Below are 57671 nucleotides of genomic sequence, written 5' to 3'. Positions count from 1 at the left end.
AGACCGACTTCTGCTTCCCGTCCCGGGACACGCTGAACGAGGCGTCGACGATCCCGCGGTTGGGGTGCACGCTGAGCCCGAAGCCGACCTGGGTGGTCAGGTCCTTATCGTGCATCGCCATCCAGTGGCGGTTGTACCGCCCGGCGTCGGCGCCGATGGTGGTGGTCGCCGGCAGCGGCGCCTGATGAATCGGGTAGTCGTCCCATTTGCTGAGCATTGGTCTCCTTCTTCAGTCGAGGAATTCGAGCAGGTCGAGGTCGAGCGCCTGCCGGGTACCGCGGTCGATCAGCGAGGCGAACATCGCGAAGCCGCGCTCGGTGGGCACCACGAACCCCATCGCCGCGATCATCGCCAGCAGCACCGAGCCGGACAGCCGCCGGTGCTCGGTCCAGGCCCGCTCGCGATCCCAGCCGGTGATGCCCCGTGCGGCCAGGGCGTCGACGTGTCGGCTGATCAGCGTGTGCTCGGCCGACCGGCGCTGCTCGGCCGGCAGTGCCGTGCCGAGGAAGAAGGCGGGATCCCAGGCCGGCGAGGTGAACGCCAGGGTCTGCCAGTCGATCAGCACCGCGCCCGAGGCGTCACTCCAGAGCAGGTTGTCCAGCCGCAGGTCCTGGTGCACCAGGGTGCGCGGACCGGTGATCCCGGCCGCCCATTCCCGGGAGCGCTGCCCGAAGCGTTCCACCAGGTGCCGCTGCGCCGCGTCGAGGCCCGCGCCGACGGTCTCACCGTGCCGGTGCCACGACTGCAGATACCGCTCGGCGAGCCCTTCGATGTGTTCCTGGGTGCGGTTGTAGAACCGCTCGTCGCCACCGGCCGCCGCCACATCGTCCCAGAACGGCGCCTGCAGGCCGGCCAGCTGATCCATCACCGAGGCCGCCTGCGCCGGCTCGCCGTCGCGAAGCTGATCCAGCGGCCGGGTGACCGCCGAGAGGTCCTCCAGCACGATGCCGACTCCGGCGTCACCGAACTCGACCAGGCCCAGCAGCTGCGGCGTGGTGATCTGCAGATGCGGCAGCAGGTCGGTGTAGAAGTATCTCTCGCGCTCGAAGGCGTTGATCCGCTGCGCGGTGCTCGCCGAGGCGGCGTCGGTCGGCGGCAGCTTCACGAAGACACTCGCCGGACCGGAGCTGCCCGCCCGGTACTCCAGCCCCAGCCGGAAGCTGTCGGCGAGCTGCCCGGCCCCGCACGGGGTGGCCGTCACCGCGGTCACCCCGGCGGTCTGCGGCAACTGCTCGCGCAGCACCGCGGCGAGCTCGTCGGTGGTCCCGGCCGGCACCTGAGTCGTCACGGCTGCCCCTTCACTTGGGTCGAAAGTCGTTGTCGGCATGCCTTATTCGTCATCGGCACTGCGCTCCTTGCCGAGGGTGACCAGCAGGTCTTCGTGCAGTTCCATCCAGATGTCGTGGTAGGACGCCGCCATCGGCTTGGCCAGCGCGCTCTCGTCACCGCCGCGGAACCGGGCCAACGCCTCACCGAATCGGCTGCGATAGCGCTCGAACCGCGCCGAGGCGGCCGCGGCGTCACCGAGAATCCGACTCACCTCGCCGTCGATCCGGTCCAGTCCGGCCAGCACCGCGTCGAGGTCCCGATCGGCCTGCCACTGCGAGGTCAGCTGCTTGAACTCCCGGTTGGGCGCCAGGAACTGCTGGTAGGCCTGCTCGAGTGCCGGGTCGGCGGGCTGGCCTGTCGGCGCAGCAGCAGCAACCGCGACCGCCCGACCGGCGTGAGCCGGGAACCGGCGATCCGGCCGGTGCGCTGCTTGACCCAGCCCGCCGCCACCGCGGCGGCCAGGACCGCCTCGACGGTCTCGGTCGGCAGGCCGGTGCTCACCTCGAGCTGCTCCGTGGTGGCCAGCCCGCGCACACCGAGGGCATGCAGCACCTCGAGCTCGCCGGGCTCGGCGGCGGTGGTGTCCCGGCTGCTCGGCGGCACCTCGTTGGCCCAGGTGCCGGTCAGGAAGAACCGGGGGATCATCTCGCCGGCCACGCCGTCGATGATCGTCTCGTAGCTGGCCACCGCGACTGGATCCAGCGACATGAAGCCGTGCCCGGCCACCAGTTCGTCGTACATGCCCGCCGCGCGGACGAACGGCAACAGGAAACCGGAGGCGTACACGACGGCACCGGCCATCACCTTCTCCGTCGTGGCTCATCGAGGCGATGTGCTTGTACAGCGCCGCGGAACTCGCCTCGCCGTGGGCCCGCATCTGGTCCATGTCGGCCAGGGTGAGGGTCCGCAGCTCGCTCATCGGTGTATCGAACTGCTCGCGGGCATAGACCGCCACGCCGGTGACGTAGGGCAGGTAGTTGGCCGGCTCGGTGAACATCGTCGAGCGGTCCTGAACCTTGGTCTGCAGGTCCGTGTCCCCGTCGAAGAACATCGCGATGGTGACCGCATAGGGCAGGCCCGCGGCGGCCGAGGACCACTCGTAGGCCGGCTCGTTGATAAACCGGTCGCAGACGATCACGAAGCCACCGTCCTCGGTCGGATACGGACCGCTGTCGCCCAGGCCGAGGCGATTGTCGAAGTGGACCAGGAAGCCCAGCAGTTCCAGCGCACCGTTGAACCGCTGGAAAGTGGTCCGGTCTGCATCGCTGCCCAGGCCGATCCGGTCGCTCTGGAACCGGTCGATCCAGCTGCGGTCCAGGACCGGTGCCCGGTACTCGCACATCGAGGCGAACATCGGCCCGGATCCCCAAATCCCCTGATACAGCTGCCGGGTCGCGGTCATCGCCGCCGGGATCGTCGCTGCCCGGTACTCGAATTCGTGCAGTTCGAGTTCGAGGGCGACGGCACGACCCTCACTCAGCGCGGTGCCGGCCGCCCACGCGTGCAGCAGGTTGATCTTGGTGCCGATCTCGCTGCGGGCGCGAGCACCGATCTCCACCATGCCGGCGTCGCCGACGCGCTCCCGGATCGCCTGCAGCCACCCCGGATGGCGGAACCAGGAATCCATGAAGCCCAGCGCCTCGTACTCCTGCCGCGGAATCAGCCCGGACTCGCCTTCGATCGCTCGGGCGGCCAGCGCATCCCAGACGCACCACGCCAGGTAGCGCAGGATGTCGGTGGTCTCACCGGCGGTGAGTTCGCGGTCGTACTCCGGGTCGCTGAGATCGAGCACGTTGGAGGAGAGGCTCTGTTGCATCTGGGCATCGCCTGCCGCACCGTGCGGGATCTCGCCGCGGAAGTCGGTCAGCAGTTTCTGGATCTGCGCCTGCTCCTCTGCGGTCAGGGCCGGAACATCCTGCTCGACCGGCGAATCATCGACCGGCGCACCGGATTCCATGTGCACGTATCCGGCGGGCCGGGCGGAGATGTCCATCCGCAGGCGCGCCCCGTCGGCCGGCACCACCTCGCCGCGCGCGGTGCGCATGCCGCGCTGAAAGGCCACCGACAGGATGCAGGGGATGCCGTACTCCCGACTGAGGATGCCCAGGTGACTCTCCGGCGCGCCCTGCAGGGTGATGATGCCGCGCACGCCGGCGTTCAGCGCCATCGACAGGAAGGTGGTCGTTCCACCGCGCGCGATCACGATGACCTCGCTGACGTCCTCGCCACTCTCGACGAAGGCGATCACGTCGTCGGGGCTGTCGAGCCACTTGGCCCGGCCGAAGACCGGCTCGGCGCTCTCGAAGACGGTCAGGCCTTCGCCGACCGGCTCGTAGCCTTCGCCGACGGTGGTGGGAGCTTCTGCAGTCACGACTCATCTCCTGGAATCGATTGCGGCACAGCGCAGGAAGGATCGGGTGAGCCAAGACCGGCCCGTGACGGCAGTTCCGTCAGACCGAGGCGAGGAAGAGATGGGGATTCGCCGACGGGCCGGTCTGGCTGTCGAGTACCGGATGTGAGGTACATCTCAATCCTAGGCGGTGCCCGATTTATAGTCAACCTTTTTTAAAGGTCTGACCTCACTTATCGATCCGCGGTGAGCCCCTCCCGCAGGGCCTCAAGCCGCTCCGGTTCCACCCCGCCGGCCTGCTGCAGGTAGCCGGGCACGCCGCCGTACTCGCGGTCGAGGTACTCCAGCGCGCTCGACATCGCCAGCGGCGGCGCCTCGAAGAAGGTCCGGACCTCGTCCATCACCAGCCCGAGCTCGGCGATCAGCGGTGCGGCTTGCTCAGCGACATGGCGCCGGTTGACCCCGGTGACCGTGTAGTCCTCGAGGATCGCCTCGCGCGGCACCCCGAGCACCTCGAGGATGAGGGCGACGAGCAGCCCGGTGCGGTCCTTGCCGGCATGGCAGTGGATCAGGGTCGGGCGTCCGTGCGGATCGGCGATCTCGGCGATCACCTGGCCGAAGATCTCGGCCCGGCGGTCGTAGACCTGGCTGTACCAGACCCCGAGGTCGGCCGGTCCGAAGCGGGTGATCGCGCCGTCCCGCAGCATCCCCATGAAATCGGTTTCTGTGCCTTCGACGCCTTCGGGGATCGGTGCGTGCAGCAAGCGAGCTCCGGTTTCCGGCGCCCATGCCGAAGGAACCAGCTCGACCTCAGGCGCGGATCGAAGATCCACCACGAGCTGCAGGCCGAGCGCCCGGTAGGTCTGGGCGAACTCGTCGGACCAGCAACATTCCGCACCCGATCCCGGCGGGCCCAGCACGTCGCCCCGGAACAGCGTGCCTCGGGCGACGATCCGTCCGTCGGTTGTCGGCAGGCCGCCGAGGTCGCGGGTGTTGGTGGTGCCGGGCAGCGGCGTGGTGATCACGCCGCTGCCCGTCGTCACATCGTTACTCGTCATGGTCGCCGCGCTGACGGCCGAGGGTGGCCAGCAGATCCTCGTGCAGTTCCATCCACACGTCGTGATACGACTCTGACATAGGCCTCGCCAGCGCGCTCTCGTCGCCGCCCCGGAACCGGGCCAAAGCGTCGTCGAAACGTCTCTGGTAGTTGCCGAACCGCGCCGACGACGCCGAGGCATCGCCGAGAATCCGCTCCACCTCCCCGTGGATCCGGTCGAGACCGGCCAGAACCCTATCGAGATCCTTGTCAGACTGCCACTGGGTAGTGAGCGCCTTGAACTCGCGGTTGGGCGCCAGGAAGGCGTCGTACGCCCTGGCCAAACCCGCCCGTTCTGCTTCACCGACCTCTTTCTCGGTGAGGAGCAGCAGCCGCGCACGGCCGGCCGGGGTGAGCCGGGCACCGGCGATGCGGCCGGTGAGCTGCTTGACGAAGCCGGACTCGGCCGCCTCGCCGAGCCGCTGCTCGATCAGCGAGACCGCCAGGCCGGTGCTGGCCGCGATCTGCTCGGCGGTGGCGAAACCGCGCACCCGGGTGGCGTGCAGCACCTCGAACTCGCCGTCGGCACTGGCCACGGTGTCACCGCTGCTCGGCGGCACCTCGTTTGCCCAGGTCCCGGTGAGGAACAGGCGAGGGATCATCTCGCCGGCCACCCCGCTGACGATGGTCTCGTAGCTGGCGGTGGGCACCGGGTGCACGCTCATGAAGCCGTGTTCGGCGATCAGCTCGTCGACCATGCCGGCCGCCCGTGCGAAGGGCAGTACGAAGCCGGACGCGTAGACGACCGCGCCGGCCATCACCTTCTCCTCCTGGCTCATCGAGGCGATGTGCTTGTACAGCGCTTCCGAGCTGGCCTCGCCGCGGGCCCGCATGTCGTCCATGTCGGACAGCGACAGGGTCTTCAACTCGCTCATCGGGGTGTCCCACCTGTCTCGGGCGTACACCGCCACGCCCTTGACGTGGGGCAGGTAGTTGGCCGGGTCGCTGAACATCGTCGACAGGTCCTGCACCCGTACCTTGAGGCCGGAGTCGGCGTCGAAGAACATCGCGATGGTCACCGCGTGCGGCAGACCTTCGGTGGTCGAGGACCATTCATAGGCCGGTTCATTGATGAACAGGTCGCGGACCAAGACGAAACCACCGTCCTCGGTCGGGTACGGGCCACTGTCGCCGAGACCGAGTCGGTTGTCGAAGTGGACGAGGAAGCCGAGCAACTCCAGCGCACCGTTGAACCGCTGAAAGGTGGAGCGTTCGGCGTCCCCGGTGATCTCGATCCGATCAGATGAAAAACGGTCGATCCAGGCGGAGTCCAGGATCGGCGCCCGGTAGTCCCGCATCGAGGAGAACATCGGACCCGAGCCCCAGATGCCCTTGTACATCCGGCGCACCGTCGACATCGCCTCGGGCAGCACGCTGGTCCGGTAGTCGAAGTCGTGCAGCTTGAGTTCCAGGGCGATTCCCCTGCCGAAGCTCGACGCGCTGGCACAGGCCCAGATGTGCAGCAGGTTGATCTTGGTGCCGATCTCGTTCTTGGCCCGCGCTGCGATCTCGGTCATGCCCTCGGGGCCCACGCGATCCTGAATCGCATTGAGCCACAAAGGATGGTGGAACCAGCTGTCCATGATGCCCATCGCCTCGTACTCCTGGCGCGGGATCAGGCCGGACTCGCCCTCGGTGGCGCGGGCGGCCAGCGCGTCCCATTCGTTCCAGGCGAGGTAGCGCAGCACGTCGTTGGTCTCGTCGATGCTCAGTTCCCGGTTATACTCCGGGTCATCGAGGTCGAGCACGTTGGACCGGAGACGTTGACGCATCATCGCGTCGCCCTCCAGGCCCGGCGGCACCTCGCCCTGGAACTTGGCCAAGAGTGCCTGGATCTGCGCCATCTGTTCCGGGGTCATACCACCGCTGGAATCGGTATTCTCAGGTGAATCATCCACGGGAGCACCGGGTTCTACTGAGACGATGCCGTCCGGCCGGGACGAGATGTCCAGCTTCAACTGCACTCCGTCGGCCGGGATGGTCTCGCCGCGGCTGGTGCGTACGCCGCGTTCGAAGACCACCGACATGATGCAGGGGATGCCGTATTCACGGCTGAGTATGCCGAGGTGGCTCTCCGGCGCGCCCTGCAGGGTGATGACACCGCGTACGCCGGCGTTGAGCGCCATCGCCAGGAAGGTGGTGGTGCCGCCACGGGCGATGACGATGACGTCGCTGACGTCCTCACCACTCTCGACGAAAGAGATGACGTCTTCGGGGGTTTCGAGCCACTTGGCGCGACCGACGACAAGGTCGTCGCTCTCGTAGACGGTGAGCCCCTTGCCGACGGTTTCGAAGGTAGAGGAATCGGCGACGACGGGTTCGCGGGTGGTCATGGGATTCTCCTTGTCAAAGTGATGGCTGAGGGGTCTGGGCACGAACGTTCTTCATCAGGTGCGGAAAGTCAGTGGGCGGGTCATAAGCGCGAGTCGAGCAGGTCGAGGGAGCCAGCATCGAGCGCCTGGCGGGCGCCGAGGCTCAGCATCCGGCGGAACATCGTCACCATCCGAGGATTGGACTTCACCGAGCTGATGGGCGGCACCAGCATCATCAGCACCGCACACGCTGCCCACCGGTAGATGTCCTGCGCTTCGGACTCGGTCCAGTCGACGCCGAGTTCCTGCAGGTCGGCGACGTGCCGCCGGAGCAGTTCGGCTTCGTGCCGGCGCCGGGTCTCGACCTCCAGCGAGGTACCGATGAGGTAGGCGTAGTCGAACATCGCCGATCCCCAGCCGATGGTCTGCCAGTCGATAAGGACGATCTCGCCCTCCCCGAAGAGCAGATTGTCTGCTCGCAGGTCGTGGTGGACCAGGGTCTGCGGCCCTGGGTTGAGCTGCGCCCAGTCGGCCGCCGATCCGACGAACCGGTCGATGCACTTGCGTTCGTCGGCGGGCAGATCGGCCGCTATGGTGTCGGTCACCGAGTGCCAGGAACGCTCCATCCGTTCCAGGATGCTCGGGATCGGCACCCCCAGTCGGCGGTGCAGCCAGGGAAGTTCCGCGGTGGCGGAGTTCTCCCAGAACGGTGCCTGCAGCAGCGCGAGTTGATGCCGCGCCCGGTCGAGCTCTTCGATGGGCATCTCCCGGAGCTGGTCGCCGGGGCGATGTCGTGCGGTGAGGTCTTCGAGCAGGACCGTGTCCGGAGCCCCCGTCCCGGCACGATCGATCACGCCGTACAGCCGGGGTGCCCGCACCTGGGTGCGTGGGGCCAGTTCGCTGTAGAATCGCGCCTCGCGTTCGTAGGCGCCGAGCGAGGCGGCGGTGGTCGCGGCGGTGCTGTCGCCGGCGGGCTGTTTGACGATCAGTCCGGTCGGGCCGGTCCGGGCTACGTCCCAGGTCAATCGTACCTTGAAGGTGTCGGCCATGGCCCCGGAACCCACCGGGGTCAGTTCGGCACCGGCCAGGCGCGCGCCGAGGGCCGAGCCGCCGGCGTGCAGGGCTGCCTCGAGCTGCTCGAGCGTCGCCGGATCGGCGGGAATCGAGGTCACGGTGTCGCCTTTCATCGTCACGGCTCGGCCCGGGTGATCAGAGCGTCGAGGGCCTCGACCCGGTCGCCGTCGACCAGCAGCGGATTGATCTCCACGGCCTCGACCGCGTCGCCGAGCGCTTGGGCCACCTCGGCCACCCGCAGCACCGTGTCGACGACCCGGTCGAGGTCGGCCGGTTTGCTGCCGCGAAAACCGGTGAGCAGCGGGTAGCCGCGCAGTTCGGTGATCGCGGTGGCCACGTCGTTGCGCGAGACCGGCAGCACCCGCAGCGCGCTGTCGTCGAGCAGTTCGACCATCGCCCCGCCCAGCGCGACCGCCAGCACCTGCCCCCAGTCGTCGTCGCGGGTGACGCCCACCAGCAGCTCCACTCCGCCGGTACGCATCGGGCTCACCAAGACGCCGTCGAGCGTCACTCCGGCCGCCTCGGCGCGGGCGACGAGCTGGTCGTAGGCCGCCCCCACCGCCTCGGCGCCGTCGAGGTTCAGGACCACCCCGCCGATCTCGGTCTTGTGCGCCACCTGCGGGGAGGACATCTTGAGCACCACCGGGCCGCCGAAGCCGGCCGCCGCGGCGAGAGCGTCTTCGCGCGAGCTGACCAGCGTCGCCGGGACGAAGTCCACTCCCGCCCCGGTGAGCAGCCCTCGCGCCGCGGCTTCACTGACCGGTCCGGACCCGGTGAGCGCCAGGTCTAGCGACCGGTTCTCGGCGACGCGACTACTGCTGTGGTCGCTCGGGCGAGAAGCAGTCGCGGCGCGCTCCTGCAGCCAGGACGACCAGCGGGACAACCCGGCAGCGGCCCGTACGAAGCGCTCCACGCCCGGCATCACGATCGCGATGCCGGTGTCGGCCTTGGCCTGCCGCACCGCCTCGGACTGCGGCTGATCGATCTGCGGCAGGAGTGCGCCGGGCACCCCGGTGGCCGCGATCGCCTCTGCGACCGCGCGGAAGGTGTCCACCCGCTGCGGCTCGCCGTCGGTGGGCAACGAGGTGACCGCTCCGATCAGACCCACTTCGGGCTCGCCGGCCAGCGCCTCGAAGGCGCCGCGCCAGACCTCGGGGCGGGTGGCCGCGGCACCGGTCACGTCGAGCGGGTTCTGCGGATGCGCCGACGGCGGCAGCACGGCTTCGAGCTTGGCCGCGGTCTCCGCCGAGATGGCCGACAAGGGCAGCCCGGCCGCCGAGCCCTGATCGGCGATGAGGTCGCAGGCGCCGCCGGAGACCGACATGACCGCGATGCCCGGCCGGCGCAGCGGGCCGGTGTGGGCGCACAGCATGCCGGTGTTGATCAGGTCCTCCACCGAGGTGACCCGGATGACGCCCTCCTGGCGCAACACGGCGTCGATCACCCGGTCGTCGCCCACCAGGGCACCGGTGTGGGCCTTGGCGGTCTCGGCGGCGAGCTCGGAGGCACCGACCTTGAGCATCACGATCGCCTTGCCGCGGTCGGCGGCCCGGCGCGCGGCGGTCCGGAACAGCTCCGGGTCCCGAATGGTCTCGGCGAAGATGCCGATGGCCTTGGTGTTCTCGTCGTCGACGACGAAGTCGAGCACGTCGGCGACGGTGACCATCGACTCGTTGCCGGTGGTCACCACATAGCTGAACCGGGCGTCGTTGCGGGCGGCGTAGCCGACCAGCGAGGAGCCCACTGCGCCGCTCTGGGTGATCAGCGCGAAGGGGCCGGGCTCGATCGGCATGTCCAGGCCCAGCGCGCACATCGCGATCCGGTCCCACAGGTTGGCGAAGCCGAGGTGGTTGGGACCGAGCAGGACCACGCCGAGCTCTTCGGCCACCGCCACCAGCTCGGCCTGTGCGGCCCGGCCGGTCTCGCCGTCCTCGGCCCAGCCCTGGCTGAGCACTGCCGCGGCCCGGGCACCGCCGGCCGCGGCATCGCGCAGTGCGTCGACGGTGGCGGCCTGCGGAGTCAGCAGAAAGGCGCAGTCGATGCCGCCCTCGATCTCCTGACACGAGGTCACCGTCGACTCCCCGTGAACCACGGGGGTCCGGGGATTGACCAGGGTGATCGGGCGGGCACCGGTGAGCCGGCTGTGCTGGGCGAAGGCCCGGCGGGAGAACAGATTCTTGTCGCTGGCGCCGACCAGCGCGATGCGCTGCGGCCGGAGCAGGCTGGCCATGGCGTCGTGCGTCGGCCGCCGGCGAGGGGTCGGATGGTCACTCATGAGGGCTGGTCCTTTGTCGGTTCGACCCGGAGGTCAGAGTCGGAGCATGGTGCGCAGGGTGCGGCCTTCGCGCTGGCCGGCGGCCACCTCGTTGATGGCCTCGAGGTCGACGACCTCGTCGACCATGCCGTCGAGGTTCAACCGGCCGGTCCGCCACAGCGCGACCAAGCGCGGCAGCTCACGCTGCATGTCGGAGGAGCCGTAGTAGGAGCCGATGAGCTGCTTCTCGTCGTGGAACAGCTCCTGGGCGGTCAGCTCCACCACGTCCTCGGGCCGGCCGGCCCCGACGATCACCACCCGCCCGCCGCGGCGCGCGGCCCGCCAGGCGGCGGTGATGGTCGAGGAATGCGCGACCGCGTCGATCACCACGTCGAAGCCGGGCGAATCGGTCAGCGCCTGGCGCGGATCGTCGTCCGGTCCGTAGGCGTGGGTGGCGCCGAAGCGCCGCGCCAGATCCTGACGGCCCGGCTGCGGATCGACCGCGACCAGCTCGGCCGCACCGGCGATGCGGGCTCCCTGCAGGGAACTGAGACCGACTGCGCCGCAACCGATCACCAGCACCGAGTCGCCCGGGACCACCTTGGCCGAGTTGACCGCGGCACCGAAGCCGGTGGGGACCGCACAGCCGAGCAGGGCCGCGAGCTCGAAGGGGATGTCGGCCGGCAGCGGGATGATGCCGCTGACCGGGACCACCGTCTCCTCGGCGAAGGTCCCGGTTCCCAGCCCCACCTGAACCGGAGTGCCGCCGACGGCCAGGCCCGAGCTGTTGCCCTGCTCGCTGGACCGCTTGCGGTTGGCACAGATATAGGTCTCGTGGCGCACGCAGTGGTAGCAGTGCCCGCACGGCGGCACCCAGGTGACCAGCACCCGGTCGCCGACCGCGACGCCGGTCACGTCGGGGCCGACCTCGAGCACCTCACCGGCGCCCTCGTGGCCGAGCACCACCGGCATCGGCTGCCCGAAGGCACCGGAGGCCAGCGACATGTCGGTCTGGCACACCCCGGCGGCCCGGATCCGCACCGCCACCTGGCCTGGGCCGGCCGGGTCGCGGGTGGCGTCGGAGCGCACCTCGAACGGCGAACCGGCCTCCCAGATCACTGCAGCGCGCATCAGCCCGCCTCTCCTTCGAAAGTTCCCAGTACCGCCTTGACCTCGAGGTACTCCTCGAGACCGAAGGCGCCCAGCTCGCGCCCCAGTCCGGAGGCCTTGTAGCCGCCGAATGGCGCCACCGGCGGATGCGGCGAGCGGACCCCGTTGACCCGCACCTGTCCGGCGCGGATGCCCCGCACCAGCCGGGCGGTCTGGGCCGGATCGGCCGACCACAGCTCGGCTGACAGTCCGTAGGGGGTGTCGTTGGCGATCCGGATCGCGTCGGCCTCGCCCTGGTGGCCGAGGATCACCAGCACCGGGCCGAAGATCTCCTCCTGCACCACCGGGTCGGTCTCGGCGACGTCAGTGATGACCGCCGGTTCCACGAAGAAGCCGGTGGGACGGTCGGCGCGACGCCCACCGGCGACCGTCGCGCCGCGTTCCCGGGCACCGTCCACATAGCGAAGGACCTTGTCGCGCTGCACATCTGAGGCCAGCGGACCCATGGTGGTCTGCGCCTGCAGGGGATCGCCCAGCCGGTACTCGGCTGCGGCGGCGGAGGCGATCTGCATCGCTGCGGCCCGCTGCTCGGCCGGCACGATCAGCCGGGTGGGGGCGTTGCACTTCTGTCCGGCGTTGGTGAAGCAGTTGCGCACCGTGGTGCGGACGGCGGCCTCCAGGTCGGCATCGGCCATCACCACCGCCGGCGACTTGCCGCCGAGTTCCAGGGTCGCCCGGACCACCCGGTCGCCGGCCACCGCGCCGATGTGCCGGCCGACGGCCAGCGAGCCGGTGAACGAGACCAGGTCGTAGGCCTGGCTCTGAACCAGCTTCTCGCCGGTGGTCGAGCCGCGGCCGGTGACCAGGTTGACCACCCCGGCCGGGATTGCGACCTGGTCGCAGAGCGCGGCCAGGAACAGGGCGTTGAGCGGCGTGAGTTCGGCCGGCTTGAGCACGATGGTGCAGCCGGCGGCCAGGGCCGGGGCCAGCTTGGCGACCAGCTGGTGCACCGGGAAGTTCCACGGGGTGATGCCCAGCACCACCCCGACCGGCTCGCGCAGCACGGTGCTGCCGGACTCGTCCTGATACTCCCAGTCCAGATCGCGCGCCGCCTGTGCGGTGCTGCGCAGCACCGCCTCGGGCAGCGCGGCCTGAACGCCGCGGGACTCGGCCAGCGGCATCCCGATCTCCGAGGTGGCCAGCACGGCGAGCTGCTGGCCCTGGTCGCGCAGCGCATCGGCCAGCGCGTCCAGGTAGGCGGTGCGTTCGCTCACCGGCAGCGCGCTCCACTCCGGCAGCGCCTGGCGGGCCGCGGCGAAGGCGGCGGCGATGTCGCTGTCGTCGGCGTCGACGATGGAGCCGATCACCTCCTCGGTGGCCGGGTTGAGCACCGGGATCAGTTCCCGACCGGCCGGGGTGAGCCACTGCCCGCCGATGTAGAGCGAGTTCATCCGGACCGCGTCGGTGGCGGCCGCAGCCGCTTGCATGGTCGTCGTCATCGCGGTCACCCGACCCGATGCAGACGGACCGGCAGGTGGCTCCAGCCGCGGAAGATGTTGTGGTTCACCCGAACCGGCTCACCGGTCACCTCGAAGCGCAGGCCACGGCGCAGCACCTCGGCGAAGAACGACCGGATCTCGGCCCGGGCCAGATGCGCCCCGAGGCAGAAGTGGATGCCCCAGCCGAAGGTGAGGTGCTCGTTGGGCGAGCGGGTGATGTCGAACTCATGCGGGTTCTCGAAGACCTCGGGGTCGCGGTTGGCCGCGGAGAACCACAGCACCACCTTGTCGCCGGCGGCGATCTGCTTGTCGCCGATGGTCAGCGGCTCCAGCGCGGTGCGGCGCATCGCGGCCACCGGGGTCACCCAGCGCAGCATCTCCTCGATCGCCACGCGCAGCCCGGCCGGCTCGTCGATCAGCTCCTGCCAGGCCTCGGGATGACGATCGAACAGCAGGGTGCCACCGGAGACCGCCTGCCGGGCGGTCTCGTTGCCGGCCGCGACCAGCACGATGTAATAGGCGGCCAGCTCGTCCCAGGTGAGCGGGCGGCCGTTGATCTCGGCGTTGGCCAGCACGCTGACCAGGTCTTCGGTGGGCTCGCGGCGACGCTGCTCGGTGAGGTCGGCGAAGTAGGTCATCACCTCTTCGCGGACCGCGGCGAGCTCTTCGGCATCCACCTGCTCGCTCGGGTCGGAGCTGGTCAGCCGATTGGTCCAGTCCACCAGCTTGGGTCCGTCGACGGCCGGCACACCCATCACCCGGGAGAGCACCAGCATCGGCAGCCGTGCCGAGATCAGCGGCACCATGTCGAACTCGCCGTCCTGCGCCTCGGCTTCGTCGAGCAGCATGTTGACCGCCTCATCGATGGCGTCCTGCCACTGCTTGATCTTGACCGCGCGCAGATGCGGCAGGGTGATCTTGCGGAGTTCGGCGTGCTCGGGATCGTCCATGTTGTGCAGACTCGCCAGCTTGCCCTCGACCTTGCGGTCGACGATCTGCGTGCCGTCCGCGGAGGACAGCCGTTCGTTGTCGTAAGCCGCCGCCTTCACGTCCTCATAGCGGGTCAGCGCCCAGAATCCGGGCCCCCGTTCCGAGGGGGGATTCCAGTGCACCGGGTCGGTGACCCGGATCTCGTCGAAGACCGGCATCTCCCGGTCCTCTTGGAAGATCGTCAGGTCCATCAGGTCGGGGGCCGCATTAGCAGTTGTCACGGTCATCACTTCCAGCCATTTCTGTTAGCTACTTCTCAACAAGCTACGACTAGTGATATGTTTCTGTCAATCATTTTAAAAGGTACGACCAAGGAGGTCTTGATGACCACCGTTTCGCCGAAATCCACCACCACCACCACCAGCGCGTCGCCAGCGGGTGTCACCGGTCTCGATTCGGCCGTGTTCCACTTCGACCACCCGCACGATCTGCCACACGAAGATCTCGTCGCCCTCCTGGGCGGCAAAGGCGCAGGTCTGGCGGAGATGAGCACCGGACTAGGTATCAACGTGCCGCCCGGTTTCACCGTTTCGGTGCCGGTCTGCCGCGCCTATCTCGAACATGGCCGACCGGCGGGCCTCACCGAGACCTTGGCCCGGTTCGTCGGCGAACTGGGCGAACGCATGGGCCGCAATCTCGGCGATCCGGCCGACCCGTTGCTGGTGGCGGTACGCAGCGGCGCCCCGGTCTCGATGCCGGGCATGCTCGACACCGTCCTCAATCTCGGCCTCAACGACGAGACCGTCGAGGGCCTGGCTGCGGTCTCGGGCAGCGCGGACTTCGCCTGGGACAGCTACCGGCGTTTCGTGACCATGTACGCGGTCACCGTGATGGGTGTCGACGGCGGCGAGCTGGCCGCCGCGGCGGTCCAGAACGGCGGCGGCATCGAGGAACACGTCCGCGACCTCAAGCGCGCGGTCGAGCAGCTGGCCGGGCGCCCGGTCCCGACCGACCCCTTCGAGCAGCTGACCGAGGCGGTCGAGGCGGTCTTCAAGTCGTGGCACAGCCCGCGCGCCCAGACCTACCGGGAACGGGAGAACATCGACCCGGCGCTGGGCACCGCGGTCACCGTGCAGGCGATGGTCTTCGGCAACCGCGGCGAGCTGTCGGGCACCGGCGTGGTGTTCACCCGCAATCCCTCCACCGGCGCCGACGAGCTCTACGGCGACTATCTGCCGATGGCGCAGGGTGAGGACGTGGTGGCCGGCACGGCCAAGACGCTGTGCATCAGCAAGCTGGCCGAACTGCATCCGGAGATCTACGCCGAGCTACGGGAGACGTTGCGACGCTTGGAGATCCGTTTCCGCGACATGTGCGACGTCGAGTTCACCATCGAAGAGGGCCGGCTCTGGCTGCTGCAGACCCGGCCGGGCAAGCGCGGAGCCGCCGCCGCGGTGCGCATCGCGGCGGCTCTGGCCCAGGACCCCGAGATCTCGCTGACTCCGGCGGAGATCGCCGAACGGGTACCGGAGGGTCTCCGCGAGCGGGCCCGCGCCGAGGCGCTGGCCCACGTGGCCGACGAGACCGGCATGCCACCGGTGGTGACCAAGGCACTCGGCGCCTCCCCCGGACGTGCGGTCGGACGCGCGGTGCTGACCACCGACGCCGCCGCCGAAGCCGAGGACGACGTGATCCTAGTGCGCCCGGAGACCAGTCCCGAGGACGTGGCCGGCATGGCCGCCTCGGTCGGCCTGCTCACCACCAACGGCGGCCTGGTCAGCCACGCCGCCGTGGTGGCCCGCGGCTGGGGCATCCCCGCAGTGGTCGGGGCACACGACCTACGCTTCGACTCCCACGGCCTGATTAGCACCGACGGGACGCGAATTCGAGCCGGCGACCTGATCACGATCGACGGCAGCACCGGCTGTGTGTGGCTGGGTGCCGTGACCCCTCCCCCGGCGGACGTGGTGAACCGCGCCGTCGAACACGACCTTCCCGAGCTCTTGCTGATCGAGCGACTTCTCGAAGAGCACGCAAAGAATGGAGAGAACTGATGCGAATTTCGGTCGACATGGACAAGTGCACCGCGCTGGGCAATTGCGAGGCGATGGCTCCGGACTTTTTCGAGGTCGGTGACGACGGTGAGCTGGAACTGCTGCGGTCGGACGTCGGCGCCGACGAACTGGCCGAGGTGAAGCAGGCCATCGCGTCCTGCCCCACCGCCGCGCTGAAACTGATCGACGGCTGAGCATGGACAGGAACCGAATGGACGTCAACAGAACAGGCGTTGACCGAGTGGTGATAGCCGGCGCGTCCCTGGCCGGCATGAAGGCGGCGCAGGCCGCCCGCGCCGCCGGCTACGCCGGTCGGATCACGATGATCGGCGACGAGAAGCTCGCCCCCTACGACCGGCCGCCGCTGTCCAAGGAGTTCCTCACCGACCCCGGCTCGGGACAGCCGCCACATTTCGACGGTGCGCTGAGCCTGGCCACCGACCTGGATCTGGAACTACTGCTCGGCGAACCCGCGACCGGGGTGGACACCACGATGCAGCGCGTGACCGTCGGCGAGCGCGAGATCGCCTACGACGCATTGGTCGTGGCCACCGGGGCGGTGCCCCGGCGGTTGCCGACCACCCTGACCGGGGTGACCACTCTACGCACCGCCGACGACGCCCGGCAGGTGGCGGCCGGTCTACGCCGTGGCGCCCGGATCGTCGTCGTCGGCGGCGGATTCATCGGCTCGGAAGTGGCCTCGGCCGCCCGTGCCCACGGACTGCCGGTGACGATCGTCGAAGCCGCACCGGTACCGCTGGTACGTGCCGTCGGCGCGGTCGCCGGCGAGTGGCTCGGCGAGCTGCACGGGCGTCACGGCACCGAACTGATCCGCGGTGTGGGTGTGGAATCGCTTGACGGCGACGGTCATGTCCGGGAGGTACGCCTGACCGACGGCCGGATACTCCCGGCCGACCTCGTGGTGGTGGGCATCGGCGCCGACCCGGCCACCGGTTGGCTGGCCGACTCCGGGCTCAACGTGTCCGACGGCGTGGCCTGCGATGCGACGTTGCACGCCGGCCACAATGTGTGGGCGGCCGGCGACGTGGCCCGATGGTGGAGTCAGGATTTCGATCGTTCACTGCGCATCGAACACTGGACCAACGCCGCCGAGCAGGGGACACTCGCGATGCGCAACCTGCTCGGCGGATCAGATGCGTTGGCGTACCGGCACATTCCCTACTTCTGGTCGGACTGGTATGGCTCCCGGATTCAGCTGGTGGGCCTGGCCAGTGGCGAGCCTGAGATCGTCACCGGCGCCCCCGACGGCGACAAGTTCGTCGCCCTGTTCCGCGAGGGCGAGCGGCTGATCGGCGCGCTGGCGCTCAACCGGCGCTCGGACATCATGAAGTACCGCGCGCTGATCGCCCGTGGGGGTTCGTGGGCCGACGGGCTGGCCCTGGCCGAGCAACGTAACCGGCGGACGGTCGCGGCGTGAGCGGCTTCGGTGAGCTGACCCGGTTTCAGATCGACCACGCCCCGGCCGACCTCGACGATCTGCGCCGACGGATCGTCGGGGCCCGCTGGCCGGAACCGGCCACCGACGCATCGCAGGGGATCTCGGTCGAGTTCCTCCGCGAGGTGACCGACTACTGGGCGGACTCCTACGACTGGTGGGCCACGCAGCAACGGCTCAACGCGCTGCCGCAGTACACCGCGGTGATCGACGGGCTGCGCATCCACTTCGTGCACGTGCGCTCGTCCCGGCCGGATGCGACCGCGATGATCCTGACCCACGGCTGGCCGGGATCGTTCGTCGAGTTCGAGCAGGTGATCGGTCCGCTCACCGAGCCACCGCCCGGGCAGCGGGCCTTTCACGTGGTGATCCCGTCGCTGCCGGGCTACGGCTATTCGGCCAAGCCCACCGCACCTGGGTGGAACTTCGAGCGGACCGCGCAGGCCTGGGGCGAGCTGATGCGCGGTCTGGGCTACTCCGAATACGTTGCGCAGGGCGGCGATTGGGGCGCGCTGGTGACCAGCGCGATGGCGCAGGCGCAGGTGGCCGGGCTGCAGGCGATCCATCTGAATCTGCCGCTGGTGTTCCCCGAGGAGCCGCCGGCCGAGCCGACCGCAGCCGAGCAGCGGGCGATGACCGCCGCAGCCGAGTACTCGGCGAAGGGCACCGGCTACTACGCGATCCAGGCGACCCGGCCGCAGACAGTCGGCTACGGCCTGGCCGACTCCCCGGTCGGGCAGGCCGCCTGGATTCTGGACAAGGTGCTGGAGTGGACCGATCATCGCGGCGACCCGTGGGGCTACCTGGACCGCGACCGGGTGCTCGACATCGTCACGATCTATTGGCTGACCAACTCCGCGGCGTCGTCGGCGCGCTACTACTGGGAGAACGCCCGCGGGCGTGGCTTCCGCGGACCGGTGCTCGACCTGCCGGTGGGCGTCTCGGTGTTCCCCAAGGAGCTCTACACCCCGCCGCGGGAGTGGGCAGCGGCCTACTACCGCAACCTGATCCACTGGGGTGAGCCCGAGCGCGGCGGCCACTTCGCCGCGCTCGAGCAGCCGGAGCTCTTCGTCACCGAACTCCGCACCGCCTTCGCCTGACCCCCTCCCTCCGCAAACCCCCCCACTTTTGAGAGAACCCACCGCCTGATCGACCCCATTCAGGCTGAGGGTTTCAAGAAAAGTGGGGGGTTTGCATTGTCCGGGATCGCGGGACCCAGCCGGGACTCACCCTGTCGGGGTAGGCGGGGTGACCCATCGGGGTGAACTTTTCGGGCTGACCAATCAAACCGTTGACCAAATCGAGCGTAGCGCCCACGCTGGACAGTGACGCCGTTCACACGAACATCACGGCGGCGCCTGCCTCACGGCAGCGCCATCGATCAGCAAGGAGCACCATGTCGGCCATCGACTACCGCAAGTTCTACATCGACGGAGCCTGGCAGGAACCGGCCTCCTCGGCGACCGTCACGGTCACCTCCCCCACCACCGAACAGCCGATCGGCTCGGTGCCTGCCGCGACCACCGAAGACATCGACCGCGCCGTGGCCGCCGCCCGGCGCGCCTTCGACGAGCCGAACGGCTGGGGCGAGTGGGAGCCGGCTCAGCGCCACGAGGTGCTCGGGCGCTTCGCCGCCGAGCTCGACGCCCGCGCCGCCGAGACCGCACGCCGGGTCTCGATGCAGAACGGCATGCCGATCTGGCTGGCCGAGAACTTCGAGGGCGGCTTCCCCTCGGTCCTGATCCGCTACTACAGCCAGATGGCCGCCGACGCGCCCGCCGTCGAGGAGCGGCCGGGCATGCTGGGCGGCACGGCGCTGGTCAGCCGCCGGCCGATCGGCGTGGTGGGTGCGGTGGTGCCGTGGAACGTGCCGCAGGCGATCACCTTCCTCAAGCTGGCCCCGGCCCTGGCCGCCGGCTGCACCGTGGTGCTCAAGCCGGCCGAGGAGACCGTGCTCGACGCCTTCCTGATGGCTGAGGCCGCTGAGGCCGCCGGTCTGCCGGCCGGCGTGCTCAACGTGGTGCCCGGCGGCCGCGACCTCGGCGCCCACCTGGTCTCGCACCCGCAGATCGACAAGGTCTCCTTCACCGGCTCGACCGCCGCGGGACGGGCCATCGCCGAGACCTGCGGTCGGCTGCTGCGCCCGGTCACCCTGGAGCTCGGCGGCAAGTCGGCCGCGATCATGCTCGACGACGTCGACCTCGCCGCCTCGATGGAGAATCTGTTCGGGGTCACCTTCCTGAACAACGGCCAGATCTGCTGGCTCAACACCCGCGTGCTGGCCCCGCGCTCGCGCTACAGCGAGATCGTCGACGGGCTGACCGACCTGGCCAAGTCGCTGACCATCGGCGACCCGCTGGACCCGGAGACCAAGATCGGTCCGCTGGTCTCCGCGCGGCAGCGCGAGCGGGTCGAGGGCTACATCGCCAAGGGCAAGGCGGAGGGCGCCCGGCTCACCACCGGCGGCGGCCGCCCGGCCGGGCTGGACACCGGCTTCTTCGTGGAGCCGACCGTCTTCGCCGACCTGGACAACGACGCCACCATCTCCCGCGAGGAGATCTTCGGCCCGGTGCTCAGCGTGATCCCGTTCGAGGACGAGGCGGAGGCGCTGGCCATCGCCAACGACAGCGAGTACGGCCTCGGCGGCTCGGTGTGGTCCTCGGACATCGAGCGTGCCGCCCGCGTGGCCGCCAAGGTCCGCTCGGGCACGGTCGGGGTCAACCACTACAGCAACGATCCGGTGGCCCCGTTCGGCGGCATCAAGAGCAGCGGCATGGGCCGCGAGCTCGGCCCGGAGGGCCTGCACGCCTTCCAGCACCTGCACACCGTGTACCTGCCGCCGGCCGGCTGATCCGGCCACCAGGCATCACCGGGACGCCCCCGCGACCGACCCGGTCGCGGGGGCGCTTCGGCTAAGATTGGTATGACCAAAGACGGGGCGGACCTTCGGCCCCGCTGAGGACGTGAGAACGACGATGAACCCCCCTTTCCGGACACGCGGGCCTGGCCGCGCTGGACCTGGCGATCCGGCAGGACTCCGCCGCCGGCGGCGCCGAGCTGATCGACGCCGCCGCGCAGAGCGAGCCGGTCCTGGAACGACTGCGCGGCGCCCTGCTGGACCGACTGCGAGCCGACACCAAGCCGCGCGAGATGCGCCGGGTGGCCGCCCTGCTGGCCGAGGTCGAAGCCATCCGCCGCAGCCGGGTGGCCTACCGGATGGGCGTCTACCAGAGCCAGGTGACCGGCCTGCGCTCGCTGCTGTCCGGCCTCAGCCAGGCCACTGCAGCCGAGCACCCGTATGCGGTCACCGAGCGCCTGTGCACCGACCTCGGCTTCCGCAAGGCCGTCTACTCCCCGGCGAGCCGGACCGGCTGGTCGCCCACCACGATCGCCTTCCACCCCAGCATCGCCGACCGATTCCGTCCCCTGCAGTCGGCCATCGCGCAGTTGTCGCTGCCCCGCGGTGCGGCCCCGCGCGAGGAGTCGGTGATGCGGACCGGCCGTTCGATCGTGGTCGAGCCCGGCGACGTCTACCGCGACACCTACCGACCGCTGGTGGAACTGTCCCGGCCCCGGGGTTACCTGACGGTGCCGGTGGTGGCCGCCGGACGGGTCACCGCCATCCTGCACGCCGATCACGACGAGATCGAGATCGGCGAGTCGGACCTGACCGCCCTGCACAGCGCCGCCGAGATCTGCGGCATCGCCGAGGAGCGCACCGCCCTGCGGTCCCGGATCGCCGCACGCCACGATCGGGCCGGGGACGCGTTCCGCGCGCTGCGTCAGGCGCTCCACGAGATCGAGCACAGCCGGCTCAGCCTGGCCGACGCCCTGCCCGCGGCAGATACCGAGGGTCAAGACCATCCGGCATCGCTGGACTGTTGCGGCGTGCTGAGCTCCCGGGAGCACGAGATCTTCGCCGCCATCGCCCGGGGAACCGGCAATGCCGACGTGGCCCAGCGTCTGTTCATCGCCGAGGGCACCGTGAAGGCCCATGTGCGCCGGATCTACCGCAAGCTGAACCTGACCAGCCGCGCCGAAGCCGCCGCACTGTTGCGTCGCCGCCATGCCGACTCGGAGCCCGATGAGCGCCGCTGACGATCCGTCGCTGCAGCAGCTGCGCCGCACGATCGACGAGCGCCTGTCCCGGATCGCCACGGCCGGTGAGCCGGCCGGACCGGACACCTCCCGCGAGCTCGCCGACCTGATCGAGGAGTACGACCGCCGGTTCGCCGGGCAGTCGGCGGCGATGCGCCGCATGATCAGCGAGACCGAAGCCGCCATCGCCACGCTGAGCCGGGCCACCGACAGCGAGACGGTGCTGCAGTCGGTGCGAGCCGGTGCCGCCGAGATCGCCGGCACCGCGGTCCGGCTGGTCGAGCACGACCCGCCGCCCGCCGAGCTGCTGCTGCCGATCCGTCTGGGCGACGCGACCGTGGCCACCCTGGTGGTTGAGGATCGGGTGGATCCGGTGGTCGAGGGGGCACTGGTCTCGATGGCCGAACTGGCCGGTCTGCTGCTGGAGACCGCGGCCTGGCAGGGCCGGGAGGCTCGCCAGCTGGAGCTGCTCGACGCCGCCGGCGGGCTGGGCCGCAGCGGCCTGGCCGACGCCGAGCCGGCGCCGGCCGGGGTGGCAGGTCGGGCCCCGTCGGCACTGACCCGCCGCGAGGCGGAGATCCACCAGCTGCTGCTGACCGGCGCGGGCAACCGCGACATCGCCGAGGAACTGTTCGTCTCGGTGGAGACGGTCCGCTCCCACGTCAAACGCATCCTGCACAAGCTCGGCGCCCGTAACCGCGCCGAGCTCATCGCCCGTAGCGACTGATCCGGCCATACCGACAAAGCAGCGGGTGGCCGCCACTGCGACCACCCGCTGCTCGTCGGGGTACTCAGCCGACCGCGACCGGTGCCGACTGCTGCGCGGCCTGGCCCTCGAGGACCGAGGCGATGTCGGCCGGCGGCCCCTGGGGGAAGCCGGTCATCCGGCACCACGACAGCTCGCGCGCCGCCTGCGCCCGCGCGGCGCCGGTGAGGATGCGCCGCGCCGGGGTCCGCAGTTCCGGCTGCTCGCACAGTGCCTCGAAGCGTCGCACGACGGCCGCCTTGAGCTGCCCCACCTGATCCCGGATCCCGACGAGATCCGGTGGCGTGATGGCGGTCTCGTCCAGCAGCTCCTGGGCACCGGGGTCGGCGGCGAGCTCGAGCAGCGCACGCAGGGTGTCGCGAGAGGCACCGTGCTCGAGCAACTCGTAGCGGAACTCCGAGGCCTGCACGTCCATCACCCAGTCCACGCAGGCCAGCACCAGACCGGCCTGCTCGGTGGCGAAGCCGTCGGCCGGATCGATGGCCGGCAGGACCACCTTGGCCACGGTGTTGCGGACGGCGAAGAGCTGTTGGCCTACGGTCGGGATCATCGGTTCGTCTCCTGGTCTTCGCCGACGATGGCGAGCAACTGGTCGAGGTAGAAGGCGCCCAGACCGGCGAGGAAGGTCTGCATGGCGTCGAGGTGGGTGAGCCGCTCGGCGGAGTTGCGCGGCCCGGTGGCCACCAGCGCGACTGCGGCCCAATACATGTTGAGCACCGTGTAGTACTCCAGCCGGTCGCGGTCGACGGTCAGGCCGGAGCGGCGCTCGTATTCGGCGATGAACTCGTCTCGGCGGATCAGGGCCGAGCAGTAGAAGTCGCCGGTCTCGGCGTCCACCTCGCCCCAGCCGTCCATCATGGCGTAGGCCAGGTCGTGGTGACGGTCGCCGAGGTAGGTCAGTTCCCAGTCCAGAATCGCGGTGATCTCCCCCCGATCCTCGTCGAACAGGAAGTTCCCGTTGCGGTAGTCGCCGTGCACGACGGACACGTGGTCCACCGGCGGGCGGTGCCGCCACAGCCATTCCCGGGTCAACGCGATCACCGGATGCGCGCTGAAGGAGTCCTCCGCCCAGGCGCGGTCGATCGAGGCCAGCCGCCAGTCGACGGCGTCGGTGGTGCCCGGCCGGGGCCGCTCGAAGGCGCTGAACTCGGCCTGCGACCAGTCGAAGGTGTGCAGCGCGGCCAGGTGCTCGACGAACTGCGGCGCCAGCTGCTCGCGCAGTACCCGACCGTAGACGGTGCCCAGCCCCGAGGCGGTCTTCTTCGCGTCCCGGGCGCTGGCCGCTCCGGTCACGTAGCCGCACACCAGCGAGGGTGCGCCCAGCTCGATCTCGTCCTCGGCGACCCAATGCATCGCCGGCACCGGCAGGATCTGCGAAACCGCTTGCAGGACTTCGAACTCCCGCCGGCGCGGGGTCTCCACCATCGAGCCGGGCGGGTCCATCCGCAGGACCATGCGGCGGGACTCGCCGCCCTCGGTCAGGTCGAAGACGTACTGCTCCTTCGACGCACCGCCGGCCAGGCGCTGCAGGTTCTCGATCCGGAACGGCCCGTCGAGCCGGCGACTCAGAAACTGCTCCAGCCGGGCGGCGACCGCCTCGGTGGCGGGCTGTTCATGGATCACCGTGCCGCGGCGTTCCAGCTTCTTCTTCAGGGCCAAGTCGACGCTCGGCTCGACCACGGTACTGATGTTCATCTACTGCTCCTCAGGGTTGGATGCGGCCGGTCAGCTGCGGACCAGCACGACCTTGACCGCCTCGCCGGCGGCCTGCGCCTTGACCGCCTGCTCGATCTCCTCGAACGGGAAGCTGCTGATCAGCCGGTCCACCGGGAACTTCCCGGCGCGGTACAGCTCGATCAGGTACGGGATGAAGGTGGCCGGGTCGCTGTCGCCTTCGGTGATCCCGCGGACCGTCAGCCCGGTGACCATCGCCGGCACGATCGGCAGCTCGAAGGTGGCGGCCATGTCCTGTGGGACCCCGACGAAGCCGAGGGTGCCCAGCGGCGCGATCGCCCCCACGGCGTCCTGCAGCACCTGCGGGACCCCGGTGTTGTCGAAGGCGTAGTCGACCCCGTCGGGGATGATCCCCCGGACCTGCTCGGCCAGGCCGCCGGCGGTCGGGTCGATGGTCGCGGTCGCGCCGAGCTCTTCGGCCAGGCCGCGGCGTTGCGCGTCGAGGTCGGAGACGATGATCGTGGTCAGGCCGCGCTCCTTGGCCGCCATCACCGCGGCCAGACCCACCGGGCCGGCGCCGGTGATCAGGATCGACTCGCCGGGCCGGCAGTCCAGGCTGTTCATCACGGCACCGGCACCGGTCTGCAGGCCGCAGCCGAGCGGGCCGACCACCTCGAACGGGACCGACGGATCGACCTTGACCACGTTGCGCTCGGCGGCCAGCGCATGGCTGGCGAAGGAGGACTGCCCGAAGAAGGCCGAGGCCACGTTCTGGCCGTCGGCCTGGATCGGAGTAGTCCCGTCCGCCCGCAGACCGCCGCCGTAGTTGAGCTCGGCGAACCGCACGCAGTACGCGGGCTGGTCGCGCCGGCACTGCGCGCACTCGCCGCAGGAGGCGAACGAGACGGCCACGTGATCGCCGACCGCGACCCGGCTGACCTCCGGCCCGACGGCGGCCACCACGCCGCTGCCCTCATGGCCCAGGACCATCGGGGCGGGCAGGCCGAAGCGCGCGGCGATGTCGGTGTGGCACAGGCCCATACCGCGGATCTCGATGAGCACCTCGCCGGGGCCCGGCTCGGCCAGCTGCACCTCGCGCAGTGTGAACGGACCGCCCGGCTCGAGGATGCAGGCGGCGGTGATGTCGATCGTCATGAGTGAACCTTTCGAAGAGAAACGGGAACGAGCGGCAGCGGCCGGCCCGGGACAGGTGAAGCGGGCAGCTTCAGAGCAGGGCGTTGGAGCGCAGCCGGCCGTGACGACTGTTGTGCTGGGCGAGGAACTCCAGCCCCAGCACGTCGGTGGCCTCGGCGTAGCCGACGCGGCCGCCGTGCTCGTAGCGGAACAGGCTCTGGCAGCTCACGTAGGCGGGGCTGAAGCTGTACCAGGGAGCGCCGCCGATCGCGGCCCCGAAGAACTCGTGCCGCTTGCCGCGGACGTCGGTGGCGGTGATGTGGTTGCTGACCGGGAGCAGGTCCACCCGGGATGCCTCGACCGCGGCCTCGGTGATCCCGTAGACCTCGCCGTGCTCCATGACGTAGCCGAACTTGAAACCGTCGTAGACGATCTCGCCGTCACGCATCGCCAGGGACATGCCCAGGTGCAGGCCGAACTCCTCACCGAAGGTGACGTGGATCCAGGCGGCGGCCCGGTTGCCGACCTCGGCGCGCGGTCCCCAGGAGCGGTCCATGCCGTCGTAGCAGTCCACCTCGTACTGCTTGCCGCGCAGTTCCAGCGTGCCGGTGACGTGGCCGATCATGTCGTAGTGGCCGTTGGCCCAGACGTCGCCCAGCCCGGTGTCGATCTCCCCGGAGGTGCCGGCCACCAGCGGGTTCTGCTGCGGGTCGTGCACATCGAAGGGCTCGTGCAGGCCGCGGAAGTTCAGATCGAAGCGGCATTCGCCGAGCATGTGCTCGTAGCGGACGCGGAAGTCGCGCGGCGCGTCGGTGGCCTGCAGGCTCAGACCGCTGTCGAGGGTGAAGTCGGAGAAGACCTCCGGCGCCGGGACGTGCACCTGCGGGTCGGTGAAGTCGATGGTCTCCGGCTGCGTCGAGAAGCCGGAGTGCACCACGACCGCGGAGATGGTGGTCCCCACGTTGGGCCGTCACAGCACGTAGGCGTTGCCGAGGATCGCCGCCTCCGGCACCGAGACGACCAGGACGATGGTCTCCGCCCAGGTGGTCTCGCTGGGGTCGCTTTCGTGGTAGTCGGCATCGGCGGCTGTGATCACTGTCGCCCCTGGCTAGTCGGGGTGAGTGACCCGAATGTAGGAACGGTGACCCACACCACAACAGCTCTCGGTGCCGACTTCACCCCGGCGGGCGACCGAGTTACGCCCCCCGGGTGACCCCGGGACGCAGTTCGCCCGGTTCGCTCAGGCGCAGTCGCCCTGCGGCAGGTCGGCGAAGTGCTCGTCGAGCCAGCCGGCGGCCGCGTCGAGCACCGCGATCCCGCCGTCCATCGAATCGCCGACCGCGCTCATCGCGACCGCGAACCCGTTGAGCACCAGCGCGGCGATGATCTCGTCGCTGCCGATGAGGTTCACGTACTCCGACGGACCGCAGTTGTCGAGGACGCCGGTGGTGCCGTGACCGAAGGCGATCGTCGTCCAGCCACCGGGCGGCGGCGGACCTTTCGGAGTCACGACGATGCCGGACACCACGGTCGGAGAGTTGTCGATACCCGACCTCGACCGGTATTCGACCCGCTTGACGATCGCGCCCAGTTCGGTGATCACCGGGATCGGCCCACGGGGGGGTTCCATGACCCTCAGGACCGCACCGGGCCTGCCGGTGTCGGCGGGTCCGCGCATCACCGGTTCCGGATGGGGGGTGACCAGCTCGGGTTCGGGCTGCAGTGACAACGAGATCCCCGGAAGTCGCTCGGACTCGTCGTCACCGAATCCATGTGCCCCGCAACCGCTCACCGCGGTCACCGTCATCGTGACGGCTGCGGCGACGGCGGCCAGCCGCCTCCGGGTCGAGCGCCCCTTCAACGACCCCGCCCGTCGGATGGGCTCCCGACCGGTGCGGCCGGCCCGGAACCGTTGCGCGAACCATGCACGACAGTGCGGATCGGGTCGTCTTCGGAAGCACCTACCGAGAGGACGTCCTCGGCGGGGACATCCTCGTCGGCTTCGACTGCAACGTCGATGGATTCATCCGATGACGAAACATCTGCGGTCTTCGGCCTGCCGCTGACCAGCACGGTGCCGACCACGGAGCCGACCAGCTCGATCGCCGCCACGTTGTCGCGCAGCGACCTCCGGGTCGCCGAGCCCGAACGTACGACGACGACCATGGCGTCGGCGAGCGCCGAGTACACGATGGAATCGGAGGTCGGCCCCATGGGCGGGCAGGCGATCACGACGTAGTCGTACTGATCCCGCAGGTCGTCGAGGATCGTCTGCAACCGCGGATTGCTCACCAGCACACCGGAATCCGGCGCCGCCGGGCCGGCCGGAAGGATCGTGAGCCGTTCTTGCTCGATGAACGGGTCGACGCTTCCGACGCTGTCGGTGAGGAGCGTGGACAGACCGTGATCGGCCGACAGCGCGGTGCCGCCGGTCAGACCTTTGCCGGACAGGTCGCCGTCGATCAGCAGGACCGTGTTGCCGGTCTCGGCGACGGTGCGGGCGAAGCGCGCGGCGACCTGGTCGGCGTTCGCATCCTTGCCGACCGCGGTGAAACCGAGAACCCGGGGTGCGCGGACGTGCTGGTCACGACGTCCACCGAGAAAACGGATCAGGTTGTGCAGGCGATGAATCGAGGCCGCGTCGTCGTCGACGTGGTCCGCCGAGCCGAGCTCGGCGGGATCGACCGTCCGGGGCGACAGTTCGGCCAGCACCGGATGGTGGGTGGTGTCGACCGCGGTCACCTCGTCGACGACGGTCTCCCAACGTCGCCAGCCGAGCAGGAGCGCGACCACGACACCGACTGCGAGTCCGGCGCCTGCGCCGACGCCGGTCCACAGGATCCATGGCTTGCCCTTCGACCCCGGCAGGCCCGGCTCGTCGTACAGGATCGCCGACGCCGCCTGCACGCCACCACGGCGCGAGGTCTCGAGTTCCTGGACCACCTCCACGGTCTGCTGGGCGATGGCAGCCGCATACGACTGTGCGCGTTGCGGACTCGGGCCCGACACCGAGATGTCGAGGATCACGGTGTCCTCGACGGGCAGCGCGGTGGTGCGGGAGCGCAGGTCACCGGGGCTTATGGCGCCGCCGAGTGCTTCCGAGGCGCGGATCGCGACCTGCTCGCTCGTCGCGATCTGCGCGTACGAGTTCACGCGCCCCTCGGCGAACAGGTTGTTCTGGTAGGACTCGCCCACCGACGTGCCACCCTCCGCGGTGACGAACAGGCGGGCCGACGACACGTAGTCGACCGACTTGAAGAACATGCCATAGCCGAACCCCCGACCAGTGCGCCCACGAGAATGCACGCGACGATGGCCCACCAATAACGGACCACGATGCGGACATATTCATTGAATGGCACGAAACCTACTCCTTCCGGCGATGGCGGAGCAGGCCTCAACATCGAACAATCCAACGTGAAATGCGTGTTACACGTTTTCACGCCAGAGCATTCGAGCTCTGGCCTTTCCCCGACCCGACAACTTTAACCATTGCGGCCGGTTTGCGCGCTTCGAGAGCTGTGATGTCGAACTCGTTGCGGCCGCGTGTCTTTCTGCCCCCACTACTCAACCCGATGGCGCGCGGAACTTCGTGCAATGATTCTGCGCGTGGGGTTTGTTCGTTCACTTGCGATCGTGGCCATCGTGACGGACGGCACATTCGGCTGCCTTCTCGCCGGCGGTTCGGTCGTGACCGCGGCTTTTCTGGGAATCGTGCTGATCATCGGAGCCTATGTCGGACTGCAGCATCCGACGTGGCTGGTGTGGGCACTGGCGGTCGTCGTGGCCATTCTCCCGGCCGGGTACGTTCCCGGTACGCCCGTACCATTGATCTTCACGCTGACGATGGCCGTGCTGCTCGCCACTGTTGTGCACCCTCGCGAGGTGACGTCTTTCACTCCGCTCGAATACGCGTTGATGGTCTTCGTCGGCGTGGCCGCACTGTCGGTGATGGCGACGATGCGCCGACCCGTCGACGACGTCCTCGAGTACGTGAAGTGGACGAGCGCGACCCTGCTCGTCATCGCGTTGCTGCGGTTGCGCGCCGATCAGCTGCGCACCTTCGGCCGGGTGTTCGTCGTGACGTCGGCCATCCAGGCCGCGGTCGGTGCCGCGATGCTCACCGTGGACAAGGGCGCCAAGACCTTTGATCTGTTGTCCCCCTTCGGATATGACTCGTCATTCGGTGGACGATTCGTCTTCTCCGGGGCGTCGGTCACCGCACGCCTGTCGGGCACCTACATCGATCCGAATGCCGCGGGGATCGGGTTTCTCGCCGCCCTGATGATCAGCCTGCTGGTCTTCGACGGTTACTGGCGCTGGGGTTTCGCGGTCGTGCTCTTCGGTGCGGTCGCGATGACCCTGAGCCGCGCGGCGATCTTCTCGGTCGTCCTCGCGCTGCTGCTGGTGCTCGCCTTCCACACCATGTCCACTCGCAACCGCACCGCGATCATCGGCAGCCTGGTCGCCGGAATGGCGACCCTCCTGGCGATCCCCGCGTCCCGCAACCGCATCTTCTCGTCGTTCGGTGACGAAGACACCGGATCGTCGGCACGCGGTGAGGCGCTGCGCGAGTTCCCGGAGAAGATGAGCGGCTCCTGGTTGTTCGGACATGGTTGGGGTATCCCGGAATTCAAGGATCCCGAGAAGGCCTTCAACATCAACTACGTGGCCAACGCCCCACTGCTGTCGGTATATCGCGGCGGCATCCTGGTGGGCATCCTGTTCACCGGGATCATGCTCTACGCCTGCTATCTCGCCTATCGCTGCATGCGGTCACGGCGCTTCGAGGTCGCCCTGTACGGAGGCCTGTTCATCGCCTTCTTCATCCTCGGCATGCAGCTCGACTTCTCGACGGTGTCCATCCCGGTGTCGGTGACCGACCTGACGCTCATGCTGGTGTTCCTCGTGGTGGCGCTGCGCCGAACCGCCGATCCGAGCACCGTCGGTCATGTGGGATTCCTCTACGCGCCAACGGTTCTGGGCCGTCCCGCCGATTCCGGCGACAAGGTGCGTTCGCTGCGGTGAGACGTGCTGTCCGGGTGGCGCTGTGCGTGCTCGTCGTCGTGGTGGTCGGAGGCGGCGCGCTCGGATTCCAGTTGTTCACCCGGGTCCACGACGATCCGCTGCGTCCCGCGGATGTGATCGTCGTGCTCGGCGGCGAACACGACGGCCGCGAGGACCATGGAATCGAGCTGGCGCGCAAGGGATATGCCGATCAGGTACTCATTTCCGACCCGTACCGCCCGTACACGGACGCCGACGCGATGATGCCGCGGGTGTGCGCGTCGGGCACGCGGGATATCACGGTGACGTGCTTCGAACCCGACCCGTCGACGACGCGCGGCGATGCGATGTTCGTCCGGGACATGGCGCGCCGTCACGGCTGGCAGAGCGTCATCGTCGTCACCTGGAGCTACCACCTGGTGCGGGCCCGCTACATCTTCGGCCAGTGTTTCGACGGCGATGTGATCATGCACGCCGTCCCGCGTGACTACAGCCCGAACCCCGTCTTGTGGGGCGCTGTCTACGCATACCAGTACGGCGGCCTCGCGAAGGCCGCCGTTCTGGGGTGTTGACATATCGGGTTGTCGATCACGGCTCCCGGCCGCCGATCAGCTCAGCCGTTGAAGACGTCGCGCAGGAGCTCGATCTCGGCAACACGCTCGGCGTGGGTCGGGGCGACCGGCGACGCCAGCAGGCACGTGACGCCCGCCTCCTTGAAGGCCGCGACGCGCTCGGCGACATGCGACTTCGGACCGATCAGCGACATCCCGTCGACGAGATCGTCCGGCACCGCCGCGGCGGCCTCGACCTTCTTGCCGTCCAGGTAGAGGTCCTGGATGAGCTTGGCCTCTTTCTCGTAGCCGTAACGGATCGCGAGCTGGTTGTAGAAGTTCTTGCCGCGTGCACCCATGCCGCCGATGTACAGCGCCGCGTGGTGGCGGACGAGCTCCCGCGCGTTGTCGAGCTGTTCGGCATCCTCGGTGACACGGGCGGTCGACTGCACGACGATGCCCAGCTCGCCCAACTTCGGGTCGCGCTTGGCCTTACCGGCCGCCAGCGACTCGCCGAACGCCGCGTCGATGTGCTCGGGGTGGAACAGGATCGGCTGCAGCTCGTCGAACAGCTCGGCGGCGAGCTCGACGTTCTTCGGGCCGATCGCCGCGAGCAGCAGCGGGATGTTCTCGCGGACCGGGTGGTTGATGATCTTCAGCGACTTGCCCAGACCGGAGCCGCCGTGCTCCTTGTCCAGCGGCAACGTGTAGTGCTTGCCCTGGTAGTCGAGCTTCTCGCGACGCCACACCATTCGGCAGATCTCCGCGTGCTCGCGGGCGCGCCCCAGCGGGAAGTCGTACTTCACCCCGTGGAAGCCCTCGATGACCTGCGGACCCGACGCGCCGATGCCGAGGACGGCACGGCCGCCGCTGATGTAGTCGAGTCCGGCCGCGGTCATCGCCAGGTTCGTCGGGGTGCGGGAGTACATCGGCAGGATGCCGGTCTGCAGCTCCATCTTCTCGGTCTTCGCGGCGATGTAGCCGAGCTGGGAGACCGCGTCGAAGCTGTACGCCTCGGGCACCGCGATGCGCTCCACACCCGCAGCCTCGTAATCGGCGAGGTTGTCGATGGTCTCGCGGAAGTCACCCGCGTAGTTGATGGGCATCCCCAGCTTGATCGATGTCATGGCGTCGGATTCTTCCACAGCGACGGGCGGTTCCACCATGGGTTGGCCGAGCGTTCGTTCGCCCGATTTCGACCGCTGCCGGACTCGGCCGACATCGGCTTCGATTGCGACGCACGACACATCGACAGGCAGCAAACGTGACGAACGTGACACGCCGCGACACCGGCAAATCCCCACGAAACCGTGCCCAGGCGTTTAGGAAATCCGAACCCCAGCCCTCATGATGAAAGATATGAGCGGCGAGACGCTGATCCTGGTGCTGTTGGTGATCACGGCCCTCGGCTTCGATTTCACCAACGGTTTCCACGACACCGGCAACGCCATGGCGACATCGATCGCCACCGGGGCCCTGAAACCCAAGGTCGCCGTCGCCCTCTCCGCCACCCTGAATCTCGTGGGCGCCTTCCTCTCCGTCGAGATCGCCGCCACCATCACCAAAGAAGTCCTCAACATCCAGCAGACCAGCGGAGACGACGCCGGACAGATCGTCGCCGGCCTGACCCCCACCACCGCGCTGCTCATCATCTTCGCCGGGCTCATCGGCGGCATCCTCTGGAATCTCTTCACCTGGCTCTTCGGCCTTCCGTCGAGTTCCTCGCACGCGCTCTTCGGCGGGCTCATCGGCTCCGGCATCGCGGCCATAGGCCTGTCCGGGGTGAATTGGCACGGAGTGTTCGCCAAGATCATCGTCCCCGCGCTGCTCGCCCCGGTGATCGCATGCCTCGTCGCCGCCTGCGGGACCTGGCTCGTCTTCGCGATCACCCGCCGGATCGCCGAGGGCCGCAAGGAACAGGGTTTCCGCTACGGACAGATCGCCAGCGCCTCGCTCGTCTCGCTGGCCCACGGCACCGGTGACGCCCAGAAGACCATGGGCGTGATCGCGATGGCCCTGATCGTGACGGGCCACCTCGACGCGTCGACGGTGAGTCACGGCCTGCCGCTGTGGGTCGTCGCCAGCTGCGCGGCGGCGATCGCGATCGGCACGTACCTGGGCGGGTGGCGCATCATCCGCACCCTGGGCAAGGGACTCGTGGAGATCAGCTCGCCGCAGGGCATGGCGGCCGAGGCCTCCTCCGCCGCGATCATCCTGACCTCGAGCGCGGCCGGCATGGCGCTGTCCACCACCCAGGTCGCGACCGGCTCGATCCTCGGCTCCGGCGTCGGCAAGCGCGGCGCACAGGTGCGCTGGGCAGTCGCCGGACGTATGGCCGTCGCCTGGCTCACCACCCTCCCGGCCGCCGGCCTCGTCGGCGCCGCGTCGTTCTACATCGCCCACCTGCTCGGCAACGTCGCAGGTGGCATCGCCATCTTCGTCCTGCTGGTCGCGGCGTCGGCCTACATGTACTGGCGCGCCCAGCAGAACAAGATCGACGCCGGCAACGTCAACGACGACTGGGACGAGACCACCGGATCGATCGTCCCGGCCGACGTGGGCACCATCGTCCCCACCGCCGTCGCCGGCGAGTCCGCCTCCGGCACCACCGCGGGACCGACCGCGCGTTCGGTCTGAGAAGACGCGCGAGACACGAGAGGAGAGCGGATGGACATCGTCGAGGCGATCGGCAAGGTGCTGCTCGTCGGGCTGGTCTTCGGCGCCGGACTGCCCGCACTGTTCGCCGTCGGGATGCGCGTCCACTCCCTCGGTTCCGATCAGGTCGCCGATGAGGGGACGATCGTGTCCCACGGCAATCCGGCGATGCGGATGCTCGCCTATGCGATCTTCGGTCTGGTCGCGCTGGTCATCCTCGTCGCACTGCTCTGGATCACCCGCCAGACGATCTACTACTACACCGACATCAAGCTCTTCCCGTTCGGTTACAAGTGACCTGCGGGTGGGTATGCGGTGAGTCCGTCGGAATCGAATCGGTCAGAGGCGCGCATCGCCATGAACAACCGGACACCGTTCTTCGAGTCGGTGATCAACTGGATACGCAAGGGCTATCCGGAGGGTGTCTCGCGCACCGACTTCCCGCCGCTCGTGGCGTTGCTGAGACGAGAGCTCACCGCGGAGGAGGTCACCGACGTGGCCATGGAGCTGGTCAAGCTCTACGGACCGCGGGAGCCGGTGACGAGACAGCAGATCGCCGACGCCATCGAACGGGTCACCAGCGCCCCGCCCACTGCCGAGGACGTCGGCCGGGTCGCCGACCGTCTCACCGCGGTGGGTTGGCCGTTGCGGTCGCGGAACTGACTCCCCGGCGCCGGCCGACCCGTCCGGGCACGTCGGCCCCGAAATCTACAATCACGTCGTGTGCGGTGTGCGATCACCGCGAATTCCGCCCGGAAAGGGGGTGAGGAGTGTGGATCGTCCGCAGTTGCTGTATCGCATCATCGAGTGGCTGCGTGCCGGCTATCCCGACGGCGTGCCGCAGGGTGACTACATCCCGCTCGTCGCCCTGCTCCGCCGCCAGCTGAGCGAGGACGAGGTCCGAGAGGTGTCCTCTCGGCTGATCCGGCAGTCGCCTCCCCCGCCGGAGCCGATCACCAAGATCGACGCGGCGGTCGCGATCACCAAGGTGACCAACGAGCTCGCCCACGAGGACGACATCGACCGGGTGCGCCGGCGCCTCGAATCGTCGGGCTGGCCTTTCGATGCCCCCGATCAGGACCGGGACGAGCCCTGAAAACCCTGCGCACACTCGAGCTCCCGGCCCGACCCGAAGTCGCCGGCCGACGCGACGACCTGCTCGCGATCCTCGGCGGGTCGTGTGCTGTGGTCCCGACATCCGGTGCGGCACAGGAGATCTCCCTGCTGACCGAGGCACTCGGGGTCGGCGGGGCCATCGACGACGCGATCAGTCTGGTGATCTCCACGTCGGGGTCGACCGGAACTCCCAAGGGCGCACAGCACACGCCCGCGACGCTGTCCGCGTCCGCGCAGGCGACGCAGGAGCGGCTCGGCGGCCCGGGCAACTGGCTGCTGGCCCTGGCGCCGCACCACATCGCAGGCCTCCAGGTCCTGCTGCGCGCCGTGGCCGCGGGGTTCACACCGGTCGCGCTGAACCTCGACGACGGATTCGACGCCGACGTCTTCGCCGACGCGCTCGAGCGCCTCGACGGACCGCGACGCTACACCTCGCTGGTGCCCACGCAGCTCGTCAAGGTGCTCGACTCGCCGCGTGCGACCGCGGCCCTGGCCGCGGCCGACGCGCTCCTCGTGGGCGGCGCGGCGACTCCCGCACCGTTGCTGAACCGGGCCGTCGACGCGGGGATTCCCATCGTGTGCACGTACGGGATGAGCGAGACCGCGGGCGGATGCGTGTACGACGGCGTCCCGCTCGACGGCGTCGAGGTGCGCATCGACGACCCGAACCCGGAAGGTGTGGGCCGCGTCGTGCTCGGCGGTCCGATGGTGGCGAAGGGCTATCGCAACCTGCCCGATCATCCGGCGTTCGCGGAGCCGGGCCGGTTCCGCACCGACGACCTGGGCCGGTTGGACGACGGGGTGCTGCGGATCGTGGGACGCGCCGACGAGGCGATCTCCACCGGCGGGCTGACCGTGGTGCCGCAGGTCGTCGAGGCCGTGATCGCCGACGACCCGGCGGTCGCCGAATGTGTGGTGATCGGCCTGCCCGACGACCGGCTCGGCGAGAAGGTGGTCGCCGTCGTCGTGACGAGGACCGGAGAACGGCTCGATGCCTCCCGGATTCGGGGCCTGGTCGCCGAGCGCCTGGACCGCTACGCCGCTCCCCGGGAGGTCTTCGACGTGGATCGCTTGCCGCTGCGCGGTCCCGGCAAACCGGACCGGCGAACGTTGCGGGAGCGCTTCTCGTCGTAGGTGTCGCGGATCGCGGTGGCCTGCACAGCGTTTCGCGAAACACCTGCGGTCGCGCGGCGCGTCGTCGACACCGTCGACGATCAGGGAGTGCGATTCGCCGCCTAGACCTGCACCCGCTCGCCCGCGGCCACCCGCCGTGCACCGCCGACCGGTCCGGGCCGGGTACTCGCGCGTCGGCACCGGTGAGGACGCCGTCGTGCTCGAGGGCAAAGCATCGCAATTCCGGGGTTCACACCCGGATCGGACGTATTCCCAGGTCGACGCAGTTCCTCCGGCGTGTGAGACGACCTCGGACGTCGCCCATCGCATCGCGTGCCGCGACGATCCGCGACATCTGATGCGGCGGTCGGAGGCGATGCCGGGGCGTGGCAGGATCGAACCCGTGGCAACCGCATCGCAGTGGATTCAGGGCGCTCGCCCGCGGACTCTTCCCAACGCCGTGGCACCGGTGGTGGCAGGCGTCGGAGCGGCGCTGCACGGGTCGTCGTGGGACGACTTCTCGTGGTGGAAGGCCGTACTGGCGCTGGCGGTCTCGGTGTCGCTGATCATCGGCGTGAACTTCGCCAACGACTACTCCGACGGCGTGCGCGGCACCGACGACGAACGCGTCGGACCGCTGCGCCTGGTCGGTTCGGGCCTGGCGTCGCCGGGGTCGGTGAAGGCCGCGGCGTTCATCTGCTTCGGCATCGGCGCGGTGTGCGGTCTGGTGCTGGCGATCGCGACCGCATGGTGGCTGGTGCTGATCGGCGCGGTCTGCATCGCGGGGGCCTGGTTCTACACCGGCGGCAAGCGCCCCTACGGCTACGCCGGCTGGGGCGAGGTCGCGGTGTTCACGTTCTTCGGACTGGTGGCCGTCCTCGGCACACAGTTCGTGACGACGGGACGGATCGATTGGGTCGGCCTGGCCTGCGCGGTGGGCGTGGGCGCCGTGTCCAGTGCCGTTCTGGTGGTGAACAATCTGCGCGACATCCCGACCGACGCCGAGAGCGGCAAGATCACCCTCGCGGTCCGCCTCGGTGACGCACGGACCCGTCTCCTGTTCGCCGCGCTGCTCGCCACACCGCTGGTGATGAGCCTGGTGCTGGCGATCGCGACACCATGGGCGCTGGTCGGCCTGATCGCCGCTCCCCTGCTGTGGCAGGCGTACACGCCGGTCCGCACGGGTGCTCAGGGCCCGGGACTGATCCCGTCGATCGGATCGACCGGCAAGGCGATGCTCGGCTGGGCCGTCGTGACGGCGGTGGCGCTGGCGCTCGGATAGAGCGCGGCGCACGAGCAAAGCGACCAGAACAGCGCCCCGAGAACAGAGCACGGTGCCGCCCCGGAGCGACCCTCCGGGGCGGCACGTCTCTGTGTCCGGCGCTCGCGTGGACGTCCGTGTCGGTCAGACCGCGGCGTCGATCTCCGGCAGGCTCGCCAGGACCGCTGCCTTCAGTTCCTCGCGGGTGGTCGCCGACTCGATCAGCGTGCGTGACGCCTCGTCGTCGGCGTCGATGATCGCGAGGAGCAGGTACTCGGCGCGCAACTGACGATCCCCGCGGTCACGGGCGATCTCCACTGCACGGCCGAAGATCTCACGGGCGTCCGACGCGAAGCGGGGTCGGCCCCCTCGTCCTCGCGGACCCCGCCGACCGCGTCCGGGCTCCCAGGGGCCGTCGCCGGCGAAGGGGCCGCCCGGCCCGAACCCGCTAGGGCCGAAGGGACCGGGGCCGAAGCCCTCCGCTCCTTCGGGACCCCACGGTCCGGGACCCCAGGGGCCCGGACGGAATCCCCTCGGGTCGCAGTCGCGACGCGGGCCGCGGCCGCGGTGCGGACCGTGACGGTGTCCTCGGTGTCCGCGACCTCCCCCGGGCCGGCCGCGGCGGCCGGGACGCTCGCCCCAGCCGTCGGTGAGATCGTCACCGAACCGGCCGCGGACGGCCTCACGGACCTTGTCGAGGTCGATACCGATGGAGCGCAGCGCCTCTCGGTCCTCCTCGTAGCGTCGCCGGGCCGACTCGTCGTCGGGATCGGCGTCCTCGGCCTGTTCGGCCTTCTCGTCGTGGTGCTCGCGGACCACGTCCCGGGCCGTCGCCAGGGTGAGCCCCTGCTCGGCGAGGATCGTGAACAGCGGGCTCCGGGCGTTGCAGAGCATGCCCAAGATCAGGTGATCGTTGCCGACACGGCGGTGTCCGAGGTCGGCGGCCTCCTGGGCGGCGAAGGCCAGGAGCATCTTGTCGTCTCGTGTGATTCGTTCAAACATCGGTTGTTTCCCCTCCGGGTCCGCGGGGGCGGACCTCGCGTTGTGAGTGCTTCTGATGCACGGCCTGGCGGCTGATCTGCAGGACCTCTGCGATCGACTGCCAGCTCCAGCCGTGTGCACGGGCGTTGGCGACCTGCACTTCTTCGAGTCGGTCGGCCAGTGTCCGCAGCGCGCGTACCGCAGCCAGCCCCTTCGCGGGATCGTCGCTCGCGGCGGCTCCCGCCAGATCGGCGCCGGTGGCGTCGGGCTGCTGTTCGGTGTTCTGGTCGTCGTGCATGCCTGTCAGGTTATGTTGACACCACTGCGTTGTCAAGAATTATTGACAGCAATGGGTTGGATAGGCCAGTTCGCCGAGCCAGGTTCAGCAATAGGTCTCGCTCAGCGATACCTATTGCTGAACCTCCCGAGCGTCACGTTCCCGCATCGTCGAGACACGGGAGCTGCGGCTCATTCCGACTGGATCGACTCGCTGATGTTCATCCGCGAGGCGCGCACCGCGGGGATGAACGCGCCCACCAGACACAAGGCGCCCGCGATGGCCACGAACATCGCCGCCGACGGTCTCGGCGAGTAGACGACGTCGAGCGACGTCGTCACCGAGAGGATCTCGTCGCTCAGAAGATGCATCGCCCCACCGAGGACGACGCCCACCAGAGCGCCGACGATCGCGACCGCACCCGCCTCGGCGAGCACCATGCGGGAGACGAACCTGCGCGAGGCACCCATCGCGCGCAGCACGCCCAGTTCCCGACGGCGCTCGATCACCGACAGCAACAGGGTGTTCAGCAGCGCGATCGCGGCCGCACCGGCGACGATCCACTGGATGGCCACGGTGAACGAACCCGCCTGCTGCACCACCGCCTGCGTCGCGGCGAGCGCGGCCGCTCCGGTGTACACGTTGATCGGTTTGTTGCCGGCGGTCGGGACGTCGGCCACGAGCGCCTCCAGGGCGCCCTGCACCGCGGCGGGATCGGCGTCGGGCGCGGTGATCACCTGCAGATAGGTGTCCCCGTCACGGTCGAACCACTTTCCCAACAGTTCCTGCGACATCGCGGCGACGCCGGAGTCGACCGAGACGTAATCGACCGTGTCGCGCACCACCACGTCGTGGCGCCCGGTCGGCGTCGCCAGCGTCACGGTGTCGCCGGTCTTCGCATCCAGCACGCGCGCGAGCACATTCGACAGCAGGATGCCGTCCCCGGCCAGAACCCGCGCGACCGCCTCGGGGGACGCCTTGCGCATGAACGGCGCCCGCGAACCCGGTTCCAGCCCTTGGAGATTGGCGCGGCTCTCCCCGATGTTCACCGCGGCCCACTGGCCGCCGACGACCTCGGTGACGCCCGGGACCGCGGCCACCTCGTCCCGCAACGACGCCGGCAGGATCGGGCCCAGTGGGAGGCTCGCCTCGGAGGACGACGACACGTAAAAGTCAGGATCGCCGAGGCCGTCCAACGATCGCGACATCGACGACACCAGGTTGTCCAGGGCGCCCGAGGTCCCCATGCCCACCGCGATCGCCGCCGCGACCGTCATCAGCGTCGCCCAGGCACGACGCGGCGCGCGCTCGGTGTTCACCGACGCCAGCGCGCCGGGTCCGCCGAACCAGCGCGCGACCCGTACCACCAGCCACGACAGCGGCCTCGACAGTGCGAAACACACCAGCAGCGCGGCGATCAGATAGACGACGCCGGCAAGGATCGCGGGCCGTCCCGGCACCGTCGCCACGATCACCCACGACGCGATGAGCCCGGCGACGCCGACCACGGCGGCGACCGCGACCAGCGGGCCCCGCCGCACCGTCGAGTCCGACACCTCGACCGGTGCCATCGCCTCCACGGGCGACACCGAGAACACCGCCCGCGCGGCCAGCGCCGTCGCCGCGACACAGGCGACGACGCAGGCGATCACCGCGACGATCGGCGCGTACCAGGGCAGGTGGTAGTCGACGACCGTGCCGACGGTGTCGGCCGGTGGGTCGGGCAGGCTCGCGATCACCGCACGTCCGGCGACGATGCCGATCGGGATGCCGATCACGCCGCCGACGAGCCCCATGATCGCGGCCTCACCGAGCATGTCCCCGACCAGATGGGATCGCCTGCCGCCCAACGCGCGGATCATCGCGAGCGATCCACGCCGCGACGCCACCGCCATGTTCATCGTGTTGAAGACGAGGAAGGCGGCGATCACCAGCGACACCAGGGAGACCAGCAGGGTCGCGTCGCGGGTCACCGAACTCGACACCTCGGCCTGCTTGGCCCGGAAGTCCGGGTTCACGACCACCGCGCGGCCGTCGACGATCCGCTCCACCTCCGAACGCACGTCGCCCGGGTCCACGTCCGGTTCGGTGACGATGAGGATCGAGTCCACCCGGCCCTCGAGTCCGACGAGTCGTTGCGCGAGGTCGAGGTAGGCGAACACGAAGCGGCCCCTGTTGAGGTCGGCTGCCTGCCGATCGTCGACCACCTCGAGGACCTCGACGTCGACGCCGCCGACCGTCAGCCTGTCCCCGGCCTCCAGGCCCAGGCCCGGTCCGACGAGGACACCGGTCCGCAACCGGTCGAGGTCGATGGCGGCCGAACCCTGTTGCACCGCGGCCCGCAGGCTGCCCGACAGCGCCGTCACCCGCTGGTCGGAGCCGATCAGCGGGACCGCCGAGTCGTCGATGACGACCGAACCGCGGATCATCGGCACCACGGCCTTCGCCCCCTCGACATCGCGGCGGATGGCCCCGGCCAGGGACGCGTCGATGCCGGTGTCGGTGATCGCGGCGACCTCGAGGTCCGCGCTGCCCGACACCGCGTTGCCGAACTGACGCACCGACTCCGTCGTCGACCCGAATGTGCCGAGAACCGCGATCAGCAGCGCGGAGGACACGACCACGACGGCCAGCGACGTGAACAACCGCAGCCGGTGGGTGCGGATCTCCCGCAGGTTGAGCAGACGAATTCGGGTGAGGCCGGCGAGGAGGGACTCGGCCCACCGCGGAGTGCGGCTCACTCCGCGATCTTCCCGTCGCGCACCGTGATCGTGGTGTCGGCGAACGCCGCGGCCTTCGGGTCGTGGGTGACCATGACGACCAGTCGGTCCTCGGCCGCGTGCGCCACGTCGGCGAGCAGGTGCAGCACGGATTCACCGGTCTTGGAGTCGAGGTTGCCGGTGGGCTCGTCGGCGAGCAGGATCGTCGGGTCCATGATCAGCGACCGGGCGATGGCGACACGCTGCATCTGGCCGCCGGACAGTTCGTTCGGGCGGTGGTTCACCCGGTCGCCGAGGCCCACCTGTTCGAGCAGTTCGACCGCGCGCGGTTTGGCCTTGCGCAGCGACCGGTTGTCGAGCAGACGCGGCAGCGCGACGTTCTCCCATGCCGACATCGTCGGCACCAGGTTGAAGAACTGGAAGACGAAACCGACACGGTGGCGCCGGAATTCGGAGGCGGCCGCGTCGTCGAGCCGGCCGAGATCGACGCCGCCGACGGTAATCCGGCCGGACGTGGGCGTGTCGAGCGCCCCGAGGATGTGCAGCAGCGTCGACTTGCCCGCGCCCGACGGACCGACGACGGAGGCGAACTGTCCGCCGTCGATGGTCAGGTTCAGCCCGTCGAGAGCGCGGACCCGCTCCTGCCCCATCTGGTACTCGCGCACCAGGTCGACGGCTTCGACGAGTGGACGCTCGGTTTCGGTCGGCACCCGATGGATCGTAGCCGAGCGGTCATCGGCGCCCGCCGGCTCGAACGCCGGTCAGGCGGCCCAGCGACCGGTCGCGAGGAACTCGTCGAGGACCGCGTTCGCCGCGTCGAGGTCGAAGGACTGTGCGGCGATCCAGGATTCGTCGAAGTAGGTGTTGGAGTAGCGGTCGCCGGGATCGCAGAGCAGGGTGACGACGCTGCCGGCGCGACGCTCCGCCACCATCTCGGCGACCAGCCCGAACGCACCCCACATGTTGGTGCCGGTGGACCCGCCGACGCGGCGTCCCAGCATGTCCGAGACGCGATGGGTGGTCGCGATCGAGGCCTCGTCGGGCACGCCGATCATGCGGTCGACGACCTGCGAGACGAACGACGGCTCCACCCGCGGACGGCCGATGCCCTCGATGCGCGAGCCGGTGTCGGAGGTGAGCGATCCGTCGGCGGCCTCGTAGGCGGGCAGGAACACCGAGTTCTCCGGGTCGACGACGGCCAGCCAGGTGTCATGGCGCTGGTAGCGCAGGTAGCGCCCGAGCGTCGCCGACGTTCCGCCGGTTCCGGCGCCCACCACGATCCACGTGGGGATCGGGTGTGCCTCCTCGGCGAGCTGCGCGAAGATCGACTTCGCGATGTTGTTGTTGCCGCGCCAGTCGGTGGCGCGCTCGGCCATCGTGAACTGATCGATGAAGTGCCCGCCGAGTTCCTTCTCCAGGCGCAACGCCTCGGCGTAGACCTCGCTCGGATGCTCGACGAAATGGCAACGGCCGCCGTGCCGTTCGATCAGCGCGGTCTTCGCCGGCGACGTGCTCGACGTCATCACCGCGATGAACGGGACGCCGATCAGCTCGGCGAAATAGGCCTCGCTCACCGCGGTCGAACCGGAGGACGCCTCGATGACCGGCGTCCCCTCGGTGACCCAGCCGTTGCACAGCGCGTACAGGAACAGCGACCGGGCGAGGCGGTGCTTGAGCGATCCGGTCGGGTGGGTCGACTCGTCCTTGAGATACAGGTCGACCCCGGTCTCCCCGTTCGGCCCCTGCCACCGGGACCACTCCGGGAGGGGCACCCGCAGCAGATGGGTGTCGGCGCTGCGTCGTGCGTCGGCCTCGATCAACCGGACCGCGTTCTGCACCCAGGCGCGATCGGCGCGGCGGTCGACGACCCGTGTCGGCTTCACTCGGCTCGCCCCCTGTCCCTCGGTCACTTGCCGCCGCGGAGCCTGGCCTGCAGGTCTTCGTGGCGGGCGCGGCGCTGCGCCTCGATGGCGGCGATCTGCGTGTTGACGTTCAGCCGGAGGGACTTGAACAGGAACATGCCGAGCGGCAGCGCGATCAGGACGCCGAAGACGGCGGCGACGATGAACGGCACGTCGACGCCGACAGCGCGTCCGCCGAAGAGGATCACCGCGGCGACCACGACGACGAGCAGCATGCGTGCGACGGTGTAGCCGAACAGCGCGAGGGCGAGCTTCGCCGGGCTGGCCGCCGGCAGATTCTCCGGCGTCTCGTCGTTGCGTCCACGGGCGTTGTTCTGCGCTCTGCTCACGCTGCCAGGGTACTCACCGCCCGCAGACGACCTGCAGGTCACGGGTCTTTGCACGTTCTTTACCTACGGCTGAAGGTTCGAGTACCTGGGCGATTTGCGTGTATTCATGGAGTTACGCGTTCTACGACGCGTCACGGCACACAACGCCGACCAGCGGCCTTCCGACAGGGCACAATCCGTTTCAGGGGGAAACGTGACCACTACAGAAGAATCCACGAACACTTACATCACCCCGGGAATCGCGAGCCAGCACACCCTGACACCCGGACAGGTGGCAGCGATGTTCAACGTCAATCCCAAGACCGTGGCCCGCTGGGCCAGCTCGGGCATCCTCGGCTCCATCCGCACCCCGGGCGGCCATCGACGCTTCCGCGAAGAGGACGTGGTGGCGCTGCTGAACCGTCGTACGCACTAGACGCGTACACGACTCGGGAGACGACCAGTCGCTCACCGACCACGCCGGCGTCGAGACCTCCTGCGCCGCCCCGGTCCGCGACCGACGATCTCGTCTGCGGAGCAAGTCCTCCACGGATCCCGGGGCGGCGACGCCTGCGCGGGAGTCCACCACCCCGATCGACGGCGCACCCTAGGCCGATCGGGTTCACGTACCCTTGGGCAGGGAGGTTGCCATGACATATCTGTTCGCGGTTGTCGGTCTGCTCGCCATCGGTTTCCTACTCTGGCGCGCGTTCGGCCCCCGGCCCGACGACGCCGGCAACTCGCCGTCCCATGTCGACATGCGCAACCGCAAGCCCCGTCCCCTGGGCCCCGACGACGATCCGGACTTCCTCCGCGACCTCGACAACCGCACCCAGGACACCAACGGCGGCGACACCGAGGAACCCTGAGCGACACGCTCGCGCGATCGCTCCTCGAGCCCAGAACCCCTTCCACCCGGCGCGTATTCGCAGGTCGAGATCTGTTCGCCCGGGCGGCATAACATACCTCACGGTAGGGTAACGTCTCCCATCGTCGATCCCACGCAGACTGACCTGAGAGAGGGCGCCGTTGAACCCGGGACGATCTCCGCAAGGGGCGTCGACCGATGACGACCTGAGTTTCGCCGACAAAATCGGCCATCTCTTCGAGCACAGCCGTGACGAGAACGGCGTCCGGTACACGGGGAAGAAGATCGCCGAGAAGGCGAACCGCCTCGGATACTCGCTGTCGGACGCCTACATCTCCCAGTTGCGTACCGGCAAGGCGCGCACCCCGTCGTTCCGCATGGTCGAGGCGATCGCACGGGCCTTCGACGTCAGCGTCACGTACTTCCTGTCGAATCCCGAGGAGGACCTCGAGCGGGTCCGACAGCAGCAGAACTACGTCGAGATGCTCGAGGCCACCGGCAGCCACCTCGCGGGGACCGACCTCGGGTCGCTGTGCCCGGAGACCATCGACACCCTCATCGACCTGCTCAAGCTCGTCAAGTCCCAGGCGCTGGCGAAGCAGGCCGAGGATTCGGGCGCCGACCCGGGATCATCGTCGTCGGCCGCCTCCGGCTCTGAGCAGCGCGATTCGTCCGGCGTCCCGGCCTCTGCAGAGGCCCCGGCCGGAGGCGATCAGAGGCCCGCGTACGAGTGCAGGCCCGAGACCACCAGGTTGATGATGAACAGGTTGAATAGCATCGCCACGAAGCCGGCGACGTTGATCCATGCCGCAGACGTGTTGCGCCAGCCGGCGGTCGCGCGCGCGTGCAAATAGGCCGCGTAGATCACCCACGCGATGAAGGACACCGCCTCCTTCGGGTCCCAGCCCCAATATCGGCCCCAGGCCGCCTCGGCCCAGATGGCGCCGCAGATGACGCCGAGACCGAAGAGCGGGAACCCGACGACCACCGTCCGGTAGGCGAGGCGGTCGAGGTTCTCCGCGGACGGGACGTGGTCGATGATCCGGCGCATCGCACCGCCGAAACCGGAGCGCGTCGTCGACGACGTGTCGTCGGCGGGGTTGGCGGCGAATCGCAGCTTCAGCAGGTACAGGATGCTGGCGACGCCCGAGACCATGAGGATGCCCGACGACACCGAGATGATCGAGACGTGGACGGCCAGCCAGTACGACTTGAGTGCCGGGACTACCGGCGCGGCCTGCGTGTAGAGCCAGCGGCCGGCGATGAACATCAGCAGGACGACGGGCAACAGGACGAACGACAGCAGCGGCCGGTGCTCGGGCTTGCGCAGGATGACCAGTGCCGCGATGACGCCGGCGGCGCAGGTCATCGAGACGAACTCGTACATGTTGCCCCACGGCACGCGCTCGGTGGCCATGGCGCGCAGCACGATCGACGCGAGGTGCGCGATGAGGCCGACGATCACGACCGGCAGGCCCATGTTGCCGAGCTTGTCGCCCAGGGTCCGGCGCTGCGGCCCCTCGACGCGACCGGGCACCCGGTCCTCGGTCGTCGTGCCGTTGCCCGACGCCCCTGCCCCGGCGCGGACGAGCTCGCGCTCTTCGAGCTTGCGACCGCGAACCGCAGCCAGCGCACCGAAGAACAGGAAGGCCGCGACCACGTACACGGCCATCGCCGTGCCGAAGAGCAGATCGGAGTACCGCGCGAGCGTCTCGTCGACCTGAATGCTTCCGTTCATCACAGATTCCTTTCGCCGACGGCCCTACAGCCGCCGCGTCGTGCGCCGCGAGGAGGACGGGTCCGCGTCATCGGCCACCAGTGCGGCCGCCTGCTCGTCGAAGCCCTCGCCCCAGCCGGCCTGGTCGGTGCGCGCCAGCCCGGCGATCTCTACTACAGTACGTCGTTTCTCTTCGGCGGAGTCGGGGCCGCCCGCCTGACCGGCCGATTCCCCGGCAGGCGCCGGCACCAGTCGCGCCCAGATGCGGCGGCGGCGGACCAGCAGGGACACCAACAGGCCGCCGAGCATCACGACCGCGCTGACCAGCACCCAGATCTGCGCCGAATCGTGCGAGACCTGCACCGACACCCAGCGCTGGTAGCCGTCGAAGGTGACCGTGGTGCCGTCGGCGAGGGTGTGGCTCTGCCCCACCGCGAGGTTCACCTGCGCCTGCCGCTGGAGCCGGCCCTGTTCGATGAGGTCCTGGTCGAGCGAGTAGGCGTTCTGCGGCTTGCCGGTGTCGAGCCCGGTGTCGCCCTTGAAGATCCGGATCGCGACCGCCGGGTCCCTCGGTTCCGGCGACGCGGAGGTCAGCAGGGTCCCGTGGTAGAGCGCGTCCGGGGCGAACAGGCCCTCGAGCGCGATCTGGTTCTTGCGGCGCTCGTCTGCGTCGGGGTAGAGACCGGCCGGGGTGTCGAAGCGCATCGCACCCGACGACAGCATCGTCTGCAGCTCGTCGGGCACGAAGGGCGTGGTCTGCGTGCGCTTCTCGCCGTTGGGGAAGGTCACGGTGAACGTCGGCGCGAAACCGTTGCCCAGCACGTACACGCGGTCGCCCGCCACGCGCAGCGGCTCGTTGACCTTCACCGACGTCGTGGTCCACGCGGCCGGGTCGCGCACCGCGTCGCCTTCGGCATAGCTGATGGTCGCGTCGTACATGTCCGGCTGTCCGCTCGGCAGGAACGTCGCCGAGAAGTCGTCGACGCGGAAGCAGAATTTCGACAGGTCGGTGCCGTCGACGAGGTTGCCGGCCCGGAAGGAGTCGTAGACCGCGGTCGAGGTGTTGCACATGCCCTGCTCCCCGTCGGCGACGAGGCTGCGGGTTCCCTCGTAGCCGTACAGCTTGCCGACCGCGATGGACACCAGCAGCGCCAGCAACGCGAAGTGGAAGACCAGGTTGCCGAACTCGCGCAGGTAGCCCTTCTCCGCCGACACCTCGACGCAGCCGTCCGGATAGGCCTTGCTCGGTTCGCGCGCGACGACCTCGCTGCGCCATCCGCGCAGGCGGGAGTCGATGCGCTCGGCGATCTCCTCGGGCGTTCCGTCGACGGTCCGCGTGATGTGCCGTGGCAGGCGCGAGAGGTTGCGCGGGGCCGCGACCGGCCTGGCGCGCAGGCTCTTGAAGTGCTCCACCATGCGGGGCGTGAGGCAGCCGACGAGCGAGACGAACAACAGCACGTAGATCGCGGTGAACCAGGCGCTGGAGAAGACGTCGAACAGCTGCAGCCTGTCCATCAGCGTGCCGAGCTTGCCGCGTTCGGCGATGTACTCGAGCGTCTTCTGCTCATTCAGGTCCCGCTGCGGCAGCAGGGCACCGGGGATGGCGGCGAGCGCCAGCAGGAACAGCAGCAGCAGCGCGGTGCGCATCGAGGTGAGCGAACGCCACAGGTTGCGCAGCGGCCAGAGGATCCGGCGCCGAGCCCAGTGCGCCTTGCGCGGCGAGGAGCTCTCGGCCTCCGACCGCGGTCGGTCGGCGACGTCGGTGTCGGTCACATCTGCCATGGGTTCTCGCACACTCAGATCGGTAGTTCGGTGTCGGTGACGAAGTGCACCTGGATCCAGACGATGAACTGGTCCCACCAGCCGGTCACCAGGGCGACGCCGACCGCGATGAGCAGGACACCGCCGATGACCTGGATGGTCCGGGCGTTGCGACGCAGCCAGCCGAGGCTGCGCAGGGCCCACGCGGAGGAGAACGCGAGGATCACGAACGGCAGGCCCAGACCCAGGCAGTACGCGACGATGAGGGTCACGCCCTTGGCCGCGGTCGCGCCCTCGGTGCCGCTGACGGTCGCGATGACCGACGCCAGCGTCGGCCCGAGGCACGGCGTCCAGCCGAGCGCGAACACCGCGCCGAGCAGGGGCGCCCCGACCAGATTGGACACCCGCACCGGCTCGAACCGCACCTCCCGCTGCAGGGGCCGGACGAGACCGATGAACACCAGGCCCATCGCGATGGTGACCACTCCGCCGATGCGCTGCAGCAGCTCGCGGTTCACCACGAAGGTGCTGGTGACCCCGAGCACGGTGGCGGTGGCCGCGACGAAGACGACGGTGAAGCCGAGCACGAACAGGCCGGCCGCGAACGCGACCCGGCTGCGGCCCTTCTTGGCCCCCTCCCCCGGCGTCACGGCCGGGGCCTCGGCGCCGACCAGCCCGGCCAGGTACGACAGGTACCCGGGCACGAGCGGCACGACGCACGGCGAGGCGAACGAGACCAGGCCGGCAAGCAGGCACGCCGCGAGCGCGAGCAGCAGCGGGCCGCTGGTCACGGTGTCGGCGAAGGTGTCGCCGATCGAGGCGGCGAGGACGGTCTCCATCAGGATTGCCCCGCCGGTTCCGCGGCGACCCGCTTGACGACCGCGTCGAGTTCGGAGTCCGAGACGGCCTTGAGGAAGACCGCGGCCGGACGGTGGCGGCGATCCAGGACGATCGTGGTCGGGACCACCGAGGTCGGGGTGGTCAGCGCGGCCAGCGACAGCCCGGAGAAGTCGTAGATCGACGGGAACCCGACGTTGCGGTCGATGACGAAGTCCTTGGCGGAATTGCGGTCATCGCGCAGGTTGATGCCGAGGAACTCGACGCCGTCGTCGCGGTTGCCCTCGTAGACGCGCTCGAGGTCGTCGGCCTCGCCGCGGCACGGCCCGCACCAGGACCCCCACACGTTGAGCACGACGACCTTGTCGTCGAACCTCTCGTCGGACAGCGACAGCGGCTGCCCACTCACCAGATCCTCACCCGAGAGTTCGGCGATGGGCTTGCGATCGGCGGGGGCGTAGGTGATCACGGTCTGTCCGCCGGGCGAGACGAACTGGAAGGTGTTCCCCTGCGCGACCGCGTCGTCGCCGGTGCTGCAGCCGCCGACGAGCAGGATGAGGGCGGCCGACAGCACTGCCGGCAGGAGGAACCTTCGCACTTTTCTTCTGAGGAACCTTCGCACTTTTCTTCTCAGACCTTCGGATCAGGCTCCGGTGGCCAGCGGGTCGGATGCGCCGGCCGGCTCGGAGTAGATGATGTCGACGAGCGCGTCGTCGTCGTAGATCAGGCTGGTCAGCGAGGCGAGCGAGCACTGGCGACGACGCGGGTCGTGCCACAGCCGCTGGCCCTCGAGGAACCGGCGCAGCGTGTAGACGGGCAGCTGGTGGCTGACGCACACCGCCTCGTGTCCGCGCGCGGCGTCGCGGGCCTTGTTGGCCGCGGCCAGCATGCGGTGCGCGAGCTGGATGTAGGGCTCGCCCCACGACGGCGTGAACGGGTCGCGCAGCTTGGGCCAGTGTCGCGGCTTGCTCAGCGCGCCGTCGCCGACCGAGACCTTGAGGCCCTCGAAGACGTTGTCGGCCTCGATGAGGTCGTCGTTGGTCTGGATCTCGAGCCCGTGGGCCGCGGCGATCGGGGTCGCGGTCTCCTGCGCACGCTGCAGCGGCGACGCGAAGACGGCCGTGATGTCGTGGTCGGCGAGGGCGTCGGCCACCTTCTGGGCCTGTGCCCGGCCGTCGGCGGAGAGGTGAAAGCCGGGCAGGCGACCGTAGAGGATGCCCTCCGGGTTGTGTACCTCTCCGTGGCGCATCATGTGGACGATCGTGTGCATCAGGCGTTGTCCCCCGGGGTGGCTGTGGCGGCTGCACGCGCTGCGGCGGGCAGCGCGTCGGCGATCTGCGAGAAAGCATCCTCGTCGAGCGCTGCGGACACAAACCAGGCCTCGAAGGCACTCGGCGGCGGATAGACGCCGCGCTCGAGCAGCGCGTGGAAGAACGGTGCGAATCTCCAGGTCTCGGTCGCGCTGACGCCCGCGTAGTCGAAGACCGGGATCTCCGGGTCGGTCGTGAAGAACACACTGAGCAGGTTGCCCGCCTTCTGCACGCGGTGGCCGACACCGGCGGCGGTGAGGGCCTCGGTGAGCAGCGTCGCGAGACGGTCGGCATTGGCGTCGAGCTTGGCGTAGACGTCGTGGTCGGCGTGGCGCAGGGTGGCGAGTCCGGCGGCCACCGCGACGGGGTTACCGGACAGGGTGCCGGCCTGGTAGACGGGGCCGGTGGGCGCGAGGCGCTCCATGATGTCGGCACGACCGCCGAACGCCGCAGCAGGAAGGCCGCCGCTCATCACCTTGCCGAAGGTGTAGAGGTCGCCGGCGACGCCCTCGAGTCCGTACCAGCCGCTCGGGCTGACGCGAAAGCCCGTCATCACCTCGTCCATGATGAGCAGCGCGCCGTGGCGGCTGGTCAGTTCACGCAGGCCCGCGTTGAAGCCGTCGACCGGGGCGATGGCGCCCATGTTGCCGGCGGCCGCCTCGGTGATGACCGCGGCGATGTCGTCGCCGTGCTCCTCGAAGGCCTTCGCGACGGCCTCGAGGTCGTTGTAGGGCAGCACCAGGGTGTCGTGCGCCGACGCCCCGGTGACGCCCGGGCTGGTCGGCAGGCCGAGCGTCGCGACGCCGGACCCGGCGGAGGCGAGCAGGGCGTCGACGTGGCCGTGGTAGCAGCCGGCGAACTTGATGATCTTGGAACGGCCGGTGTAACCGCGGGCGAGGCGGATGGCCGACATGGTGGCCTCGGTGCCCGAGTTGACCAGGCGGACGCGCTGCACCGGGTCGACGCGGCCGATGATCTCCTCGGCGAGTTCGATCTCGGCCTCGGTGGGAGCGCCGAACGACAGCCCTCCCGACGCGGCGCGCTGCACGGCCTCGACGACGGCCGGATGGGCGTGGCCCAGGATCATCGGGCCCCACGACGCGACGAGGTCGACGTAGGTGTTGCCGTCGGCGTCGCGCAGACGGCAACCCTCGGCGCTCGAGATGAAGCGCGGGGTTCCGCCGACCGCGGAGAACGCGCGGACCGGAGAGTTGACGCCGCCCGGGATCGCCTCGGCCGCACGGGCGAAGAGCGCGGCGGAGGTGTCGGGGTGTTCGACCTTGGGGGCGTCAGCGGTACCAGTCACGGCCTACAGTCTTCCAAACGGCACCCGGTGACCCAAATCGCCGCTGGTCAAAGGTGTGACCGGTCACTGGTCGGTGTGCAGGGACGCCTCCCCGGGCGTCATCCGGCGAGGGCCTTTCGGACCTGTTCGGCGATCGCCTCCTGCCCCGCGGCGTTGGGGTGCAGCCTGCCCGGACCCGATGCGGTCATCGGCTCGATCCACCGCTGCGGACCGGCACAGGCGTCGTGCCCGGCGCTCGGCACGAGCATGTCGACGAACCGCACGCCCTCCTCGTCGGCCGCGCGACGCCCGGCATCGTTGACCGCGACCTGCAACCGGCGCAGCAGCGCGAGGTCGCCGGCCGCGACCTTCATCTCCGGGTAGCAGCCCCCGTCCTCGGGCACCAGCCACGGATAGCCGATCAGCAGCACGTCCGCGCTCGGCGCCTTCGATCTCACCTGACGCAATGCCTCGCGCACGGCCGGGTAGATGTCGCGGTCCACGGGGTCGATCAGGTCACGGCCATGACGTTCGGTGCACGGCGCCCCGAGCGGATCGGCCTCGGCGGCCTGCCCGCACAGATCGATGGCGCGACCGTAGGTGCCCTCGTTGTTGCCGCCGATCATCACGGTGACGACGTCGGCGTCCCCGTCGAGCGCGTCGAGTTGCGGCGGGACCCCTTCGTACTGTGCTTCGGTGAGGTCGCCGGTGTCGGCGCCGGCGCAGCTGACGTCGACGAGGTCGTAGTCGTCCTCCGCGGCGACGATGTGGGCGAAGTTCCGGCTCGACCGCAGGCAGAAGATCGGCGAGTCCTCGACCAGGGGCCGCACGCCTGTCCCCGAGGCGAAGCTGTCGCCGAGGTTCACCAGGCGCACGCGGCCGGGTTCGCGCGCGCTGCTCTCCGCGGCCGAGGACGTGACGGTGTCGTCGGTCTCGGACCGCCCGTCGTCGGCCGAGCATCCGACCGCGAGGGTCGCAACCGCCGCGAGCATTGCGAACCCGCGTAGGGCAGCTCTCCTGCGACCGACTCGGGCGGTTCGTCGTTCGTCCACACCGCCATCGTGCGTGTGCGCGAAGCCGGTCGGCAACCACACCCGGCGCCGGTAGCGTGGGAAAAGCGTCAACCGCAGGCGACAACCGACGACGAGGATGTGAGGCCGCATGAGCTCCAGCGAAGCCGACAGCAAGGACGTGCTCGATCCGCAGGCGATTCTCGACGGCGTGCCGACCGGCCTGTGGATCGACGGGCGGTCGACGCCGGCCGCCTCGGGCAAGACGTTCGAGGTGTTCGATCCGGCCACCGAAGAAGTCCTGACGTCGGTGGCCGACGCGGGGGCCGACGACGCGATCGCCGCACTGGACTCCGCCGCCGGTGCGGCCGACGACTGGGCCGCGACACCGGCGCGCGAGCGCAGCGAGATCCTGCGCCGCACCTTCGAGTTGCTCACCGACCGTGCCGACGACATCGCCATGCTGATGACGCTCGAACTCGGCCGCGCACTGCCGGACAGTCGTGCAGAGACCAAGTACGGCAACGAGTTCCTGCGTTGGTTCGCCGAGGAGGCGGTGCGCATCGGCGGCCGGTTCACGCAGGCCCCGGCCGGCAACGGCCGAATCCTGGTGACACATCAGCCCGTCGGACCGTGCCTGGCGATCACGCCGTGGAACTTCCCGCTCGCCATGGGGACGCGCAAGATCGCCCCGGCCCTCGCGGCGGGCAACGTGATGCTCGTGAAGCCGGCCGGGGAGACCCCGCTGACCATGCTGGCGCTGGCCGAGGCGTTCGCGGAGGCCGGCCTGCCGCCGGGTGTGTTGTCGGTGCTGCCGACCAGCTCGAGCAGCACGGTGTCGTCGGCGCTGATCTCCGACGACCGGATCAAGAAGATCAGCTTCACCGGCTCGACCCCGGTCGGCCGGACCCTGCTGGGACAGGCCGCCGAACGTGTGCAGCGAACCTCGATGGAGCTGGGCGGGAACGCCCCGTTCCTGGTGTTCGACGACGCCGACGTCGACGCCGCTGTCGAAGGCGCGTATCTGGCGAAGATGCGCAACGGCGGCGAGGCCTGCACCGCCGCCAACCGGTTCCTGGTGCAGTCCGGCATTGTCGAGGAGTTCACCGCCAAGCTCACCGAGAAGATGTCGCAGGTCGTGATGGGTCCGGGTTACCGGGACGGCGTGACGCTCGGCCCGCTGGTGAACGCCAAGCAGCGGGACAAGGTCGCCGAGCTCGTCGAACAGGCGGTGAGCGACGGCGCCCGCGTGCGGCTGGGCGGAGAGCGGCCCGAAGGGCGCGGATTCTTCTACCCCGCGACGGTTCTCGACGACGTCGACCCGTACGCGCCGATCACCCGCGAGGAGATCTTCGGACCGGTCGCCGTCATCAGCACCTTCGACGCCGAGGACGACGGCATCGCTGCCGCCAACTCCACCGAGTACGGCCTGGCGTCGTACTTCTACAGCCGGGACCTGGAGCGGTGCATGCGCGTCGCGTCCCGCCTCGAGTCGGGCATGGTCGGGGTGAACCGCGGTGTGATCTCCGATGCCGCAGCGCCTTTCGGCGGCATAAAGCAGTCCGGCATCGGCCGGGAGGGCGGCACCGAGGGCATCGACGAGTACCTGAACGTGAAGTACATCGCGCTGACCTGAGCGGCTCATGGGGCGGCGATCCCCTCAGGCATCCGCCACTCACCGTTGTTACGTAAGTGACTGGTGATACAGATGTTATTGCATCGAAACCTGTACGGCCGTACTTCTACGTACCGTCGAGAACATGCGACTGAGAAGAATCGTGCCCACGGTCGCGGCGACCGTGGCAGTGATCGCCGGTGGCATGACCGTCTCCGGAATCGGTGACCCCGGGGTGGCGAACATCGAATCGACAGCTGCCAGTGCCGATCTCGGCAGCTCCGACCTCGGCAGCGGCAACACCGGCAGCGCCGACATCAGCCGGGGCGACTTCGGCAGCGTCGACTTCGGCAGCTCCGAGTTCGGCACCCGGAACAGCCTCTTCCTCTGGGAAAGCCCGCCGACCCGCTACATCGTCGTGCTCGGGGCCAAGTTCGGCGTCCTCGGCCAGACCCCCGAGATCATGAAGCGCCGACTCAACCACGCCGCGAAGCTGGCCAAGCAGCATCCTTTCAACCGCGTCATCGTCTCCGGCGGCGACACCCACTGGCTCCCGATCACCGAGGCCCAGTTCATGAACGTCGGCCTCATCCGCCGCGGAATCCCGGTGTGGCAGATGGTCAACGAGGGCAAGTCGACGTCGACGGTCCAGAACGCCGAGAACACCGTGCGCATGCTCAAGCGCATGGGCGCGACCGGCGCGGTGATCGTCACCAACGACTTCCACATGGACCGCGCGCTGAAGAACTTCCGCGACGCCGCGAAGGCCCAGGGCGCGCGGCTGGTGTTCCGGCCGGCGTACGCGTAGGACATTCCATCGCTATCAGCGGACCACTCAGGACAACAGGCGACGCGGGAACCGACTAAGGCTGCATCCCCTGCTCGGCCGTCTGGCCTGCGGGTCGCACCCCACAACAGCCTGTCCACCGTTGACTCCAACGGATACTCACTCGGGTACAGCTGCCATTCGTGCGGCCACCGCTGCTGTCACCGCCTTGTGTCAAACTCTGACGAGCAGAGAAGGGAGGTCTCATGGTCTTGCCATTGATTCCGGTTGTCGCGATTGCTGTAGGTACAGCCGCAGGAAGCGCGGGCCTCGCGCTCGGCGGTAAAGGTGCTTACGACCTGAAGAAGGCCAGCTCCGAACTCAACGCGACTCGCGAGCGGTACGAAACCCGAAGATCAGCCAGCGAGGCCTTGGCCTCTGCCGTAAACGACCGCATCGCGCAGTACGGGACTCAACAAGAACAGGCCATTCGAGACGTCGTCATGCGCATGCATGACTTCTTGATCCGGAACGAGAAAAAGGTCCGCGACAACGAGAAGCTCCTCGTCGATGGAATCGAGGCCAGCGTGAATCTGGTCTCCGGTTCACATTCGATGGACCTCTCAGTCGCTCAGTGGGTTCGTGGAATCATCGGGTCTGTCGGTGCCGGTGCCGGAGCAGGAGCGGCAACCAGCGCCGCGGCCACCACCTTTGGAGTGGCCAGCACCGGCGCTGCAATCTCTGGATTGTCAGGCGCTGCCGCTGAAAGTGCAGCCCTGGCGTGGCTCGGCGGCGGCGCCGTCGCCGCAGGCGGCGGGGGTATGGCGCTTGGAGCTCTCGCCCTCAACTTCGTAACGATCGGCCCTGGTCTACTCGTCGCGGGCTTCGTCGTCAACGGACAGGGCAAGAAGGCTGTCACCCAAGCGCTCGACTACAAAGCTCGGATCGAAGCCGAGATCGCGAAACTCGATGTGGCAGACGCACACATATCCGCGGTAGAGGCTCGGACCGAAGAACTGAGCAGACTACTCGCGGAAATCACCCGCAAGGGTAGTCGTGCAGTTGATGAGCTGGAGGAGGTCTTCTTCGATCCGGCAAAACATGCGCACCTGTTCCAACGCGCCATGATTCTGGTGAAGGGTGTAATCGATATCGCGACAACCCCCGTGATCGACGAGGACGGAGAACTGACGGACGAAGGCCACCAGTTGACGATCAAGTACCGCGCGATGAACTCAGATGACCTGAGAACCAGCGCCACTTCGCCTACGACGTCTAGCGAAGCGAAGGAAGCCACTCCATGACCGACAGTTCCAAACCCTTGACCGGAGACGTCATCCCACCGCGCAAGAAGGCCACGCCAGGTGCGCTGGAGGGTTTCGCCGCGCTCAATCAACTGGTCGGCGCGGCTCGAGAGTGCATCACCATCCATGCCCTCGAGAACACCAAACAGGCACGTATCCAGGCTTACGCCCACACAGAGATCGCGCGGATCAAGGCTGCGGAGAGCGTCCTCCGCGACTACTTCGCCCAAGCCTTCGCCGAGCGCCGCGTGACCACGGATGCCATGTTCGAACGTCTCGACGCCGCCATCGAAACCGGCGACTCGCAGGTGATCAGCGACGTTGTACGAGCAGTTGTCGATATCGCGAAGAGTTCGCCACTGAAGGATATGGGCGATCTCAGCCAGATCCGTGCCGCGCTCGACGATCCCGATCAGGTCTGGGATCTCTGAGACTGTCCTCTCGTTCCATTCTTGGATCAGTCGCACTCCACCGGCCGGCAAGTAAACGGCGCCTCAAAGCACACCTGGGGCTCCACTAGCCGCCGACTGGGCGCGCCCCCAGTGCACTGAAGGCGAGCTTCAAGGGATCGAGCAGCGCTGACGCATTGTCGACCTCGCCGACGAGCCTGCGAACACTGTCGACGACCCCACGGTCACGGTCGTCGAGCAGACCGTCGAACCGCTCGTCCAGCAGCCAGGGCGCGTCGGTGGCAGCATAGGCGGCAACCGCATCGAGGAACATCTCCATGCGTCGGACGCGGTTCTCTAGCTTCTTCCCCTCGCAGACGAACCACCGGAACTGATCCCTCCAGAGTTCCTGCCGCGCTTCGACTCCGGAGGTGTCGACGAACGTTCCCCGGATGGACCGAGCCTCGCTCTTCTGCAGGTACTCGTCGACCTCCATCGCCAGGCGGATCACGTTCCCATCGGAGAGCGAGGCTCCGATGATGAGGACGTGTTTGGTCAGCAGCAGGGCTTGGAGCAGCGAACCTGCCGGCCGGGACTTGGCGTCGAAGAGGACGAAGTCCCGACGCGTGAGGACGATGCTGGGCGTTCTGTCGATGTCACCGTGCAACTTCAGCAACCACGGGCGCCCCTCCTCGACGGACTCCCAGGGCAGGACACTCGGGCGCGCACGGCCCGTCGCCTCGACAGCTCGCTCGTACAGGTTGTCGTAGTTGGTGGTGACCGCGTGACCGCAAGCCATCCCGGCAAGGAGCGCGTGCGCAAGGGCGATCTTGCCGCTCCTGCCGATGATCTCGATGACGGCCTGGTTCAACTCCTGCGCACCGCCGAGCCTCGTCGCGAGGAACTCCGCCTGGTCCAGTGCATCGAGGCCGTCGAAGTCCTTCGGCAGACCACCTTCGACCCGCTCGCCCAGATTCTTGATCAGATCGCCCCAACTCGGCAGTCCCGCAGCCATACTGACTCCCGCGCCGAGGAACAGTGCGAGGTGCCCCTGGGCGGCGAGGCCGCCGAGCCGCCGCGCTTCCGCCATCTCCCGGTCGTCCAGCTCCCAGTGGCGGGGTCCCGCCGGCCGCCAGGTTCCGACGCGCGTGCTGGGCCGCGCTGAAGACGGCGGCATCCGGGGTGACCAGCAGGATGTCGAGGCCGAGCGTCGCCGCTTCCTCGCGAAGCGCAGCGAGGAGTTCACGCAGGATCGCTCCCCTGCGCGCCCCGAGTCCGCCGGCGCCGATACCCAGAACCGGTAGGGCGACGCGTCGCAGGGCCCGACCGGCAGGCTTGGCGATGTCAGCGGAGTCGATCTGCCGCAAGGTCTCCCGCATGCGCCGGACGAGTTCGTCTGCGGTGAGCAGTTGCGCGTCGGCGACGCTGATGAACCACACCGACTCCCCGGTCGCAGCCCTGCCGAACGGCGGAGCAGGCCAGCCCGCTGGCCGGGCGCGGTCGACGTCGCCGGCAACGGGCCGCCAGTGCGACTCGACGGTGAAGACCGAGTCGGTCGGCACGATCACCGCGTCGTACGCGAAGTTCTCGATCCTGCCGTGAAGTACGAAGAGATGACCTGGCACGAAGTCGTTCTCGGACACGAGATGACTGTAGAACGCGCCGTATCCGACCCGGTTTGCCGGACACAGGACTCCCGCGACGCCGCCCACTTCTCCCTATTGGACCCGATCAGCGGACAGGAGACAGCGTCGCGCGAAAC

General features: G+C 69.1%; 54 protein-coding genes and 1 pseudogene (1 of these 55 running past the window's edge). 23 read left to right on the top strand and 32 right to left on the bottom strand.

Translation table 11 applies throughout. From position 1 onward, the window contains the following. The 10 genes from GP2_RS12435 to GP2_RS12390 all read right to left on the bottom strand — a co-directional run. Positions 1 to 217 carry the 5' end (the start) of an Rv3169 family protein gene (locus tag GP2_RS12435; RefSeq protein WP_006900862.1) on the bottom strand. The gene continues 893 nt to the left of window position 1, outside the view, so 217 of the gene's 1110 nt are visible here — the first part of the coding sequence; its start codon is at positions 215 to 217; its stop codon lies off the left edge, out of view. Positions 218 to 229: 12 nt separating this feature from the next. Continuing rightward, complete coding sequence (locus tag GP2_RS12430) at positions 230 to 1288, bottom strand: phosphotransferase family protein (RefSeq protein ID WP_006900861.1); 1059 nt, start codon at positions 1286 to 1288, stop codon at positions 230 to 232. Positions 1289 to 1330: 42 nt separating this feature from the next. After that, positions 1331 to 3700, bottom strand: a complete 2370-nt coding sequence (locus tag GP2_RS12425) for a PEP-utilizing enzyme (protein ID WP_006900860.1) — start codon at positions 3698 to 3700, stop codon at positions 1331 to 1333. Positions 3701 to 3912: 212 nt separating this feature from the next. Further along, on the bottom strand, positions 3913 to 4737 hold the full coding sequence (locus tag GP2_RS12420; protein WP_051997212.1) for a tyrosine-protein phosphatase: 825 nt from the start codon (positions 4735 to 4737) through the stop codon (positions 3913 to 3915). Further along, positions 4727 to 7108 carry a PEP-utilizing enzyme gene (locus GP2_RS12415; RefSeq protein ID WP_006900858.1) on the bottom strand — a complete coding sequence of 794 codons (2382 nt, stop codon included), beginning with the start codon at positions 7106 to 7108 and terminating at the stop codon, positions 4727 to 4729. Before GP2_RS12415 ends, GP2_RS12420 begins: the two co-directional genes overlap by 11 nt. Before the next feature lie 80 nt (positions 7109 to 7188). Further along, positions 7189 to 8259 (bottom strand): phosphotransferase, encoded by a 1071-nt coding sequence (locus GP2_RS12410; RefSeq protein ID WP_255218620.1) that lies wholly within the window; start codon positions 8257 to 8259, stop codon positions 7189 to 7191. A gap of 17 nt (positions 8260 to 8276) precedes the next feature. Beyond that, positions 8277 to 10436, bottom strand: a complete 2160-nt coding sequence (locus GP2_RS12405; protein WP_006900856.1) for an acetate--CoA ligase family protein — start codon at positions 10434 to 10436, stop codon at positions 8277 to 8279. Between the two features lie 33 nt (positions 10437 to 10469). Next, a complete protein-coding gene (locus GP2_RS12400; protein WP_006900855.1) occupies positions 10470 to 11546 on the bottom strand; it encodes a Zn-dependent alcohol dehydrogenase in 1077 nt (358 codons plus the stop codon). Beyond that, positions 11546 to 13024: an aldehyde dehydrogenase family protein gene (locus GP2_RS12395; RefSeq protein ID WP_006900854.1), complete on the bottom strand. Its 1479-nt coding sequence runs from the start codon at positions 13022 to 13024 to the stop codon at positions 11546 to 11548. The genes GP2_RS12400 and GP2_RS12395 overlap by 1 nt, the downstream gene beginning before the upstream one ends. Before the next feature lie 5 nt (positions 13025 to 13029). Next, on the bottom strand, positions 13030 to 14241 hold the full coding sequence (locus GP2_RS12390; protein WP_006900853.1) for a cytochrome P450: 1212 nt from the start codon (positions 14239 to 14241) through the stop codon (positions 13030 to 13032). 96 nt (positions 14242 to 14337) lie between these two features. Between GP2_RS12390 and GP2_RS12385 the strand changes: the two genes are divergently transcribed. The 7 genes from GP2_RS12385 to GP2_RS21950 all read left to right on the top strand — a co-directional run bounded on the left by GP2_RS12385 (position 14338) and on the right by GP2_RS21950 (position 22289). Continuing rightward, the gene (locus GP2_RS12385) at positions 14338 to 16008 is read left to right on the top strand and encodes a PEP/pyruvate-binding domain-containing protein (RefSeq protein ID WP_006900852.1); all 1671 of its coding nucleotides are present in this window, start codon (positions 14338 to 14340) and stop codon (positions 16006 to 16008) included. Further along, on the top strand, positions 16008 to 16202 hold the full coding sequence (locus GP2_RS12380) for a ferredoxin (RefSeq protein ID WP_006900851.1): 195 nt from the start codon (positions 16008 to 16010) through the stop codon (positions 16200 to 16202). The genes GP2_RS12385 and GP2_RS12380 overlap by 1 nt, the downstream gene beginning before the upstream one ends. Before the next feature lie 17 nt (positions 16203 to 16219). Continuing rightward, positions 16220 to 17446, top strand: a complete 1227-nt coding sequence (locus GP2_RS12375; RefSeq protein ID WP_006900850.1) for an NAD(P)/FAD-dependent oxidoreductase — start codon at positions 16220 to 16222, stop codon at positions 17444 to 17446. 14 nt (positions 17447 to 17460) lie between these two features. Next, entirely contained in the window at positions 17461 to 18564 is a 1104-nt protein-coding gene (locus GP2_RS12370) for an epoxide hydrolase family protein (protein ID WP_217997246.1), read from the top strand. Between the two features lie 296 nt (positions 18565 to 18860). After that, the gene (locus GP2_RS12365) at positions 18861 to 20315 is read left to right on the top strand and encodes an aldehyde dehydrogenase (protein ID WP_006900848.1); all 1455 of its coding nucleotides are present in this window, start codon (positions 18861 to 18863) and stop codon (positions 20313 to 20315) included. A 308-nt stretch (positions 20316 to 20623) separates the two neighbouring features. Continuing rightward, on the top strand, positions 20624 to 21562 hold the full coding sequence (locus GP2_RS12360) for a LuxR C-terminal-related transcriptional regulator (protein ID WP_157211680.1): 939 nt from the start codon (positions 20624 to 20626) through the stop codon (positions 21560 to 21562). After that, positions 21549 to 22289: a helix-turn-helix transcriptional regulator gene (locus tag GP2_RS21950; protein ID WP_006900846.1), complete on the top strand. Its 741-nt coding sequence runs from the start codon at positions 21549 to 21551 to the stop codon at positions 22287 to 22289. The genes GP2_RS12360 and GP2_RS21950 overlap by 14 nt, the downstream gene beginning before the upstream one ends. Positions 22290 to 22353: 64 nt before the next feature. Here the strand turns inward: GP2_RS21950 and GP2_RS12350 are convergent, their stop codons facing one another. The 7 genes from GP2_RS12350 to GP2_RS12325 form a co-directional block, all read right to left on the bottom strand. Continuing rightward, a complete protein-coding gene (locus GP2_RS12350; RefSeq protein ID WP_006900845.1) occupies positions 22354 to 22878 on the bottom strand; it encodes a hypothetical protein in 525 nt (174 codons plus the stop codon). Continuing rightward, complete coding sequence (locus GP2_RS12345; protein ID WP_006900844.1) at positions 22875 to 24023, bottom strand: phosphotransferase family protein; 1149 nt, start codon at positions 24021 to 24023, stop codon at positions 22875 to 22877. The genes GP2_RS12350 and GP2_RS12345 overlap by 4 nt, the downstream gene beginning before the upstream one ends. 30 nt (positions 24024 to 24053) lie before the next feature. Continuing rightward, positions 24054 to 25157: an NAD(P)-dependent alcohol dehydrogenase gene (locus tag GP2_RS12340; protein ID WP_006900843.1), complete on the bottom strand. Its 1104-nt coding sequence runs from the start codon at positions 25155 to 25157 to the stop codon at positions 24054 to 24056. Positions 25158 to 25227: 70 nt separating this feature from the next. Then, positions 25228 to 26097: a DUF7064 domain-containing protein gene (locus GP2_RS12335; protein WP_006900842.1), complete on the bottom strand. Its 870-nt coding sequence runs from the start codon at positions 26095 to 26097 to the stop codon at positions 25228 to 25230. 9 nt (positions 26098 to 26106) lie between these two features. After that, complete coding sequence (locus GP2_RS22175; protein ID WP_006900841.1) at positions 26107 to 26232, bottom strand: hypothetical protein; 126 nt, start codon at positions 26230 to 26232, stop codon at positions 26107 to 26109. Between the two features lie 144 nt (positions 26233 to 26376). Then, entirely contained in the window at positions 26377 to 26997 is a 621-nt protein-coding gene (locus tag GP2_RS12330) for a hypothetical protein (RefSeq protein ID WP_006900840.1), read from the bottom strand. Beyond that, positions 26994 to 28400 carry a tyrosine-protein kinase domain-containing protein gene (locus GP2_RS12325; protein WP_006900839.1) on the bottom strand — a complete coding sequence of 469 codons (1407 nt, stop codon included), beginning with the start codon at positions 28398 to 28400 and terminating at the stop codon, positions 26994 to 26996. The genes GP2_RS12330 and GP2_RS12325 overlap by 4 nt, the downstream gene beginning before the upstream one ends. 372 nt (positions 28401 to 28772) lie before the next feature. Here GP2_RS12325 and GP2_RS12320 point away from each other — a divergent pair, with 372 nt between their 5' ends. Together GP2_RS12320 and GP2_RS12315 are read left to right on the top strand one after the other, a co-directional pair. Beyond that, positions 28773 to 30164 (top strand): O-antigen ligase family protein, encoded by a 1392-nt coding sequence (locus GP2_RS12320; protein ID WP_255218619.1) that lies wholly within the window; start codon positions 28773 to 28775, stop codon positions 30162 to 30164. Continuing rightward, on the top strand, positions 30161 to 30715 hold the full coding sequence (locus GP2_RS12315) for a YdcF family protein (protein ID WP_040526922.1): 555 nt from the start codon (positions 30161 to 30163) through the stop codon (positions 30713 to 30715). The genes GP2_RS12320 and GP2_RS12315 overlap by 4 nt, the downstream gene beginning before the upstream one ends. Before the next feature lie 41 nt (positions 30716 to 30756). Here the strand turns inward: GP2_RS12315 and GP2_RS12310 are convergent, their stop codons facing one another. Continuing rightward, on the bottom strand, positions 30757 to 31821 hold the full coding sequence (locus tag GP2_RS12310; RefSeq protein WP_006900836.1) for an LLM class F420-dependent oxidoreductase: 1065 nt from the start codon (positions 31819 to 31821) through the stop codon (positions 30757 to 30759). 232 nt (positions 31822 to 32053) lie between these two features. Here GP2_RS12310 and GP2_RS12305 point away from each other — a divergent pair, with 232 nt between their 5' ends. The 6 genes from GP2_RS12305 to GP2_RS12280 all read left to right on the top strand — a co-directional run bounded on the left by GP2_RS12305 (position 32054) and on the right by GP2_RS12280 (position 36860). Further along, positions 32054 to 33331, top strand: a complete 1278-nt coding sequence (locus GP2_RS12305; RefSeq protein ID WP_006900835.1) for an inorganic phosphate transporter — start codon at positions 32054 to 32056, stop codon at positions 33329 to 33331. A 30-nt stretch (positions 33332 to 33361) separates the two neighbouring features. After that, on the top strand, positions 33362 to 33646 hold the full coding sequence (locus tag GP2_RS12300) for a hypothetical protein (RefSeq protein WP_006900834.1): 285 nt from the start codon (positions 33362 to 33364) through the stop codon (positions 33644 to 33646). A gap of 60 nt (positions 33647 to 33706) precedes the next feature. Further along, the gene (locus GP2_RS12295; protein WP_040526921.1) at positions 33707 to 34012 is read left to right on the top strand and encodes a DUF3349 domain-containing protein; all 306 of its coding nucleotides are present in this window, start codon (positions 33707 to 33709) and stop codon (positions 34010 to 34012) included. 109 nt (positions 34013 to 34121) lie between these two features. Further along, the gene (locus tag GP2_RS12290) at positions 34122 to 34445 is read left to right on the top strand and encodes a DUF3349 domain-containing protein (RefSeq protein ID WP_006900832.1); all 324 of its coding nucleotides are present in this window, start codon (positions 34122 to 34124) and stop codon (positions 34443 to 34445) included. Further along, complete coding sequence (menE, locus tag GP2_RS12285) at positions 34442 to 35599, top strand: o-succinylbenzoate--CoA ligase (protein ID WP_083900238.1); 1158 nt, start codon at positions 34442 to 34444, stop codon at positions 35597 to 35599. The genes GP2_RS12290 and menE overlap by 4 nt, the downstream gene beginning before the upstream one ends. A gap of 382 nt (positions 35600 to 35981) precedes the next feature. Then, positions 35982 to 36860, top strand: a complete 879-nt coding sequence (locus GP2_RS12280; RefSeq protein WP_006900830.1) for a 1,4-dihydroxy-2-naphthoate polyprenyltransferase — start codon at positions 35982 to 35984, stop codon at positions 36858 to 36860. A 123-nt stretch (positions 36861 to 36983) separates the two neighbouring features. Here GP2_RS12280 and GP2_RS12275 read toward each other — a convergent pair whose 3' ends face one another. The 6 genes from GP2_RS12275 to GP2_RS12250 form a co-directional block, all read right to left on the bottom strand. Beyond that, on the bottom strand, positions 36984 to 37841 hold the full coding sequence (locus tag GP2_RS12275) for a Clp protease N-terminal domain-containing protein (RefSeq protein WP_006900829.1): 858 nt from the start codon (positions 37839 to 37841) through the stop codon (positions 36984 to 36986). Beyond that, positions 37834 to 38118 carry a hypothetical protein gene (locus GP2_RS12270; protein ID WP_006900828.1) on the bottom strand — a complete coding sequence of 95 codons (285 nt, stop codon included), beginning with the start codon at positions 38116 to 38118 and terminating at the stop codon, positions 37834 to 37836. The genes GP2_RS12275 and GP2_RS12270 overlap by 8 nt, the downstream gene beginning before the upstream one ends. Before the next feature lie 170 nt (positions 38119 to 38288). Then, positions 38289 to 40838: an ABC transporter permease gene (locus tag GP2_RS12265; RefSeq protein ID WP_006900827.1), complete on the bottom strand. Its 2550-nt coding sequence runs from the start codon at positions 40836 to 40838 to the stop codon at positions 38289 to 38291. Further along, entirely contained in the window at positions 40835 to 41467 is a 633-nt protein-coding gene (locus tag GP2_RS12260; protein WP_255218622.1) for an ABC transporter ATP-binding protein, read from the bottom strand. The genes GP2_RS12265 and GP2_RS12260 overlap by 4 nt, the downstream gene beginning before the upstream one ends. 111 nt (positions 41468 to 41578) lie before the next feature. Continuing rightward, the gene (gene cds1 / locus GP2_RS12255) at positions 41579 to 42700 is read right to left on the bottom strand and encodes an L-cysteine desulfhydrase Cds1 (protein ID WP_040526917.1); all 1122 of its coding nucleotides are present in this window, start codon (positions 42698 to 42700) and stop codon (positions 41579 to 41581) included. A gap of 23 nt (positions 42701 to 42723) precedes the next feature. Then, complete coding sequence (locus tag GP2_RS12250; RefSeq protein WP_006900824.1) at positions 42724 to 43068, bottom strand: DUF4229 domain-containing protein; 345 nt, start codon at positions 43066 to 43068, stop codon at positions 42724 to 42726. A 193-nt stretch (positions 43069 to 43261) separates the two neighbouring features. Here GP2_RS12250 and GP2_RS12245 point away from each other — a divergent pair, with 193 nt between their 5' ends. From GP2_RS12245 to GP2_RS21205, 3 genes and pseudogenes are all read left to right on the top strand, one after another. Then, the gene (locus GP2_RS12245) at positions 43262 to 43483 is read left to right on the top strand and encodes a BldC family transcriptional regulator (RefSeq protein WP_006900823.1); all 222 of its coding nucleotides are present in this window, start codon (positions 43262 to 43264) and stop codon (positions 43481 to 43483) included. A gap of 214 nt (positions 43484 to 43697) precedes the next feature. After that, positions 43698 to 43916, top strand: a complete 219-nt coding sequence (locus tag GP2_RS12240) for a hypothetical protein (protein ID WP_006900822.1) — start codon at positions 43698 to 43700, stop codon at positions 43914 to 43916. Between the two features lie 160 nt (positions 43917 to 44076). After that, positions 44077 to 44538 (top strand): annotated as a pseudogene (locus GP2_RS21205) (helix-turn-helix domain-containing protein); the annotation flags it as partial. An 89-nt stretch (positions 44539 to 44627) separates the two neighbouring features. On the opposite strand, the gene ccsB reads toward GP2_RS21205, so the two are convergent. From ccsB to GP2_RS12205, 7 genes are all read right to left on the bottom strand, one after another. Next, complete coding sequence (gene ccsB / locus GP2_RS12235; RefSeq protein ID WP_006900821.1) at positions 44628 to 45653, bottom strand: c-type cytochrome biogenesis protein CcsB; 1026 nt, start codon at positions 45651 to 45653, stop codon at positions 44628 to 44630. Positions 45654 to 45677: 24 nt separating this feature from the next. Beyond that, a complete protein-coding gene (gene resB, locus GP2_RS12230) occupies positions 45678 to 47414 on the bottom strand; it encodes a cytochrome c biogenesis protein ResB (RefSeq protein ID WP_006900820.1) in 1737 nt (578 codons plus the stop codon). Positions 47415 to 47428: 14 nt separating this feature from the next. Continuing rightward, complete coding sequence (locus GP2_RS12225) at positions 47429 to 48232, bottom strand: cytochrome c biogenesis CcdA family protein (protein WP_006900819.1); 804 nt, start codon at positions 48230 to 48232, stop codon at positions 47429 to 47431. Further along, positions 48232 to 48828, bottom strand: a complete 597-nt coding sequence (locus GP2_RS12220) for a TlpA family protein disulfide reductase (RefSeq protein WP_006900818.1) — start codon at positions 48826 to 48828, stop codon at positions 48232 to 48234. The genes GP2_RS12225 and GP2_RS12220 overlap by 1 nt, the downstream gene beginning before the upstream one ends. Before the next feature lie 45 nt (positions 48829 to 48873). Continuing rightward, positions 48874 to 49500 carry a histidine phosphatase family protein gene (locus tag GP2_RS12215; protein WP_006900817.1) on the bottom strand — a complete coding sequence of 209 codons (627 nt, stop codon included), beginning with the start codon at positions 49498 to 49500 and terminating at the stop codon, positions 48874 to 48876. Then, positions 49500 to 50846, bottom strand: coding sequence for a glutamate-1-semialdehyde 2,1-aminomutase (gene hemL, locus GP2_RS12210; RefSeq protein ID WP_006900816.1), 1347 nt, complete (start codon positions 50844 to 50846; stop codon positions 49500 to 49502). The genes GP2_RS12215 and hemL overlap by 1 nt, the downstream gene beginning before the upstream one ends. Before the next feature lie 98 nt (positions 50847 to 50944). Continuing rightward, entirely contained in the window at positions 50945 to 51817 is an 873-nt protein-coding gene (locus tag GP2_RS12205; RefSeq protein WP_006900815.1) for an SGNH/GDSL hydrolase family protein, read from the bottom strand. Positions 51818 to 51986: 169 nt separating this feature from the next. On the opposite strand from GP2_RS12205, the gene GP2_RS12200 reads away from it, so the two are divergent. From GP2_RS12200 to GP2_RS12185, 4 genes are all read left to right on the top strand, one after another. After that, positions 51987 to 53471, top strand: coding sequence for an NAD-dependent succinate-semialdehyde dehydrogenase (locus GP2_RS12200; protein WP_006900814.1), 1485 nt, complete (start codon positions 51987 to 51989; stop codon positions 53469 to 53471). Between the two features lie 124 nt (positions 53472 to 53595). Further along, positions 53596 to 54258, top strand: coding sequence for a YdcF family protein (locus tag GP2_RS12195; RefSeq protein ID WP_040526915.1), 663 nt, complete (start codon positions 53596 to 53598; stop codon positions 54256 to 54258). A gap of 224 nt (positions 54259 to 54482) precedes the next feature. Beyond that, positions 54483 to 55520 (top strand): hypothetical protein, encoded by a 1038-nt coding sequence (locus tag GP2_RS12190; RefSeq protein WP_006900812.1) that lies wholly within the window; start codon positions 54483 to 54485, stop codon positions 55518 to 55520. Next, on the top strand, positions 55517 to 55951 hold the full coding sequence (locus GP2_RS12185) for a hypothetical protein (RefSeq protein WP_006900811.1): 435 nt from the start codon (positions 55517 to 55519) through the stop codon (positions 55949 to 55951). The genes GP2_RS12190 and GP2_RS12185 overlap by 4 nt, the downstream gene beginning before the upstream one ends. Before the next feature lie 85 nt (positions 55952 to 56036). Here GP2_RS12185 and GP2_RS12180 read toward each other — a convergent pair whose 3' ends face one another. Then, positions 56037 to 57155 carry an SIR2 family protein gene (locus GP2_RS12180; protein WP_255218618.1) on the bottom strand — a complete coding sequence of 373 codons (1119 nt, stop codon included), beginning with the start codon at positions 57153 to 57155 and terminating at the stop codon, positions 56037 to 56039. A gap of 95 nt (positions 57156 to 57250) precedes the next feature. On the opposite strand from GP2_RS12180, the gene GP2_RS22170 reads away from it, so the two are divergent. Further along, a complete protein-coding gene (locus GP2_RS22170; protein WP_255218617.1) occupies positions 57251 to 57511 on the top strand; it encodes a hypothetical protein in 261 nt (86 codons plus the stop codon). Positions 57512 to 57671 lie beyond the last annotated feature (160 nt).

The sequence above is a fragment of the Gordonia paraffinivorans NBRC 108238 genome (assembly GCF_000344155.1).
GTDB classification, from domain to species: Bacteria; Actinomycetota; Actinomycetes; order Mycobacteriales; family Mycobacteriaceae; genus Gordonia; species Gordonia paraffinivorans.
This window is presented reverse-complemented; position numbering and strand designations above follow the sequence as displayed.

Excerpts from the sequence above, each read along its gene's own strand:
- GP2_RS12395 (WP_006900854.1), bottom strand. The coding sequence starts at position 13,024 with ATGACGACGACCATGCAAGCGGCTGCGGCCGCCACCGACGCGGTCCGG.
- GP2_RS12385 (WP_006900852.1), top strand. The coding sequence starts at position 14,338 with ATGACCACCGTTTCGCCGAAATCCACCACCACCACCACCAGCGCGTCG.
- GP2_RS12400 (WP_006900855.1), bottom strand. The coding sequence starts at position 11,546 with ATGCGCGCTGCAGTGATCTGGGAGGCCGGTTCGCCGTTCGAGGTGCGC.
- GP2_RS12195 (WP_040526915.1), top strand. The coding sequence starts at position 53,596 with ATGCGACTGAGAAGAATCGTGCCCACGGTCGCGGCGACCGTGGCAGTG.
- resB (WP_006900820.1), bottom strand. The coding sequence starts at position 47,414 with ATGGCAGATGTGACCGACACCGACGTCGCCGACCGACCGCGGTCGGAG.
- GP2_RS12310 (WP_006900836.1), bottom strand. The coding sequence starts at position 31,821 with ATGACATCGATCAAGCTGGGGATGCCCATCAACTACGCGGGTGACTTC.
- GP2_RS12415 (WP_006900858.1), bottom strand. The coding sequence starts at position 7,108 with ATGACCACCCGCGAACCCGTCGTCGCCGATTCCTCTACCTTCGAAACC.
- GP2_RS12325 (WP_006900839.1), bottom strand. The coding sequence starts at position 28,400 with ATGTTCTTCAAGTCGGTCGACTACGTGTCGTCGGCCCGCCTGTTCGTC.
- GP2_RS12350 (WP_006900845.1), bottom strand. The coding sequence starts at position 22,878 with ATGATCCCGACCGTAGGCCAACAGCTCTTCGCCGTCCGCAACACCGTG.
- GP2_RS12340 (WP_006900843.1), bottom strand. The coding sequence starts at position 25,157 with ATGACGATCGACATCACCGCCGCCTGCATCCTCGAGCCGGGCGGTCCG.
- GP2_RS12420 (WP_051997212.1), bottom strand. The coding sequence starts at position 4,737 with ATGACGAGTAACGATGTGACGACGGGCAGCGGCGTGATCACCACGCCG.
- GP2_RS12270 (WP_006900828.1), bottom strand. The coding sequence starts at position 38,118 with ATGCACGACGACCAGAACACCGAACAGCAGCCCGACGCCACCGGCGCC.
- GP2_RS12225 (WP_006900819.1), bottom strand. The coding sequence starts at position 48,232 with ATGGAGACCGTCCTCGCCGCCTCGATCGGCGACACCTTCGCCGACACC.
- GP2_RS12345 (WP_006900844.1), bottom strand. The coding sequence starts at position 24,023 with ATGAACATCAGTACCGTGGTCGAGCCGAGCGTCGACTTGGCCCTGAAG.
- GP2_RS12375 (WP_006900850.1), top strand. The coding sequence starts at position 16,220 with ATGGACGTCAACAGAACAGGCGTTGACCGAGTGGTGATAGCCGGCGCG.
- GP2_RS12215 (WP_006900817.1), bottom strand. The coding sequence starts at position 49,500 with ATGCACACGATCGTCCACATGATGCGCCACGGAGAGGTACACAACCCG.
- GP2_RS12205 (WP_006900815.1), bottom strand. The coding sequence starts at position 51,817 with ATGCTCGCGGCGGTTGCGACCCTCGCGGTCGGATGCTCGGCCGACGAC.
- GP2_RS12185 (WP_006900811.1), top strand. The coding sequence starts at position 55,517 with ATGACCGACAGTTCCAAACCCTTGACCGGAGACGTCATCCCACCGCGC.
- GP2_RS12365 (WP_006900848.1), top strand. The coding sequence starts at position 18,861 with ATGTCGGCCATCGACTACCGCAAGTTCTACATCGACGGAGCCTGGCAG.
- GP2_RS22170 (WP_255218617.1), top strand. The coding sequence starts at position 57,251 with ATGTCAGCGGAGTCGATCTGCCGCAAGGTCTCCCGCATGCGCCGGACG.
- ccsB (WP_006900821.1), bottom strand. The coding sequence starts at position 45,653 with ATGAACGGAAGCATTCAGGTCGACGAGACGCTCGCGCGGTACTCCGAT.
- GP2_RS12260 (WP_255218622.1), bottom strand. The coding sequence starts at position 41,467 with ATGGGGCAGGAGCGGGTCCGCGCTCTCGACGGGCTGAACCTGACCATC.
- GP2_RS12200 (WP_006900814.1), top strand. The coding sequence starts at position 51,987 with ATGAGCTCCAGCGAAGCCGACAGCAAGGACGTGCTCGATCCGCAGGCG.
- GP2_RS12275 (WP_006900829.1), bottom strand. The coding sequence starts at position 37,841 with ATGTTTGAACGAATCACACGAGACGACAAGATGCTCCTGGCCTTCGCC.
- GP2_RS12305 (WP_006900835.1), top strand. The coding sequence starts at position 32,054 with ATGAGCGGCGAGACGCTGATCCTGGTGCTGTTGGTGATCACGGCCCTC.
- GP2_RS12240 (WP_006900822.1), top strand. The coding sequence starts at position 43,698 with ATGACATATCTGTTCGCGGTTGTCGGTCTGCTCGCCATCGGTTTCCTA.
- GP2_RS12190 (WP_006900812.1), top strand. The coding sequence starts at position 54,483 with ATGGTCTTGCCATTGATTCCGGTTGTCGCGATTGCTGTAGGTACAGCC.
- GP2_RS12390 (WP_006900853.1), bottom strand. The coding sequence starts at position 14,241 with ATGACCGTGACAACTGCTAATGCGGCCCCCGACCTGATGGACCTGACG.
- GP2_RS12295 (WP_040526921.1), top strand. The coding sequence starts at position 33,707 with ATGAACAACCGGACACCGTTCTTCGAGTCGGTGATCAACTGGATACGC.
- GP2_RS21950 (WP_006900846.1), top strand. The coding sequence starts at position 21,549 with ATGAGCGCCGCTGACGATCCGTCGCTGCAGCAGCTGCGCCGCACGATC.
- GP2_RS12405 (WP_006900856.1), bottom strand. The coding sequence starts at position 10,436 with ATGAGTGACCATCCGACCCCTCGCCGGCGGCCGACGCACGACGCCATG.
- GP2_RS12380 (WP_006900851.1), top strand. The coding sequence starts at position 16,008 with ATGCGAATTTCGGTCGACATGGACAAGTGCACCGCGCTGGGCAATTGC.
- GP2_RS12300 (WP_006900834.1), top strand. The coding sequence starts at position 33,362 with ATGGACATCGTCGAGGCGATCGGCAAGGTGCTGCTCGTCGGGCTGGTC.